Origin of the sequence: Nitrosomonas marina, from assembly GCF_900111605.1 — a bacterium.
Lineage (GTDB): Bacteria > Pseudomonadota > Gammaproteobacteria > Burkholderiales > Nitrosomonadaceae > Nitrosomonas > Nitrosomonas marina_A.
Genome location: NZ_FOIA01000013.1, coordinates 1 through 57671, shown reverse-complemented (window position 1 = coordinate 57671; position 57671 = coordinate 1). Strand labels below are relative to the sequence as shown.

At 49.9% G+C, this 57671-nt stretch carries 52 protein-coding genes; 32 read left to right on the top strand and 20 right to left on the bottom strand.

Going from position 1 to position 57671, the window contains the following annotated elements; translation table 11 throughout:
* Window positions 1-160: 160 nt before the first annotated feature.
* Window positions 161-550 carry a DUF4168 domain-containing protein gene (locus BMY62_RS07540; protein WP_090658272.1) on the bottom strand — a complete coding sequence of 130 codons (390 nt, stop codon included), beginning with the start codon at window positions 548-550 and terminating at the stop codon, window positions 161-163.
* A 307-nt stretch (window positions 551-857) separates the two neighbouring features.
* Here BMY62_RS07540 and BMY62_RS07535 point away from each other — a divergent pair, with 307 nt between their 5' ends.
* Both BMY62_RS07535 and BMY62_RS07530 read left to right on the top strand, forming a co-directional pair.
* Window positions 858-1394 carry a DUF924 family protein gene (locus BMY62_RS07535; RefSeq protein ID WP_090658327.1) on the top strand — a complete coding sequence of 179 codons (537 nt, stop codon included), beginning with the start codon at window positions 858-860 and terminating at the stop codon, window positions 1392-1394.
* A gap of 113 nt (window positions 1395-1507) precedes the next feature.
* Complete coding sequence (locus BMY62_RS07530) at window positions 1508-2287, top strand: alpha/beta hydrolase (protein ID WP_090658270.1); 780 nt, start codon at window positions 1508-1510, stop codon at window positions 2285-2287.
* A 247-nt stretch (window positions 2288-2534) separates the two neighbouring features.
* On the opposite strand, the gene BMY62_RS07525 is transcribed toward BMY62_RS07530, so the two are convergent.
* The gene (locus tag BMY62_RS07525) at window positions 2535-3287 is read right to left on the bottom strand and encodes a DUF1194 domain-containing protein (RefSeq protein WP_090658268.1); all 753 of its coding nucleotides are present in this window, start codon (window positions 3285-3287) and stop codon (window positions 2535-2537) included.
* 394 nt (window positions 3288-3681) lie between these two features.
* Between BMY62_RS07525 and BMY62_RS07520 the strand changes: the two genes are divergently transcribed.
* A complete protein-coding gene (locus tag BMY62_RS07520; protein WP_090658263.1) occupies window positions 3682-4233 on the top strand; it encodes a hypothetical protein in 552 nt (183 codons plus the stop codon).
* 69 nt (window positions 4234-4302) lie between these two features.
* Here the strand turns inward: BMY62_RS07520 and BMY62_RS07515 are convergent, their stop codons facing one another.
* Window positions 4303-4497 carry a (4Fe-4S)-binding protein gene (locus BMY62_RS07515; RefSeq protein WP_090658261.1) on the bottom strand — a complete coding sequence of 65 codons (195 nt, stop codon included), beginning with the start codon at window positions 4495-4497 and terminating at the stop codon, window positions 4303-4305.
* 259 nt (window positions 4498-4756) lie between these two features.
* Here BMY62_RS07515 and BMY62_RS07510 point away from each other — a divergent pair, with 259 nt between their 5' ends.
* The 4 genes from BMY62_RS07510 to BMY62_RS07490 all read left to right on the top strand — a co-directional run bounded on the left by BMY62_RS07510 (window position 4757) and on the right by BMY62_RS07490 (window position 8350).
* A complete protein-coding gene (locus BMY62_RS07510) occupies window positions 4757-5629 on the top strand; it encodes a GNAT family N-acetyltransferase (protein WP_090658259.1) in 873 nt (290 codons plus the stop codon).
* Window positions 5629-6531, top strand: a complete 903-nt coding sequence (locus BMY62_RS07505) for a polysaccharide deacetylase family protein (RefSeq protein WP_090658257.1) — start codon at window positions 5629-5631, stop codon at window positions 6529-6531. Before BMY62_RS07510 ends, BMY62_RS07505 begins: the two co-directional genes overlap by 1 nt.
* Before the next feature lie 207 nt (window positions 6532-6738).
* Entirely contained in the window at window positions 6739-7356 is a 618-nt protein-coding gene (locus BMY62_RS07500) for a hypothetical protein (RefSeq protein ID WP_090658255.1), read from the top strand.
* Window positions 7357-7672: 316 nt separating this feature from the next.
* The gene (locus BMY62_RS07490; protein ID WP_090658252.1) at window positions 7673-8350 is read left to right on the top strand and encodes a glycine-rich domain-containing protein; all 678 of its coding nucleotides are present in this window, start codon (window positions 7673-7675) and stop codon (window positions 8348-8350) included.
* A gap of 60 nt (window positions 8351-8410) precedes the next feature.
* Here BMY62_RS07490 and BMY62_RS07485 read toward each other — a convergent pair whose 3' ends face one another.
* Entirely contained in the window at window positions 8411-9832 is a 1422-nt protein-coding gene (locus BMY62_RS07485) for a dihydrolipoyl dehydrogenase (protein WP_090658250.1), read from the bottom strand.
* 208 nt (window positions 9833-10040) lie between these two features.
* Between BMY62_RS07485 and BMY62_RS07480 the strand changes: the two genes are divergently transcribed.
* On the top strand, window positions 10041-10256 hold the full coding sequence (locus BMY62_RS07480) for a hypothetical protein (protein ID WP_090658248.1): 216 nt from the start codon (window positions 10041-10043) through the stop codon (window positions 10254-10256).
* A 308-nt stretch (window positions 10257-10564) separates the two neighbouring features.
* Here BMY62_RS07480 and BMY62_RS07475 read toward each other — a convergent pair whose 3' ends face one another.
* From BMY62_RS07475 to BMY62_RS07465, 3 genes are all read right to left on the bottom strand, one after another.
* The gene (locus BMY62_RS07475) at window positions 10565-12256 is read right to left on the bottom strand and encodes an ABC transporter ATP-binding protein (RefSeq protein ID WP_090658247.1); all 1692 of its coding nucleotides are present in this window, start codon (window positions 12254-12256) and stop codon (window positions 10565-10567) included.
* A gap of 168 nt (window positions 12257-12424) precedes the next feature.
* Entirely contained in the window at window positions 12425-13132 is a 708-nt protein-coding gene (lolD, locus tag BMY62_RS07470; protein WP_090658245.1) for a lipoprotein-releasing ABC transporter ATP-binding protein LolD, read from the bottom strand.
* Window positions 13125-14369, bottom strand: coding sequence for a lipoprotein-releasing ABC transporter permease subunit (locus tag BMY62_RS07465; protein ID WP_090658325.1), 1245 nt, complete (start codon window positions 14367-14369; stop codon window positions 13125-13127). The genes lolD and BMY62_RS07465 overlap by 8 nt, the downstream gene beginning before the upstream one ends.
* 134 nt (window positions 14370-14503) lie before the next feature.
* On the opposite strand from BMY62_RS07465, the gene BMY62_RS07460 reads away from it, so the two are divergent.
* The 8 genes from BMY62_RS07460 (at window position 14504) to odhB (ending at window position 24790) form a co-directional block, all read left to right on the top strand.
* Window positions 14504-15673: a UbiH/UbiF family hydroxylase gene (locus tag BMY62_RS07460; protein WP_090658323.1), complete on the top strand. Its 1170-nt coding sequence runs from the start codon at window positions 14504-14506 to the stop codon at window positions 15671-15673.
* Between the two features lie 29 nt (window positions 15674-15702).
* Window positions 15703-16434 (top strand): DsbC family protein, encoded by a 732-nt coding sequence (locus BMY62_RS07455; RefSeq protein WP_090658244.1) that lies wholly within the window; start codon window positions 15703-15705, stop codon window positions 16432-16434.
* Between the two features lie 171 nt (window positions 16435-16605).
* The gene (gene der, locus BMY62_RS07450) at window positions 16606-18006 is read left to right on the top strand and encodes a ribosome biogenesis GTPase Der (RefSeq protein ID WP_090658242.1); all 1401 of its coding nucleotides are present in this window, start codon (window positions 16606-16608) and stop codon (window positions 18004-18006) included.
* A gap of 166 nt (window positions 18007-18172) precedes the next feature.
* Window positions 18173-18868: a succinate dehydrogenase iron-sulfur subunit gene (locus BMY62_RS07445; RefSeq protein ID WP_090658240.1), complete on the top strand. Its 696-nt coding sequence runs from the start codon at window positions 18173-18175 to the stop codon at window positions 18866-18868.
* A complete protein-coding gene (locus BMY62_RS07440; protein ID WP_090658238.1) occupies window positions 18865-19098 on the top strand; it encodes an FAD assembly factor SdhE in 234 nt (77 codons plus the stop codon). Before BMY62_RS07445 ends, BMY62_RS07440 begins: the two co-directional genes overlap by 4 nt.
* A 131-nt stretch (window positions 19099-19229) precedes the next feature.
* The gene (gltA, locus tag BMY62_RS07435; RefSeq protein ID WP_090658236.1) at window positions 19230-20528 is read left to right on the top strand and encodes a citrate synthase; all 1299 of its coding nucleotides are present in this window, start codon (window positions 19230-19232) and stop codon (window positions 20526-20528) included.
* Between the two features lie 29 nt (window positions 20529-20557).
* Complete coding sequence (locus BMY62_RS07430; protein ID WP_090658234.1) at window positions 20558-23407, top strand: 2-oxoglutarate dehydrogenase E1 component; 2850 nt, start codon at window positions 20558-20560, stop codon at window positions 23405-23407.
* A 15-nt stretch (window positions 23408-23422) separates the two neighbouring features.
* Window positions 23423-24790: a 2-oxoglutarate dehydrogenase complex dihydrolipoyllysine-residue succinyltransferase gene (gene odhB / locus BMY62_RS07425; protein WP_090658231.1), complete on the top strand. Its 1368-nt coding sequence runs from the start codon at window positions 23423-23425 to the stop codon at window positions 24788-24790.
* A gap of 29 nt (window positions 24791-24819) precedes the next feature.
* Here odhB and dnaE read toward each other — a convergent pair whose 3' ends face one another.
* The gene (dnaE, locus tag BMY62_RS07420; protein WP_090658229.1) at window positions 24820-28320 is read right to left on the bottom strand and encodes a DNA polymerase III subunit alpha; all 3501 of its coding nucleotides are present in this window, start codon (window positions 28318-28320) and stop codon (window positions 24820-24822) included.
* A gap of 92 nt (window positions 28321-28412) precedes the next feature.
* On the opposite strand from dnaE, the gene trhP reads away from it, so the two are divergent.
* Window positions 28413-29777, top strand: a complete 1365-nt coding sequence (gene trhP / locus BMY62_RS07415; RefSeq protein WP_090658227.1) for a prephenate-dependent tRNA uridine(34) hydroxylase TrhP — start codon at window positions 28413-28415, stop codon at window positions 29775-29777.
* A 47-nt stretch (window positions 29778-29824) separates the two neighbouring features.
* Here the strand turns inward: trhP and BMY62_RS07410 are convergent, their stop codons facing one another.
* Together BMY62_RS07410 and BMY62_RS16105 are read right to left on the bottom strand one after the other, a co-directional pair.
* Window positions 29825-30826: a YheT family hydrolase gene (locus tag BMY62_RS07410; RefSeq protein WP_090658225.1), complete on the bottom strand. Its 1002-nt coding sequence runs from the start codon at window positions 30824-30826 to the stop codon at window positions 29825-29827.
* 544 nt (window positions 30827-31370) lie between these two features.
* Complete coding sequence (locus tag BMY62_RS16105) at window positions 31371-31514, bottom strand: hypothetical protein (RefSeq protein WP_177170328.1); 144 nt, start codon at window positions 31512-31514, stop codon at window positions 31371-31373.
* Here BMY62_RS16105 and BMY62_RS07405 point away from each other — a divergent pair.
* The 3 genes from BMY62_RS07405 (at window position 31513) to BMY62_RS07395 (ending at window position 33671) form a co-directional block, all read left to right on the top strand.
* Complete coding sequence (locus BMY62_RS07405; protein ID WP_090658223.1) at window positions 31513-32637, top strand: CNNM domain-containing protein; 1125 nt, start codon at window positions 31513-31515, stop codon at window positions 32635-32637. The genes BMY62_RS16105 and BMY62_RS07405 overlap by 2 nt on opposite strands.
* 124 nt (window positions 32638-32761) lie before the next feature.
* Window positions 32762-33253, top strand: coding sequence for a pyrimidine dimer DNA glycosylase/endonuclease V (locus BMY62_RS07400; RefSeq protein ID WP_090658221.1), 492 nt, complete (start codon window positions 32762-32764; stop codon window positions 33251-33253).
* A gap of 115 nt (window positions 33254-33368) precedes the next feature.
* Entirely contained in the window at window positions 33369-33671 is a 303-nt protein-coding gene (locus tag BMY62_RS07395) for a hypothetical protein (RefSeq protein ID WP_090658220.1), read from the top strand.
* Between the two features lie 282 nt (window positions 33672-33953).
* On the opposite strand, the gene BMY62_RS07390 is transcribed toward BMY62_RS07395, so the two are convergent.
* Window positions 33954-34343 carry a Rha family transcriptional regulator gene (locus BMY62_RS07390; protein WP_090658218.1) on the bottom strand — a complete coding sequence of 130 codons (390 nt, stop codon included), beginning with the start codon at window positions 34341-34343 and terminating at the stop codon, window positions 33954-33956.
* A gap of 633 nt (window positions 34344-34976) precedes the next feature.
* On the opposite strand from BMY62_RS07390, the gene BMY62_RS07385 reads away from it, so the two are divergent.
* Window positions 34977-36224 carry a hypothetical protein gene (locus BMY62_RS07385; protein ID WP_218142951.1) on the top strand — a complete coding sequence of 416 codons (1248 nt, stop codon included), beginning with the start codon at window positions 34977-34979 and terminating at the stop codon, window positions 36222-36224.
* Between the two features lie 197 nt (window positions 36225-36421).
* On the opposite strand, the gene BMY62_RS07380 is transcribed toward BMY62_RS07385, so the two are convergent.
* Window positions 36422-36847, bottom strand: coding sequence for a hypothetical protein (locus BMY62_RS07380; RefSeq protein WP_090658214.1), 426 nt, complete (start codon window positions 36845-36847; stop codon window positions 36422-36424).
* Between the two features lie 51 nt (window positions 36848-36898).
* On the bottom strand, window positions 36899-37867 hold the full coding sequence (locus BMY62_RS07375) for an eCIS core domain-containing protein (protein ID WP_090658212.1): 969 nt from the start codon (window positions 37865-37867) through the stop codon (window positions 36899-36901).
* A 419-nt stretch (window positions 37868-38286) separates the two neighbouring features.
* Between BMY62_RS07375 and BMY62_RS07370 the strand changes: the two genes are divergently transcribed.
* The 4 genes from BMY62_RS07370 to BMY62_RS07355 all read left to right on the top strand — a co-directional run bounded on the left by BMY62_RS07370 (window position 38287) and on the right by BMY62_RS07355 (window position 42171).
* Window positions 38287-39240, top strand: a complete 954-nt coding sequence (locus BMY62_RS07370) for an MDR/zinc-dependent alcohol dehydrogenase-like family protein (RefSeq protein ID WP_218142950.1) — start codon at window positions 38287-38289, stop codon at window positions 39238-39240.
* Between the two features lie 202 nt (window positions 39241-39442).
* Window positions 39443-40048 (top strand): TetR/AcrR family transcriptional regulator, encoded by a 606-nt coding sequence (locus BMY62_RS07365; protein ID WP_090658210.1) that lies wholly within the window; start codon window positions 39443-39445, stop codon window positions 40046-40048.
* 97 nt (window positions 40049-40145) lie between these two features.
* Window positions 40146-40421, top strand: a complete 276-nt coding sequence (locus tag BMY62_RS07360; RefSeq protein ID WP_090658208.1) for a DUF4242 domain-containing protein — start codon at window positions 40146-40148, stop codon at window positions 40419-40421.
* A 103-nt stretch (window positions 40422-40524) separates the two neighbouring features.
* Entirely contained in the window at window positions 40525-42171 is a 1647-nt protein-coding gene (locus BMY62_RS07355) for a tetratricopeptide repeat protein (protein WP_090658205.1), read from the top strand.
* 267 nt (window positions 42172-42438) lie between these two features.
* On the opposite strand, the gene BMY62_RS07350 is transcribed toward BMY62_RS07355, so the two are convergent.
* Window positions 42439-42690: a PIN domain-containing protein gene (locus BMY62_RS07350; protein WP_256207486.1), complete on the bottom strand. Its 252-nt coding sequence runs from the start codon at window positions 42688-42690 to the stop codon at window positions 42439-42441.
* Window positions 42687-42881, bottom strand: a complete 195-nt coding sequence (locus BMY62_RS07345) for a type II toxin-antitoxin system VapB family antitoxin (RefSeq protein WP_090658203.1) — start codon at window positions 42879-42881, stop codon at window positions 42687-42689. The genes BMY62_RS07350 and BMY62_RS07345 overlap by 4 nt, the downstream gene beginning before the upstream one ends.
* A 190-nt stretch (window positions 42882-43071) precedes the next feature.
* Here BMY62_RS07345 and bioA point away from each other — a divergent pair, with 190 nt between their 5' ends.
* Together bioA and BMY62_RS07335 are read left to right on the top strand one after the other, a co-directional pair.
* Complete coding sequence (gene bioA, locus BMY62_RS07340; RefSeq protein ID WP_090658201.1) at window positions 43072-44424, top strand: adenosylmethionine--8-amino-7-oxononanoate transaminase; 1353 nt, start codon at window positions 43072-43074, stop codon at window positions 44422-44424.
* Complete coding sequence (locus BMY62_RS07335) at window positions 44415-45827, top strand: MBL fold metallo-hydrolase RNA specificity domain-containing protein (protein WP_090658199.1); 1413 nt, start codon at window positions 44415-44417, stop codon at window positions 45825-45827. Before bioA ends, BMY62_RS07335 begins: the two co-directional genes overlap by 10 nt.
* Window positions 45828-45840: 13 nt before the next feature.
* Here the strand turns inward: BMY62_RS07335 and BMY62_RS07330 are convergent, their stop codons facing one another.
* From BMY62_RS07330 to sbcB, 3 genes are all read right to left on the bottom strand, one after another.
* Complete coding sequence (locus tag BMY62_RS07330; protein ID WP_090658197.1) at window positions 45841-46887, bottom strand: hypothetical protein; 1047 nt, start codon at window positions 46885-46887, stop codon at window positions 45841-45843.
* A gap of 36 nt (window positions 46888-46923) precedes the next feature.
* Window positions 46924-48435 carry a threonine ammonia-lyase, biosynthetic gene (gene ilvA, locus BMY62_RS07325; RefSeq protein WP_090658195.1) on the bottom strand — a complete coding sequence of 504 codons (1512 nt, stop codon included), beginning with the start codon at window positions 48433-48435 and terminating at the stop codon, window positions 46924-46926.
* Between the two features lie 89 nt (window positions 48436-48524).
* The gene (sbcB, locus tag BMY62_RS07320; protein ID WP_090658193.1) at window positions 48525-50000 is read right to left on the bottom strand and encodes an exodeoxyribonuclease I; all 1476 of its coding nucleotides are present in this window, start codon (window positions 49998-50000) and stop codon (window positions 48525-48527) included.
* A 108-nt stretch (window positions 50001-50108) separates the two neighbouring features.
* On the opposite strand from sbcB, the gene BMY62_RS07315 reads away from it, so the two are divergent.
* From BMY62_RS07315 to BMY62_RS07305, 4 genes are all read left to right on the top strand, one after another.
* Complete coding sequence (locus BMY62_RS07315) at window positions 50109-50492, top strand: RidA family protein (RefSeq protein ID WP_090658192.1); 384 nt, start codon at window positions 50109-50111, stop codon at window positions 50490-50492.
* Between the two features lies 1 nt (window position 50493).
* Window positions 50494-50628, top strand: a complete 135-nt coding sequence (locus BMY62_RS16480) for a hypothetical protein (RefSeq protein ID WP_256207485.1) — start codon at window positions 50494-50496, stop codon at window positions 50626-50628.
* Between the two features lie 348 nt (window positions 50629-50976).
* Window positions 50977-51606: a dienelactone hydrolase family protein gene (locus BMY62_RS07310; RefSeq protein ID WP_090658190.1), complete on the top strand. Its 630-nt coding sequence runs from the start codon at window positions 50977-50979 to the stop codon at window positions 51604-51606.
* A gap of 39 nt (window positions 51607-51645) precedes the next feature.
* The gene (locus BMY62_RS07305; RefSeq protein WP_090658188.1) at window positions 51646-52626 is read left to right on the top strand and encodes a 2-hydroxyacid dehydrogenase; all 981 of its coding nucleotides are present in this window, start codon (window positions 51646-51648) and stop codon (window positions 52624-52626) included.
* Window positions 52627-52650: 24 nt separating this feature from the next.
* Here BMY62_RS07305 and BMY62_RS07300 read toward each other — a convergent pair whose 3' ends face one another.
* Window positions 52651-56520 (bottom strand): ATP-binding protein, encoded by a 3870-nt coding sequence (locus BMY62_RS07300; protein WP_256207484.1) that lies wholly within the window; start codon window positions 56518-56520, stop codon window positions 52651-52653.
* Between the two features lie 243 nt (window positions 56521-56763).
* Here BMY62_RS07300 and BMY62_RS07295 point away from each other — a divergent pair, with 243 nt between their 5' ends.
* On the top strand, window positions 56764-57195 hold the full coding sequence (locus BMY62_RS07295) for a GNAT family N-acetyltransferase (protein WP_177170327.1): 432 nt from the start codon (window positions 56764-56766) through the stop codon (window positions 57193-57195).
* Between the two features lie 10 nt (window positions 57196-57205).
* Here BMY62_RS07295 and BMY62_RS07290 read toward each other — a convergent pair whose 3' ends face one another.
* Window positions 57206-57544 carry a hypothetical protein gene (locus tag BMY62_RS07290; protein WP_090658184.1) on the bottom strand — a complete coding sequence of 113 codons (339 nt, stop codon included), beginning with the start codon at window positions 57542-57544 and terminating at the stop codon, window positions 57206-57208.
* Window positions 57545-57671 lie beyond the last annotated feature (127 nt).

Genomic DNA, 57671 nt, shown 5'->3' with positions numbered 1-57671 from the left:
TTCGTATCCGATTGATAGCAAGCTGGCTGATGAGCGCTGACAATTAGTGCGCTGAAACCGGAATGGAATAAAACGTGCCTGAATTATCGAACAGTATAACCATTCGACCGGTACTGCCCGATAATTTTTTCTGGCTGATAAAATTGCGGTCTGTAGCAGTTTATTGCTGCCCTGGCTGCTTGAACAGGTCTGATGCTATCGTCTGGACTCTCTCCTGCAGTTGCACATCTGACTGGATAGTTTGACCCATAGCATTGTACTCATCAGCAGTCAGCCCAACCTGCTGAAGCACAAGCAACATCTGTTGATTGGCGGTCTCCAGCACTTCCTGCTTTTGCTGATCAGAGTCAATACCCTGCAGTTGAGTGAAAGCCTGCTGTTGCAACTGATACAGCTCCGCATTTGCCATAATAAAAGACTTGAGTTCTTCATTACTGTACGTGGCCGAAACTGCTCCAGCTCCCGCCTGATCCTCGGCAATGGCAGGCGTGAAGCAAAGAATGCTGAAGATACAAGCCGCGACTATACTGTTCGTCCATTTATTATGCATGCATAACTCCTATGTTTTATTTAAAATTTACCAAGCCTGTCAACAATTGAAACTGTTTCAATTGTTGACCTGCTCCGCGTCCACCCTAACAGATAATCAAGGTATATTCAAACCAACTGCCTGAATGATTCGACCGTACTGCTTTCATATTCGTATGCCTGTCAACGTCAACCGCGACAACCAGCCGATAGCTGCAGATTGCCAGTTATACCGGTTCTTGCAATCATACAATCATGTATGATGGGGCATTACGGCACCCGCTTTGCTGCCGGCTTTCAACAACTGTTCAGTCCTGCGGAATCTGTTAATGTTTGATGCAGTATTAAAATTCTGGTTCGATGAGATCGATCCAAAAATGTGGTGGACGGCGGAACCTGCTTTCGACGAATTGATTCGCACGCGATTTCTCAGCTTGCACCAGCGTGCTTCACAGTGTGAATTATCGAGCTGGAGATGCCACACAAATGGCAGGCTTGCGGAAATCATTATTCTCGACCAATTCTCACGCAATATCTATCGAAACACACCTCGCGCATTCGCGCAGGACCCGATAGCGCTTGTGCTGGCACAGGAAGCCGTCGCTTGCAATACGCAGCAAACACTCTCGCGGGTCGAATGCAGTTTTCTGCTCATGCCCTATATGCATAGCGAATCCAGATTCATTCATCATCAGGCGGAAGCACTCTTTCGCACGTTCACACCTGATAAAAGCTATACATTCGAACTGCGCCACAAGAGAATTATCGATCGTTTCGGCCGGTATCCGCACCGAAACCGAATACTTGATCGGGATTCGACCGCCGAAGAAACAGCGTTTCTCAAACAACCCGGTTCTCGTTTTTGAACATGGAAAATGCGCCACAAATAGAAACAGCGTCAGTGCAAACAGGCTTGTCCTGTTTCATTGTCGCCCTGTAAACTTCTGTCCGGTTAAAACGGTCACTGCCGAAAAACGACATGCACCTGTCTTACTACGACTCCCCGCACGGCACTCGTATCGCCTATTGTCTAACGCCCGGAAAAACGGATCGAAACACTTCACCCGGCATCGTGTTTCTGGGCGGATTCCGCTCTGACATGAATGGAACCAAAGCGCACTTTCTGGAACAGATCTGCGCGCAAAGCGGTCAGGCTTACCTGCGTTTTGATTATGGCGGTCACGGAAGTTCCAGCGGTGTATTCGAGCAAGGCACGGTCGGATCGTGGAAGCAGGATGCAGTCGACATCATTGATCATGTATTCACCCGGCGTGATGTCGTGCTGGTCGGTTCCTCCATGGGCGGATGGATCGCTTTGCGTCTTTTGCTTGAACGGCCTGCGCATGTCAAGGGTGTGATCGGCATTGCCGCGGCTCCTGATTTCACGCGGGATATAAAAAACCGAATGACATCACCGGAACGCGCGTCACTGACGCGTACCGGATACCTGGAACTGCCAAGCGCCTATGCAGAAACCCCGTATATCGTCACCCGCGCCCTTCTGGAGGATGGAGAACGGCAGGCCGTTCTGGACAAGCTACACGAGATACAGGTACCGCTTGTACTGATTCACGGCAAGCAGGATGCCGATGTGTCGTGGAAAAAAGCCCGTGATACGGCAGCCGCCTTCAAAGGCCCCGATACACGCGTCGTATTGATCGATGAAGCGGGCCACAGGCTGTCCGAGCCAGAAAACCTTCGGGTCATTGCTAACGAGCTTGCCAGAATTTCTGCAACTGCATGTGCGTATACAAAGTGAGACACCAATCAGCACCAACATTGAAAACAACGTTTTCTAATACATGATGTTTATTTTCACAGCAGCGAAATAAACGAATGAGGGCAGACTATAGTTTGAGGTACCAGTTCAAAAGAAAAGTGCATAACGTATTGGGACAGCGTATTTATCTGGCTATAAATATGCTGTCCCCGGCGCTACTATATCTAGAGCTGAACGTGCTGAAGTTTCTGGATTCGTCTTCATGCACTATCAGCTAACCGACTGCTTAACTTTCTTTACGGTTACGGCGAATTGCCACCATTGAAAACAATCCCAAACCGAGCAGCGCCAATGTAGCTGGCACAGGTACCGGATTTGTCTGTGTTTCGATACGCAATTTTTGCTTAACGCCTTCCGCGAAATCATTGAAATTGTTCGCATGCAGCGAGAATCCGTCATTGGTAATCACGTTGTTATTATAAAAAGTATTAATGCCTTGCGAACCGATAGTGATCCCGTTGACTGTAACACCTGCAGCTGCGGCTGCGTTACGCGCCGCCTGGGTAGAGCTTATGCTAGAAGTACCGTCACCTGATACATCCATGATCAGGTTGGTGCTTTCAAAGCCGTTATTCCCGGTCAACGTGGATAACGACTTGTTCATTCCGGTTGAAATGGTTGTCCCGCCACTGCCAGGACGTCCGAAATTGTCCAGCGTATCGGCAAACGCATTGATACTGGCAACTGAATTCAGCAGCGTGTAGGAATCCAGGCTGGTGGTGAATGCGCTTGATGCAAAGAATATTGCATTCACAGCTATTGCGCCATTGGTGCCATTAGTCAGAATATTGTTTTGGACGACGGGATCACGAAAAGCATTGGCGTACCCATCCATCATCAGGTTGTATTCACTGGTACTGACACTGCCCGATACATCGATGACCAGCGATAACTCCGAATCAACCAGTACGGCTGAAGCAAAAGAAGAACTCATCAGCAGCGGTATTGCTGCCAGGGCACTTTTGGTTATTTTTTTCATAATAAACACCTCTTATTTATTGTTCGTTTATAAATCAAACTTGAATGTACACAGTACAATTACACCCAAGCAAATATCATGCCTACATTGTTTTTTCTCTAAAACTCATAAACTTAATCAAACAGCCAGTTTTTCCTGTTTTTGATCTGTAAATAATTCCGACACTCGGCACGGTGCCTGCAGTCAGGCCCTATACTACTATTCAGCCAATAAATCCACGAGTCAGCGCAGCATGTTCACAATAGAAATATTGCTGCCTGACCGCCGCTGCTTGCGCCGGCCATACCCTACAGAATCACAAATTGGTACAATCCGTTACAAGGGCGCACAGATATATTGAAAAAAGTGTCGAGTATTAATAAGCGGTCACACTCCTGTTGGAGACGTGCCCGGTATGATCACCGCAGAAAAAAATATGGATCCAAACGATATCAAAGACTGGCTGATTCCCATCGCATCATTTGCCGGCATCATTTCAACATCTGCAGGCGTATGGCTCGCGCTGAAGGAATACCGGCTGAAACTCAGAGCCGAGCAACGTCTGGCCGAAAGCACCCGCGCGGAAACCGATATCCGTTTATTTACGCATTTTACGGACATTCTGGAAGTCGCTACCGGTAGAAAAAGAGACCCGGTCTATTCCAAGGAAGTAGCGGAAACGCTATTGGAAAAACTCAAAATTGAACCGCTTGATGCAAATTTCGACTACCGTGCTCTACGGGAAAAAATCGCCACTTCTGCGTTATTGCATTCATGGGTCGGCACATCGTCTTCCGATGCGGCTTTTGCATCGATTACAACGCTGGCCTTGAGGCATAATGTATTGATTCCTTCTGCCATTCAGGCCCTGGAGTCGTTTAAAGACTGGAAGCCGGAACTGGCAGAAAAATATCTGACGCTATTGAGAAATGCCAGACCGGCAACGGGCAATAGAGAGGTGGATTGACAGCGCGTTCATGCCGGCCGGACATTCAGATAGTAGTTGCCATTGCGCTCTGGTATACACCCGTGCGGGCTATCCCGGCGTATCGGTTTCGATAACCTGCAGCGCGCCCGACGGACAGTCGGCCACTGTCTGGCGGATTTCAGCATCGCTTGCGCCTGCCTGGTCAATCATGAATTTGCCGTCGACAACTTTGAAAACCGCCGGCAGGCTGTTCACACAGTTACCTGCATGAATGCAGGTGTTGGCATCGTAGGTTACTTTCATCAGCGTCTTCCTCCTTCCTGTCACTCCAACTAAAAAGAATTGCCGGTCTACCGCGTACAGCGCAATCCTCGACTCAAACAAAGCGTGTTCAATGAATAGTCTACAGGAACCTGTGAATGGAAAAAAAGTATGGCATGACCCGCGGTAGTACAGATTGTTATTCTTGAATCCCGAAAAATAAATCATGCATTCGTTATACTTGAAGCTGCAGAACGCGAAAGTGCCTGACTAACCATCAACACGTCCAGAAAGGATCGACATGCCGGACAAACTGATCATTCGAAACATGACACGACCCGAAGTTGACCTATTGGTCGAATGGGCTGCCCATGAAGGCTGGAATCCAGGCCTTCACGATGCCGGACCCTTCTGGGCGGCCGATTCAGAGGCGTTTATCGCCGCCGAATACGACGGCAGTCTGATCGGCGGCGGCGCCATCACGGCTTATCGGGATGAATTCGGATTTATGGGTTTTTTTATCATCCTGCCCGAATACCGGGGCCGGGGCTTTGGCAACATCCTCTGGCATGCCCGCCGCGACAGGTTGCTCGCCCGTCTGCGCCCTGGTGCGAGTATCGGTCTGGACGGCGTGTTCGCAATGCAGGATTACTATGCCAGAGGCGGTTTCGTTTTCTCGCATCGCGATATTCGATTTCGTACCGAAATACCTGAACATAGTCCAGCCGTGCTGAACGATAATGCGGAGATTGTCCCGCTGGTATCGGTGCCGCTTGATCAGGTTCTGGATTTTGACCGCACATGTTTCCCTGCGCCACGCCCAGCTTTTCTGCAAGCCTGGATCAACCAGCCGGGTGCGCTTGCTCTGGGATGTTTGCGCGATGGAAAACTTGCCGGTTATGGTGTTGTACGGCGTTGTCTGGAGGGCTGCAAAATCGGTCCTCTGTTCGCGAATGACCGCTATACTGTCGAAGCACTTTACACCCGTCTGGCACCATTTGCCGCTGGCGGCCCGCTATATCTCGATGCGCCGGAGAACAATCCCGCTGCAATTGCATTCGTAAAACAACACAGTATGATCGAAGTGTTCGGCTGCGCGCGAATGTATCTGGGTCCGGCTCCCGAACTGGCGCATGAACGTATCTTCGGGGTCACAACTTTCGAGCTGGGTTAATGAGTGCACGCGATTTAATCGGTTATGGCACCCATCCTCCGCATCCCCGGTGGCCAGACAATGCACGCGTCGCGGTCCAGTTTGTGCTTAACGTCGAAGAAGGCGCTGAATCGTGCATTCTTAACGGCGATACCTGCTCGGAGGCCTATCTGCACGAACTGCCGGGGCGGACGCTTCGGGAAAATGAACGCGACCTGAGCGTCGAGAGCATGTACGAATATGGATCGCGCGCCGGTGTGTGGCGTATTCTGCGTCTGTTCAGCGAACGCGAACTGACACTGACAGCCTTTGCCGCGGGCAGGGCGCTGGAGCTCAATCCCGAAATCGGCCGTGCGCTCGCCGAGGCCGGACATGAAATCGCCGGACACGGGTACCGCTGGCTGGATTACCGCGGCATTTCCGAAGACGAAGAGCGCCGCCATATTGTACTGACGATTGAAACCATTGAACGGATCTGTGGCATCGGCCCCGTAGGCTGGTATACCGGACGTGTCAGCTGCAATACCCGCCGCCTGGTGCGCGAGACGGGCGGACTGCTGTACAGTTCGGACGCCTATAACGATGACCTGCCCTACTGGCTCGACGGATTGCCGCCCCATCTGATAATTCCGTACACTCTGGTCAATAATGACGCCCGTTACCTGCTGCCGAACGGATTCGCCTCCGGTGACGATTTTTTCCGGTCGTTAAAGGACGCATTCGACCTGCTGTGGCAGGAAGGCGGGCGCAGTCCGAAAATGATGAGCGTCGGTCTGCATGGCAGAATCAGCGGACATCCGGCACGTGCAATGGCACTGGGCCGTTTTCTCGATTATGTACAGAATCATGACAGGGTCTGGATATGCCGGCGCGAAGAAATCGCCCGGCACTGGCTGGCCCAATTCCAACCCGTCGTGCGCTAGCTTTTTGCTTAGCCATCAATCAACGGCAACCTGGCGGCCGCCGCGCACGGTGTGCCCGTTCATCAACCGGATGAACCATACACGGATTGATTTTACAAATCGAAAACAGTATGGTCCAACAGCGATATACGTTTTTTGCCTGCTTGACCGGGATAAACCGAGTATGCGGGCTCTGTTCAATTTAATTCCAAACCAAAGGAGATCAGTTTGAATTTTCCCGATTTTTATGCCGAAGCACCGGTTGTACGCACGTTCGATCCATTTGCCGCTACACTGGGTGCGGCACGTGACGGACTGCTCGACTATCGTTATCAGGATGCAGTTCGTCTGGCCGGACATTCCTGCCCGACGGTCGCGGGTGCATTTCTGATAGGACGTGCGGCACTGTCCGCGCTCTATCCGGACGGGCCCGCCGAACGCGGCAACATCGCCGTGCACATGCCCGCACCGGAAGATGAAGGCACAACAGGGGTCATAGCGCAGGTGTTGACACTGCTTACAGGTGCAGCGGCCCATAACGGTTTTCAAGGAATACGCGGCCATTTCCGGCGCAAAGGCCTGCTTACGTTCTCACAACATCGCGAAACGGAAGCTATTGTATTTACGCGCCTTGATAACCATACCAGCGTAGCGGTTTCACTGGATGTATCGCCAATACCCGCCGACCCCGCTCAAGGTGAACGACTGATGGCGATCCTGCAGAATTGCGCCGATGATCAGCAGAGGTCTGACTTCGCCAGCGCCTGGCAGGACCGCGTGCGACGTTTATTGCTGGAATTTGCCGACGATCCACGAGTAATACGTGTGATGCCCTGTAACGTTTGACGGTAGCCTATACAATTCCCGGCCGACCGGCCAAAAGGCCGGTCCAGGCGAAGCAACACGCTTTCAATCTCAGCGATACCGGCTCCCTGAACAGTAACGCCAAACAGTAACACCATAATGGCCGCTCTGGAATTTGCTGGCAGGCGTACATGCATGATCACCACATCCAGTGTCAGCACATGGCTGGCGCCATCTCTTACCGAACTTTATCAAATGCCATATAGCGCCTGTTTCACCCGCATTTTTCCCAATAACAGGCACCGCGTAACTGGCACAATATCCTGCTTCAGAGTGACAAATCTTCAGGGATAAACACATGTCAGTTGAAGTCATCGCGCTAACCGGCATTACAGCCGTTGCGGTCTATTATTTTTACAAAGGAAAACAGTCAAGGCAACTTGATTTTATCGATTATTATCAGTTCCCTTCAAGCCTGACGCGAAAAATCAGCACACAATACCCGCACCTGTCACAAAATGATATTGATCTTGTCTTTGATGCACTGCGCGACTATTTTCATCTATGCAATCAGGCCAAATACAGAACAGTATCGATGCCCTCCCAGGTAGTGGATGTGGCGTGGCATGAGTTCATCCTGTTTACCCGGAACTATCAGTATTTCTGCAAAAAAGCGCTTGGCAGATTTCTGCACCATACACCCGCTGAAGTCATGCGGACACCAACTCAGGCACAGGCTGGTATCAAACGGGCCTGGCATCTGGCCTGCATAAAAGAGAATATCAATCCGAATGCACCGCTGTACCTGCCGCTACTGTTTGCCATCGACAGCAGGTTGAACATCGAAGACGGTTTTCGATATTCACTTAATTGCCAGGACAGGTCATCGCCGGACTATGGCAACGGCTATTGCGCGGCGCATATCGGCTGTGCATCGGGGTGCGGTGGTGACTCGGAACCGTCAAGTTCCGGCGGTGGAGTATTCAGCGAGTCAGGGGAATCGAGCGGATGCAGCGGCGGTTGCGGCGGTGACTAATCAACAGTCACGCGGTATTAATCAAAACAGCTAAAACGTATTGATGGCTTTGCTTATCCACTAATTGCTCTTAAACCTGATTTCCAGGCCCTGACGACTCGGGTCGATTTTTTCGGCCAGATCACGCAAACAGGTGCGCAGACCCTCTTCTACTACCGGATGGTAAAACGGCGCTGCCAAAGCGTCAAAAACAGTCATCCTGTTCTCGATCGCCCAGGACAGCAGATGGCCCATATGTTCACCAGCGGGCGCGATCATCTCCGCACCCAGCAAGACGCCGCTGTGCTTATCACCAAATATATGCAGCATGCCTTTGTTATATTGCTGGATGGTCGCGCGCCCCTGTGAGTCGAACAAAACTTCTCCGGTATGGTACGCACCTTCAGTCAATTTTCGTCGCGGTCTGCCCACGCGCACGATGTTGGGCTCGGAAAAGGTAATGGCCAGCGGCGTGCGACGCTGAAACGCAGTAATTTCATTAACACAGTTCCAACCTGCAATCCGCCCTTCATCGCTGGCTTCATGAAGAACCGGTCGTACTCCGGTAACATCACCCGCTATGAAAATTGGAAAATCCGCAATCTGCATCGTCTCCGGATTGAATTCCGGCACGCCTTCATCGGTGAACGGCACACCGATTTCTTCAAGCCCCAGGTTGCGCACATTCGGACGTCGCCCGGTTGCGGCCAGAACGGTTTTGACCTGAATACGCCTGGTATCTTGCCCTTCCTGCCAGGAAATGGCGATTTCATCGTCACACGATTCGTAGCAGAGTTCCTGTGCGTAATTCAGCGGCAGCTCTTCCTGAAATGTCCTGATGGCGTACTCGATTACTTCTGTATCAGTCAAACCGCCTACGGTGCGCGAACGGCCAAACAAATGCGTTGCGACTCCCATCCGCTGCATCGCCTGACCGAGTTCAAGACCCAGCGGACCCGTTCCAATGACTGCAACCGACTCCGGCAGACTCTCCTGTTCGAACAGCTCGTCGGTTGTTAAAACACTATTTCTGTTTTTCTCGCGAATGGCTTTCAGCGGTTCGGGAATGAACGGTGCGGAGCCGCTGGCCAGAATGACCTTACCGGCCTGAATGGTCTGATCGCCGACCTGAATTGTGTCGGGTTCCAGAAATCGCGCTTTACCGTGTATATTGTTTTCACCGATATCCTCAATCGACTCCATCACGAAACTGACAAAATAATCGCGCATCGATCTGACATGTCGAAGCGACTCCTCTGTCCGGATAAATAACTGATCGCCGCCATGAATGCCCTGTTTTACCAACTGATGCCGTCGATGATAATCATTGGCAACCTGGATAAACACCTTGCTGGGCATACATCCTACACGGGCGCACGTCGTACCGTAATGGCCCTCATTAATTAAAACAATATTCCGGGTTTTATGTTTTGCAGCGCTATACGCGGCCAGACCCGCTGTTCCAGCGCCGATAATAACAATATCCGCTTGTCGAGTTGCCATAGTTCATATAGATCACATAAAAGTATAAAAAATATCCTGTCGTAATGACGGACATGAAACATCCTGATAACACTTCCCTGACGAATATCGCGGTATCAGACCGTGATATCAGTTGCATTCACACGCAGCATGTTTGTAACAGAATACCAGACCGGCATGCTTTTCACATACAATTTGAACCATTAACAGTCAACCGGAAAGGAACCACATGCATACACGCTTGATTATTGCCTCGGCCTCACTTCTCATTATTACGGCAGGATGCGCCGGTAAAGAGCAGTTTTACCGCAATATGTACGAGGGATGGAAAACACGGGAAACCAATATACACCCGCGGATTGATCAGCGCCCACTGCAGCAACCGCAGGCGATGCCTTATGATGTATATGACTCCGAACGAAAAAAAATACAAAACAGCAAATAATAACGATCGAACAGCTATAACTCAGTGCGCCTGGCCAGAGCGAAGCTATCAATTCAGTAAATTATTTCTGTTGTCTGTGAAATTGCGTCAGCCAAGCTACGAGAAACGCTGCTTGATTATTCCAAAGAACACCGAATAGAATCAGCATAACGCCATTTCAGGAACAAACTGTAAATTAGGCTCATGTCCCCGCGTAACGTTACCGACCGCTCATGCAGCGCGATTACGCCCGGTTTGTTCGACATTGCGAAGACCCTATAAAATTGCCGGCAGAAACAGCTCATTCATTGTTAACACGCTCCTGCACTCTATCCATGTGACAGCGTTTTTGCTTCTCCATGTGACAGTATGAACACCCTGTCTGCCGCATTGATAACGGCAGGCTGGTGCGACACTGCGATAATTGTCAGTTGGCTGGAAAGTTGCTGTAATGTTTCACAGATATTTTTTTCGCTCTCGGGATCCAGTGCACTGGTCGGTTCGTCCATGATCAAAAACGCCGGGTCATGCGCCAGCGCCCGCGCGATCGCAATACGCTGGCGCTGTCCGCCAGACAGCATCCCGCCCCGTTCACCGACAACCGACTGCATGCCATCGGGCAGCGCGCTGACAAATTCCCACGCGCCCGCCTTGCGTAGCGCACGTTCAGCATCAGCTTCAGTCAGGGCGGGTTCGCCAACCAGAATGTTGTTCACAATGGTGTCGTGCAGCAGGATCGTATCCTGTGATACATAACCGATCATATGTCGCCATTTACGCAAGTCGATATCATGCAGTGGTTTGCCATCAATCAGCACTTCGCCACTATCAGGTTCCGCCAGTCCGCACAACAAATCAATCAGGGTGCTCTTGCCCACACCCGAAGGACCGGTCACAGCGGTAAATGTTCGAATCGGAATTTCAAGATTCAAATTATCAAAAATCGATTTTTCACCATAACTGAACTGCACATTTTGCAGCACTATATGCTGATCAAGGGTGGGTTCGCCCGTACCGGAATTGCGCTCGGCAGCCGCTGCGGCATCTTCAGCAGCTTTACGCAATGCCCAGTAGGCGCTTTCCTGCACGGCGAGCTGCTGATATTTGCGCTGCGTTTTGTTAAGCAGCCCCAGAATGCGTGTCAACAGAAAAACCATCACCATCACCTCGGGCAGCGACAGTTCCCAGATAACCAGCGCCAGATACAGACCAGCGGCGGTGATGGCCGCAAGTATCGGCTCCTGTAACGCCATCAGCGCTGCGCGGCTCATGACTTCGTGCCGCGTGGCTTTTTCCAGCTGTTTGGTCTGATCGTGCAGAATTGCGTCGGCGACATTGTCGCGCGCCATGGCTTTAAGAGATTTGACTGAATTCAATACGTCCGACAGGTACGCCAGCAGATAGCGTAACAATTGCGTCTGACTCGCGCCAGCACGACGGGTTGCGCGTACCAACCGGTGCAGAACGAGCAGCAGAAAAAGACCGATTAACAGCGAAGCCAGCGTCGCTTCCCAGGATATGAACACGGCAACAACGGCATAGACAAGCACCTGAATAGCCAGCGCAAGTACGATTACACTATGCTCAAATCCATTGGCCGCACGATACGCTTCCGTGGCCACCGAATTGGCAAGCGAGCCGACAGGTTGACGCAGATAATATTGCCAGCGGCTGGCCAGCAAAGCTTCGATCAGGCTCAGACGCAGCGCCGTCGCAACATGTGCGACCGTATAGCCAACCTGACGGTTGGCCAGCAATAATATCAGCCCTTTCGTAAACATTCCGGCAACGATAATGATCAAAATCATATCAAGCGTCGGCTCAATACCAATTTTCTGGAGAATGTCCACCATAAACTTGCCGATACCGGACTCACCGGATGATTCACCGACTGCGATAGATAACAGCGGCAACAAAGCTGTCAGACTGAGTCCTTCAGCCACGCCGGCGACAAGCAGCGCGAACAGCACGAAAGCGCTGCGGCGCGGAAAAACCATGATATATGTAATGAGCGTTCGCATTGATTTGTTTGAGAACGGTTTGTTTTTGAACGAAATGGATTGAACAGTTATAAAACTGTCTATCTTACCTGAAAGCGCTCGGTTATTGCCTGCAACCGGACAACAGTCAATTCAGTCGAAGCAGGTGTGTTGCAAAAAAACCAGATACGCCAGGCTGGATAATAGAACTTATGTAACGTCCTGCAGCACGCCGTCAATCAGCTGTTTGATTCGTTTGGCACGCGCGGCAAGCTGCTGATCGTGCGTAACAACGACAAGACTGGCATTCACTTTTTCATTCAGTTCGAGCATTAAATCAAAGACAGCTTCGGCGGTTTGGCGATCAAGATTACCGGTCGGTTCGTCCGCCAGAATGCACGCCGGCTCGGTGACCAGCGCGCGAGCCACGGCAGCGCGCTGACGTTCGCCACCGGATAGCTCGCCCGGGGTATGTGTCAGCCGGTGGCCCAGTCCGACCTGCTGCAGCACTGCAGCGGCGCGCTCCTGTGCTTCGTTTACTGCCATGCGCCTGATCAGCAGAGGCATGGCGACATTTTCCAGCGCGGTAAACTCGGGCAGCAAATGATGAAACTGGTATATGAATCCCAGCGAACCATTTCGCAACCTGCAGCGGGTCAATTCATCCATTGCGGCGATATTCTGCCCCAGAATATTGATCTCTCCGCCGCTTGGTTTGTCAAGTCCGCCCAGCAAATGCAACAGCGTGCTTTTACCCGAACCGGAAGCCCCTACAATGGCCATCATTTCACCACTGTAGACTTCCAGGTCTACGCCCTTCAGGACAGAAACTTCCAGTTCTCCCTGATCGAACTGCTTGAACAGATGACGGCAGGCGATTACAACGTTGCTCCCGGCTGCGCCAACAGCATCATTCATAACGCAGCGCCTCCGCCGGATTCACCCTGGATGCCCGGTAACTCGGATAAATGGTCGCGAGCAGACTCAAAATAAACGATACTACGGCGACAGTGACAATATCCGTTGTCTGCGGATCGGTTGGAATCTTGCTGATGTAATAAATCTCGTTCGACAGAAATTCCACGCTGAAAATCCATTCGATAAACGCCACAACCTCTCCGACGTTATAGGCCAGCAGGATGCCCCCGGTTACACCCAGGATGGTTCCGGCCACTCCAATGAATGTTCCCTGAACAATAAATATTTTCATAATGCTGCGAGGGCTCGCACCCAGCGTGCGCAAAATAGCAATATCTGACTGTTTGTCGGTAACAGCCATGACCAGCGTCGATACGATATTAAAAGCCGCCACGGCTATGATCAAAGCCAGAATCAGCGACAACATTCGTTTTTCGATCTGTATGGCGCGAAAATAATTCGCGTGTTGCTGCGTCCAATCGGTAACATAATAAGGGCCAGTCAGCGAATGAATCAAATCGTTGACAACCTTCGGCGCCAGAAACATATCACTTAATTTTAAACGCACCCCGGAAACATGATCGTCCATACGGTATAGTTTCTGTGCATCAGCCATATGGATCAGCACCAGCCCGGAATCATACTCAAAATGCCCCGCTTCAAAAATACCGACGACGGTAAACTGCTTCAGCCGCGGCAGTATCCCCGCAGGCGTCACCTGCCCTTGCGGTGAAATCAACACAATTTTGTCGCCCCTGAATGCACCAAGACTGCGCGCCAGTTCCATGCCGATGACAATGCCGAAATCGCCCGGTATAAGATTTTCCAGTTCACCGCTGACCATCATATCAGAGAAGTCGGCAACGTGATTTTCTGTATCTGGCAGAATACCGCGCACAATTGCGCCATGCACTACCTGATCATAGGACACCATCCCCTGTGCATTGACAAAAGGTGCGGCGCCTTCCACCGACGGATGCCTGGATGCCTCTTCAGCCAGTGCCTGCCAGTTGGACAGCCGGTTATCGAAGCCATTGATTTGCACATGAGAAGCAACACCAAGAATGCGCGCACGCACTTCTTTCTGAAATCCGTTCATAACAGACATGACCGTAATCAAAGCAGTCATACCCAGCGTAATACCTAGTAGAGAAATCAGTGAGATAAACGAAATGAAATGATTGCGTTTTTTTGCCCGGGTGTAACGCAAACCGATAAAGAGCTCGTATGGAGACACAAAAAAATAAATGCCCTGATTAGTCAAGTTAGCAAGTGTGCCATAATTAGCCCTGAATGAGTAGATAGCCTGACTTGTTCGGTCAACGTAATTTGTTTTTTCACTCCGGCACAAAGCAAATGTATAATCATTCCATGAAATTTGATATGGTCGTAATCGGCGGCGGACTGGTGGGTGCCAGCCTTGTGGCTGCGTTAAAGAACAGCGGACTGAGAATAGCGCTAATCGAGTCTCGGGAACCGCCACCCATACCGGGTGATAAAAGCTGGGACAGTCGCGTGTACGCAATCAGCCCGGGTAGCGTTGCGTTTTTGCACGATCACGCAATCTGGCAGTGGATGGAAATATCCCGTGTTGCACCTGTCTATGACATGGCGGTTTTTGGTGACGACAGCAGTTCGTGTATTCATTTCAGCGCTTATGAAATCGGCGTGGCCGAACTGGCCTGTATTGTCGAGAACCGGCAGCTGCAAGCTGCCGTTTGGGCAGCAATACAAACACAAAATGATAGTCTGGAGATCATTTGTCCGGCACGGTGTGCTGCCATCACCTGGCATGAATCCCACGCTGAAGTACAACTCGAAGATGGCCGTCAGATAGACGCAGCGCTGGTTGTCGGCGCAGACGGAGTCAATTCATGGGTACGTCAACAGGCAGGCATCGAGGTTACACGCCATCCCTATCAGCAAGTCGGCGTAGTCGCAAATTTCAATACCAGCTTGCCTCACCGTAATGTTGCACATCAATGGTTCAGGCGTGATGGCGTGCTGGCGCTGTTACCTTTACCTGGCAACCGGGTTTCCATGGTCTGGTCGACCGGCGAGGAACATGCCGCCGAGCTTCGCGCATTATCGGCTGATCAGCTTTGCCAGCATGTCGAAACGGCCGCTTCACATACCCTTGGCGAATTGCAGCTGATTACGCCGGCGGCCGGATTTCCACTGAATTTCGTCCATGTCAGCAGCCTGGTCAAGCCTCGGCTGGTGCTCGTCGGCGATGCCGCGCATGGCATTCACCCGCTGGCCGGGCAAGGTGTCAATCTTGGACTGCGCGATGTGCGAAAACTTGCCAAAGTTCTCAATGATCGCGGTTTACAGTCCGATATCGGGGATTTTATCCTGCTGCGTCGGTATGAATGTGCGCGCAAAGAAGATATTCTGGCATTGGAACTGGTCACCGACAGCCTGCAAAAGCTGTTTATCAATCCTGACCCAACACTTGCACGGTTACGGAATTTAGGCCTGGAGATTACCGACCGGCTGCCTTTGATTAAAAACCGGTTGATGCAGCACGCACTGAGTTAATCTGAAATTTACAAGGAGCCATAATAATTATGCATGCAGCACATTTAAAGCAATTCGTTTTAATTCTGTTAATTTGTTTTTTTTCCAGCCCAGCCCTGGCGGATGAAGATGCTGTCAGAAAAGCCCTGGCTCCGCATTTTCCAGGTGCGAAAATTGAAAGCCTGCGTAAAACCCCTTATCTGGGCTTGTATGAAGCCCTGGTTGGTGGCGAACTTTTTTATACCGATGAGAAAGCCGAGTATTTTTTCTTTGGACACATTGTCGATACCAAGACGAGAACCAGCGTCACCAATGAACGCTTACAGGAAATCAAGGCAGCACGCAGGGTTCCGCTTGATACACTACCGCTTGAATTTGCCATTAAGATCGTCAAGGGTAACGGCGAACGCAAGCTCGCCGTTTTCACCGACCCCAACTGTCCTTACTGCAAGCAACTGGAAAAAGAACTGCTGAATATTACCGACGTAACGATTTACACACTGCTGTATCCGGTATTAAGAGGTTCAATGGAATTATCCACCTCGATCTGGTGTGCACAGGACCAAATCAAAGCCTGGGATGATTTTATGCTCAGGGGTATCAAGCCAAAAGACAAGGATTGCGAGACACCACTGCCAACGCTGGTCAGATCAGGTCAGGAAAACAGGGTTACAGGCACACCCACATTAATTTTTGCCGATGGGTCCATTGTCGGCGGCATGATACCGGCTGAAGCAATTGAAGAGCGGTTGCAAAGTGCGGCCACAGCTGACCAGCAATAGAACCTTGCAGGTGTTACACCTATAGAAATCGAACAAGTCGGTTGTAAAACTGTCGTATAACGCATTACCACTCTAGCAATTCATCATAGCCTGATAACTATTTTATTGAAGCATATAGCAAAACTTGCTGACTGCTCAAACTTGCGATCACTCAGTTACCTACCAACCAAAATGAAACCTACGCTCGTCCTGGTCGGCCGCCCCAATGTCGGCAAATCCACGCTTTTTAACCGACTGACGCGCAGCCGTGATGCACTCGTGGCGGATATACCCGGACTTACACGCGACCGGCGCTACGGACATGGCAGGATTGGTGACAGACCGTATCTGGTCATGGACACCGGCGGACTGGAACCGGTCGCCAGCACCGGCATCATGCATGCGATGGCTCAACAATCACTGCAGGCAATCGACGAGGCCGACAAAGCATTGTTCATTGTGGACGCCCGTCAGGGTATAACCGCGCAAGATAAAATCATTGCCGAACAGCTGCGAAAAAAAGACCGCAACATTCTGCTGGTTGTCAACAAGGCTGAAGGCATGGTTGACGACGTTATTACCGCCGAATTTTTTGAACTCGGCCTTGGTAAACCCCATGCTATCTCGGCGCTGCACGGCGATCATGTAAATGAGCTGGTTGCATTGGCACTTGCAGATTTCCCTGTCCTTGAAGAAGAAGCCGGGCAAATCAGTAAACACCCAAAAATTGCGATCGTTGGCCGTCCCAACGTGGGCAAGTCAACGCTGGTCAATACCCTGCTGGGTGAAGAGCGCGTAATTGCCTTTGATCAGCCTGGCACTACACGCGACAGTATTTACATTGATTTCGAACACGACGGCATACAGTACACGCTAATCGATACAGCGGGTTTGCGAAAGCGGGGCAAAGTCAAAGAAACTGTTGAAAAGTTTTCAGCCATCAAAACATTACAAGCCATTGAAGACGCCAATGTCGTCGTTCTGGTGCTTGACGCCAGAAGTGAAATTGCCGAACAGGACGCACATATTGCCGATTTCATATTACAGTCGGGAAAAGCGCTGGTTGTCGCAATCAACAAATGGGACGGACTGGATCAGTATCAACGCGAATGTATCAAACACGAACTGGCGCGAAAACTCGGGTTTCTCAACTTTGCCAAACTGCACTTCATATCCGCGCTCAAAGGAACCGGCACGCTGAGATTACTGGTGTCGGTCAACCAGGCGTACGCAGCGGCAATGACTGACTTATCCACGCCGCAATTAACACGCGCCTTGCATGCGGCAGTAGAGAAACACGCACCACCACGCGGTGGAATGTCCCGCCCCAAATTGCGCTATGCGCATCAGGGCGGCACGAACCCACCGATTGTAGTGATACACGGGAGCATGCTCGAACACGTGCCGGATACTTATCGGCGCTATCTCGAAAACTTTTTTCGCGAGGCTTTTAAGCTTACCGGAACACCCTTACGCATTACTTTCAAGGCCGGACATAATCCGTATGCGGACAAAAAGTCTGCGCCACCTTCCGAAACGGAGGTACGACGTGCGCGCAACCGCCGTCGACGAAACCGGAAAAAATATGGTTAAAAGACCGTCATACCGGATCAGGCAGATCAGGTGGTCGAAACAGCTTTCTAAGAACCCATTCGTTTTAAGCTGTGTCATATCAACATCCATCTGTTAAACTGCAATCTTGGTTTCGTAATCGCGCCTGGATTCGAAGTAATTGTGTACATAGAAATAGGAGTCTGCGATGAAATTTTCCATATACCGATATGATCCTGATAAAGATGAAAAACCGTACATGCAGGATTATGAGATCGAATTGGCGGCAACCGATAAAATGCTGCTGGATGCGCTCCTGCGAATTAAATCCGTTGATGACAGTTTGAGTTTAAGACGTTCATGCTCGGAAGGTGTGTGCGGTTCGGACGCGATGAATATCAACGGCCGCAACGGGCTGGCATGTATCACGCCGCTAAAAAACCTGAAACAACCCATTGAAATACGCCCGCTACCGGGATTGCCGGTGGTTCGCGACCTGATCGTCGATATGACCCAGTTTTTCAATCAATATCACTCGATCAAGCCGTATTTGATCAACAACAACCCGCCACCGGAAACAGAACGTCTGCAGTCACCTGAAGAGCGCGCAGCATTAGAGGGCGCATACGAATGTATATTATGCGCTTGCTGTTCAACCGCCTGCCCATCTTTCTGGTGGAATCCGGACAAATTTGTCGGCCCTGCGGGATTGTTGCAGGCTTACCGCTTTCTTGCCGACAGCCGTGATCAGGCGACCGCTGAACGGCTCGATTATCTTGAAGACCCCTACCGCCTGTTTCGTTGCCATTCGATCATGAATTGCGTGGATGCATGTCCAAAAGGTCTCAATCCAACTGAAGCAATCGGCAAAATAAAAGATATGATGGTCAAAAGGACGATATGAAGGAATTTGAACGCGCTCGCTGGCGCTGCCGCCGGGGTATGTTGGAACTGGATATTATTTTACTGCGTTTTATGGATAAACATTACCGGCAACTCAGTACAAAAGAACTGTTACAGTTCGATAGACTGCTGTCATTGTCCGACAGTGATTTATGGGACATGATCTGCGCCAGGAAATCAGCGATAGACGATGATCAATTGCCGGTATTAAAATTATTGCAGGAAAGTTAGTCGATTTTGAAGCTCGACTGCGTGCAAACAAAAGCATACAGTATTTTATTGCTACAATAAGTAACGTGCAGGTAACGGTAATATAACAAAATATTCGGTGATCGAATTGATGCAATACATGGAGAACTAATATGACGCAAAAAGGTACAGCAACCTTGAGTCTTAGCACTGGCGGCGAAGCCATTGAGCTTCCTGTCATATCCGGCACCATGGGTCCCGATGTGGTGGATATCCGCAAATTACATGCCAAAAGTGGTTTGTTTACCTATGATCCGGGTTTTTTATCGACTGCCAGCAATAGTTCCGAAATCACGTTTATTGATGGCGGAAAAGGTGTTCTGCTATATCGCGGTTATCCGATCGAACAACTCGCAAGACAATGCGATTTTATCGAAATCTGTTACCTCCTGTTGCATGGAGAATTGCCAAAAGCGACAGAAAAGGCCGAATTCGATGGTGTCATCAAGCATCATACTATGTTGCATGAACAGCTGGTCAAACTTTTCAGCGGATTTCGCAGGGATGCTCACCCAATGGCTGTCATGGTGGGTGTCGTGGGTGCTTTGTCTGCGTTTTATCATGATGCGCTGGATATTTCCGATGCCAGCCATCGTGAATTGTCTGCAATGCGATTGATAGCAAAAATGCCGACTATCGCCGCGATGGCGTATAAATACAACATCGGTCAGCCATATGTCTATCCGCGCAACGACCTCAGCTATGCTGAAAACTTTCTGCACATGATGTTCTCATTACCTACAGAGCGCTATAAAGCCGACCCGAAAATTGTACGCGCACTTGACCGTATTCTGATTCTGCATGCCGATCATGAGCAGAATGCTTCAACATCCACGGTACGACTGGCTGGTTCCAGCGGTGCCAACCCGTTTGCCTGTATCGCTGCCGGCATTGCCTGTTTATGGGGACCAGCGCATGGCGGCGCAAATGAGGCCTGTCTTCACATGCTCGAGGAAATCGGCGACGTTTCCCGCATCAATGACTATATCAAACGCGCCAAAGATCCGAATGAAAACTCCCGGCTGATGGGTTTTGGTCACCGCGTGTATAAAAATTTCGATCCCCGTGCAAAATTAATGCGCGAGACCTGTCATGAAGTGTTGAACGTACTGGGCCTTGAAAATGACCGGCTATTCAAACTCGCTTTGGAACTTGAAAGAATTGCCCTCGAGGACGATTATTTTATTTCCAGAAAACTTTATCCAAACGTCGATTTTTATTCCGGCATCGTCCAACGCGCCCTAGGCATTCCAACCATTATGTTCACCGCAATTTTTGCAATGGCACGCACAGTGGGCTGGGTTGCTCAATGGAATGAAATGATTTCCGATCCTGACTACAAGATCGGACGTCCGCGCCAGTTGTATACTGGCACCCCCATGCGTGATGTTCCGACTGATTTTCGTAATTAATAGCTAACTGAAGGACAGGACTACCAGTAATGAATAAACGGTCGCAGGATTCCATGCTGTTCGGCACTAACGCCCCTTTTGTTGAGGCAATGTACGAAGAATACCTGCATAACCCCGTTTCGGTCGAACCGGCATGGCGTGAATACTTTGATAAAATTCAGCAAACACCGGGCCTGTCCGTCAATCAACTGGTAAAAAGCGCCGGTACCGCTGACAAGCAGCAACAGCAACCGGCAAGAGAAGGAAAACCCGGCAAACTTGACGGCATGATTGTTTTGCCGGAAGTCATCCAGACCGATACCAATGACCGCAAGCAGGTCGCGGTGCTCCAGCTGATCAACATGTATCGCTATCTTGGCTTGAGCCAGGCGGCACTGGATCCTCTGCAGTTCGAGGACAAGCCGCTACGAATGGAACTCGATCCGAGCAACTTCGGATTCTCCGACAAAGACATGGATACCGTATTCAATACGGGCTCCCTGGCAGGCCCGGATCACGCACCGCTACGCGATATTCTTCAGATTCTCAGGGAAACGTATTGCGGTCCTGTCGGCGCCGAGTATATGTACATTTCTTCCGTGGAACAAAAGCGCTGGCTGCAAAGCAGACTGGAAACCAAACGATCCAATCCGGATTACAGCCATGAATACAAGAAATTTATTCTCGAGAGACTGAGCGCTGCAGAAGGACTGGAGCGATACCTGCACACCCGCTACATCGGTCAGAAACGGTTCTCAGGCGAGGGTAACGAAAGCCTGATTCCCCTGCTTGACTGTCTGGTTGCCTGCGCCGGGAAGCTACGCATCGATGAAATTGTCATCGGTATGGCACATCGCGCCAGACTGAATGTACTGGTAAATACGCTCGGTAAAATGCCCGCAGATCTTTTTCGCGAGTTTGAAGAAAAATATGTGGAAGATCTACCGTCAGGCGATGTGAAATATCATCAGGGATTCTCCTCGGCAGTTAATACGCCGGATGGCGTGGTGCGCCTTGCCTTGGCGTTTAATCCGTCGCACCTGGAAATAGTCAACCCAGTGGTAGAAGGCTCTGTACGCGCACGCCAGCACCGCTTTCATGATCGCCAGGGCGACAAAGTACTGCCAGTTCTGATTCACGGCGACGCTGCTTTTGCCGGCCAGGGTGTCGTCATGGAAACGCTGAATCTGTCACAGACAAGCGGCTATGGCACGGGCGGCACAATACACATCATCATCAACAACCAGATTGGCTTTACCACATCCGATCCGCGTGAGAGCCGTTCCACGCTATACTGCACCGATGTCGCCAAAATGATCGAGGCACCCGTTTTCCATGTAAACGGTGACGACCCCGAAGCGGTAAGCATGATTACCGAACTCGCCCTGGATTTCCGAATGAAATTCCACAAGGATGTCGTCATCGACATGGTCTGTTTTCGTCGTCTCGGCCACAACGAGCAGGACGATCCAATGGTAACGCAACCCAAAATGTATCAGATTATCAGCCAGCATCCCGGAACGCGCCAGCGCTATGCAGAAAAGCTGGAGGACGAAGGTGTTATCAAAAAAGGGGAAGCTGACGCCATGGTACAAGCATACCGTGAAGCAATGGACGCTGGCGTCAATCCGAACAAAAAAATTCGTTACAACTACAAGTCCCCTTTTTCTGTTAACTGGGCAGCATTCAAAAAACCTTTCAAATGGAACCAGCCCGTAAAAACGGGAATTTCACTGGATATACTGAAGCAGCTGGCCGTGCGTTTAACGGATATTCCGGAAAAATTCATATTGCACAAGCGGGTTGAGAAGATTATTGACGACCGCCGTCTGATGGGGCAGGGAAAACAGCCACTGGACTGGGGCATGGCAGAAAATCTGGCATATGCTGCGTTGCTGTATGAAGGATTTCCTGTACGGATTTCCGGACAGGATTCGGAACGTGGTACTTTTTTTCACAGACATGCTGTATTACACAATCAGGATACTTCGCTCGAAGATAGAAATATTTACGTGCCGTTACGTCATATATCGCCCGGCCAACCTGATTTTACCGCAATCAACTCCATTTTGTCTGAAGAAGCCGTTCTGGGATTTGAGTATGGCTACACTACCGCGCAGCCGCAGGAACTGGTCATCTGGGAAGCGCAGTTCGGCGATTTTGCCAATGGCGCACAAGTTGTCATCGATCAGTTCATCGCATCCGGCGAAGCCAAATGGGGACGTTTGTGCGGTCTGGTGATGATGCTGCCCCATGGCTATGAAGGTCAGGGACCGGAGCACTCCTCCGCACGACTGGAACGGTTTTTACAGCTTTGTGCGGACTATAACATACAGGTATGCATTCCTTCCACGCCAGCACAAATGTTTCATCTGTTGCGGCGACAGATGATTCGCCCGTTGCGCAAGCCGCTGATTATCATGAGCCCGAAAAGCATGCTGCGTCACAAGGAATCGGTATCGACTCTGGAAGAACTGTCCAGCGGCAGGTTTTACCCGGTAATATCCGAAACAGAAAAACTGGAACCAAAACAGGTCAAACGCCTGATAGTATGCAGTGGAAAAATATATTATGAGCTGAGAGCACACCGGCAAGCGCAGGAAATAACCGATATGGCGATTATCCGATTGGAGCAGCTGTATCCTTTTCCCCATGAAGAATTCAAACAGGAAATCAAACGCTACAGTAAAGCCAAAGAGGTGATCTGGTGTCAGGAAGAACCCGGCAATCAGGGTGCATGGCACCGCATACAACATTACCTGCTGCGAAATATGAAATCCTCGCAAACGCTGGGTTATGCACTTCGTCCCTCTTCAGCTTCACCGTCAGTCGGTTATCTTGCCAAACATAAAATGCAACAAAATGAGGTAATTGAAGCTGCATTCCGAGAAAAAATCTAGTCTACGGAGAGTAAAATGTTAGTAGAGGTTAAAGTGCCCGCATTGTCAGAATCTGTGGCCGAAGCGACACTGATAACATGGCACAAAAAAAAGGGCGAAAAGGTCGAGCGTGATGAAAATCTGATCGATATAGAAACAGATAAAGTCGTTCTGGAGTTACCCGCGCCCAAGGCAGGCGTTTTAAAGGAAATTATCAAAGGCGACGGCGAAACCGTAACCAGTGGAGAAGTCATCGCCAAGATCGATACCGAAGCGGCTGACAACGATACCGATGCAGAATCCGACACAACCGCTTCGAAGGATACGCAAAAAAAATCTACTAAGCAGTCAACAAAAGACGAATCAGCGCCCGACGAAGATGAGGGGAGTGACCGGGACCAGGGACAAAAGACCGAACGTAAAGCAGATCCAACAATTCCGATGCTGATGCCGGCCGCACGGAAACTGGTTGAAGAAAATCAGCTGAAAGCATCAGAAACACGGTCTATCCAGGGAACAGGGCGTGGCGGACGAATTACCCGCGAAGACGTGCAGGCTTATATCGACCATAAAACCGAGGACGAACAGGAAGCGGCATCCGGCGAAACCCAGACTGAACGGTCTGCTGAAGAACAGGCCGAAGTGGATGAAGAAAAGCAGGCGGAACAAACCCGGCAAAGCCGTGAAACCGGTGAAGCCAGTGAGCGGATTGATCGCCGGGTAAGCATGTCACGCTTGCGTATGCGTATTGCAGAACGTCTGGTGCAATCGCAGTCGACCGCAGCAATTTTGACGACATTCAACGAAGTAAACATGCAGGCGGTCATCAACCTGCGCACCCGTTATCGTAATGAATTTGAAAAAGAGCACGGCGTCAAGCTTGGTTTTATGTCGTTTTTTGTCAAAGCAGTCGTTGCCGCGCTCAAAAAATACCCCATTGTCAACGCCTCGGTTGAGGGCAACGAAATCATCTACCATGATTACTACGATATCGGCATTGCCGTTGGCAGCCCACGCGGCCTTGTAGTGCCGATCCTGCGTAACGCCGACCGCATGACATTTGCGCAGATCGAAACGCAAATTTCGGATTTTGCCAGACGTGCGCGTGACGGCAAATTAACCCTTGAAGAATTAACGGGTGGGACATTTTCGATTACCAATGGCGGTGTGTTCGGTTCCATGCTGTCCACGCCAATTATCAATCCCCCGCAAAGCGCCATTTTGGGCATTCATGCAACCAAGGAACGACCCGTGGTTGAAAATGGCCAGATCGTAATCCGCCCGATAAATTATCTGGCGTTATCGTACGATCATCGCATCATAGACGGGCGTGAGGCGGTGCTGGCACTGGGGGCGATGAAAGAGGCGCTCGAATACCCAACGAGCCCGCTGCTGGAGACCTGAAAACCGGCGACTGCTACCACTTTGCAATATCAATAGACAATTTCGACATTTTCGGCCTTTAAATGCCGGTTTAATGTGTGCAGCAGCTGATCGTCCAGATTTACCCGCCAGCCATCACCCAGCACAATCTCGCAAACTGCCTGCTGATTTTGGTATACCAGAGAAACCGGACACAACGACTGTATGTCGACTGGCTGTACCGGTTGATCGGGCCGACCCCGGCCGGCATAAGGTGTCAACAGATTTTTTAATGTGGCAGTCGTCGGCAGCGTTTCAGAGTTGACGCGCAACCTGATCCGTTTGGCAAAATGCGTGCGGATACCGGAAAGATTGTACAGCTTCTCCGCGGTTATACGCAGTTCGTCGCTGCTTTCCTGGTCATTATACTGGCCGCGAATACCGATTTTCGCCTGCGCCACCAGCAATTGATCCTCCTTGAGCCAGTTGCGGTTTTCGTTAAACAATTCATCAAATACAATCAGTTCGACTGAGGCCGTACCGTCGCCAAGGCCGATGACGGCCATTCGGCCACGCCGCGTCATCTGAACACGAACATCATGAATGATTCCCGCGATGAGCTGCGTCTCGCGCTGTGCTGATAGCCGATCGAGCGTTGTGCGGACAAATGGACGGACATCACGGGCATAGGTTTCAAACAGGTGTCCACTGAAATAAAAACCGAGGCCTTGTTTTTCATGCTGGAGCGTCTCCCGATCCGACCACGGCGAAGCTGATATCAAAGTCGGTTGCAGTGTCAAATCGTCCTGGCTATCAAACAGAGTTGACTGATTGGCGGAGCGGCTTGACTGCTCCGCCGCTTCCAGCGCAATGCCAACCGAAGCCAGCAGGCTGGACCGGTCGCCATTCAGACAATCGAATGCACCGACACGGATGAGCGATTCGATCACACGCCGGTTGATGATGCGCCGATCCACGCGGTTGCAGAAGTCGAACAGATCAATGAACGCACCGCCTTTACTGCGGGTTGCAAGTATGGCGTTTATCGCTGATTCACCCGTCCCCTTTACCGCGCCAAGTCCATACCGGATTGTTTTGGCGCCGGTCGGCACAAACCGGTAGTCCGACTGATTGATATCGGGTGGCTGAATCATCAATTCATTTGCCAGACTGTCCTGAATGAAAATATAAACCTTGTCGGTATCGTCCATATCGGCCGACAAACAGGCCGCCATGAACTCAGCGGGATAGTGCGCTTTCAGAAAAGCAGTCTGATAGGCGATGAGCGCATACGCTGCGGCGTGCGATTTGTTGAACCCATAACCGGCAAATTTTTCCATCAGACGAAACAATTCTGACGCTTTTGTTTCATCCACACCGTTTTTTACCGCACCGGCGACAAAAATATCGCGTTGCTGCGCCATTTCCTCTACTTTTTTCTTGCCCATAGCGCGTCGCAGCAAATCAGCGCTGCCCAGACTGTATCCTCCGATCACTTGGGCAATCTGCATCACCTGTTCCTGATAAATCATAATGCCATAGGTCGGACTCAAAATCGGTTCGAGACGCGGATCAAGATATTCAATGGTCTGCACGCCATGTTTGCGTTCAATAAAATCCGGAATTAAATCCATCGGACCCGGCCGGTAAAGTGCAACCAGTGCGATAATGTCTTCGAAGCGATCAGGCTTTGCCTTCTGCAACAGATCTTTCATGCCGCGCGATTCAAACTGAAAAATACCGACGGCGTTGCCCTGTCGCAGCAGCGCATAAGTAGCGACGTCATCCAGCGTCAAACCGGCGAGTGAAAACGATTCACCGCGGAATTGATTAATGTAGCTGACAGCGCGATCCAGTGTAGTCAAGGTTCTCAGCCCAAGAAAATCAAACTTGACCAGACCGATTTTCTCGACATCGTCCTTGTCGAACTGGCTGACCACGGCATCCGCCGATTCGGTGCAGTAAACGGGACAAAAATCGGTGATTTTGCCCGGTGCGATCAGCACCCCTCCAGCATGCATGCCGCTGTTACGTGTCAGTCCCTCCAGGCGTTCAGCCAGTTCCAGCAGGTAACGGACGTCCTCCTCCTCGGCAGCACGCTGATTTAACTGCGGCTCGAGTTCGCGTGCTTTTTTTAGCGTCATGCCAATTTCAAACGGCACCAGTTTTGCCAGTTGATCGACAAAGTTGTATGGCAGATCCAGCACGCGGCCAATGTCTCGAATCACAGCCTTGGCCGCCATGGTACCAAAGGTAATAATCTGCGAGACACTTTGAGTGCCATAACGCTGCTTGACATAGTCAATTACTTTTTCACGTCTGTCCTGGCAAAAATCAATATCGAAATCCGGCATGGACACGCGTTCCGGATTCAGAAAGCGTTCAAACAGCAGATCGTAACGCAACGGATCGAGATCGGTAATACCGAGCGAATACGCAACCAGCGACCCGGCCCCGGAACCACGCCCCGGTCCGACCGGTACATCGTTGCGCTTGGCCCAGTTGATGAAATCGGCCACTATCAAGAAATACCCCGAAAAACCCATCGAGATGATCGTATCAACTTCAAAATCCATGCGCGCCTGGTATTCGTGCAGCCGCCGATTGCGCTCGTCTGCGTCAGGGAACAATGCCTTCATACGTTCGTCGAGTCCGGCCGCAACCTGGGTACGCAGAAAATCTTCCAGGCTTTCGTTATTGGGCGTTGGATACAGCGGCAGCTTGTTGACACCCAGCTCCAGTTCCAGATTGCAGCGACGAGCGATTTCAACACTGTTTTGAAGTGCCGACGGTATGTCAGCAAACAACTGGATCATCTCCTGCCGGGTTTTGAAATACTGCTGCCGGGTAAATTTTTTCGGCCGACGCCGATCGGCAAGAATATAACCCTCAGCGATGCAGACCCGCGCTTCATGGGCATCGAAATCGTCAGCTGTCAAAAACTGCACAGACTGGGTAGCAACAACGGGCAGATTCAACTTGTCCGCAATCACCAGTGATTGCTGCAACAGATATTCTTCCCGATCATGTCCGTCACGCTGGATTTCAATATACAACCGGTTCGGAAAAACCGCGGCCCATTCCTTTGCCTGCGCCTCTGCCTGTTGCAGGTCGTTCAGTAAAACCGACTGAGCGATCGCACCATAACGCGCACCGGACAGTGCAATCAATCCTTCCGTACCGTCCGGTTCATCGCGCAGCCACGACAACCGTATCTCTGCCCTACCCTGTACCTGGTTTTCAAGATAAGCACGCGTCAATAACCGTGATAGCAATAAATAGCCAGCATAAGACTGGCATAACAGCAGTACGCGTGCGGGTTTTTTGCAGTCAATTTCGTTGGTTATCCAGACATCGCAGCCGATAATCGGCTTGATTCCGTTTTTGCGGGCATTTTGATAAAATTTTACCGTCCCGAACACGTTGGCAAGATCGGTCAGCGCCAGAGCAGGCATCTGATCTTCCGACGCTTTCGCAATCGCGTCATTAATCCGGATGGTACTGTCCAGAATTGAGAATTCGCTGTGCAGCCGTAAGTGAATAAAACCCGGTTCAGCAGATTTTTGAGTCATAAATGATACAATTGAACGCTTGGTCGATTGCAGTGTTCAAAACAGCATTGCAATCATGCTTTGTTTTTTGTTACCGCCTTTAATTTTACATCATGTTGACCACTCCAGAACTGTTACTTCCCGCTGGCTCGCTTGAAAAAATGCGCACCGCATACGCTTACGGCGCAGATGCGGTTTATGCGGGACAGCCGCGCTATTCCCTGCGCGCGCGCAACAATGAATTCGCGCTGGAACAACTAAAAACCGGGATTACCGAAGCGCATGCGCTGGGCAAGAAGTTTTTCGTCGCGAGCAATATCATGCCGCATAACGCCAAGGTCAAGACTTATTTGGCCGATATGGAACCGGTCATCGCAATGCAGCCCGATGCGCTGATCATGGCCGATCCGGGCCTTATCATGATGGTCCGCGAAAAATGGCCCGAGATGCCTGTACATCTGTCTGTTCAGGCCAATACCGTCAATTACATGGGCGTTAAGTTCTGGCAGAAAATCGGACTCACACGCGTGATTCTGTCGCGCGAACTGTCGCTCGACGAAATCGCTCAGATACGCGACCTGTGCCCTGACATGGAACTCGAGGTATTCGTACATGGCGCATTGTGCATTGCTTATTCGGGACGCTGCCTGCTATCGGGCTATTTCAATCATCGTGACCCGAACCAGGGCACCTGTACCAACTCATGTCGCTGGGACTATAAAGTCATGGCAGGCGAGGAAGGCGACAATGGCGATATCCGATCAACGGAAACAATCGATTTCGATTTTAACGCAGCGATACGCGAGGCTGACAGCCAGTCTGGCCAGCAGCCCGACTTCAAGCGGCATCCGGCAGCTGATCAGGTGTATATGATTGAAGAAAAAGAACGAGCCGGCCAACTGATGCCGATCATGGAAGATGAGCACGGCACATATATCATGAATTCCAAGGACCTGCGCGCGGTGGAGCATATCGAACGGATGGTCAAAATAGGCGTCGATTCGTTCAAGGTCGAAGGACGAACCAAATCGCTTTATTATGTCGCCAGAACCGCGCAGGTCTATCGCAGGGCCATTGACGACGCCGTCGCTGGAAAAACATTCGATCCGTCGCTGCTCGGCGAACTCGAGGGACTGGCCAACCGCGGTTATACCAGCGGCTTTTACCAGCGCCACCAGACGCATGAAACGCAGAATTACCTGCGCGGCCATTCCGAATCGAGCCGCAGTCAGTATGTCGGCGACATCACCGGGTTTGACGAAGCCAGCGGCATGGCGGAAATACAGGTCAAAAACCGCTTTCAGGTCGGAGACTGTCTTGAGATCATTCATCCGTCCGGCAATCAGATTGTAGAACTGACACAGATGCAGGACAGTAAAGGCAAGCCAGTATTTGCAGCGCCCGGCAGCGGCCATCGCGTGCGTATTCCGATGAGCCGGAAGGTCAGCAATGCGTTTGTAGCGCGGTTCTTATCGTAACAACCCAGTACGCTATCAATTTGATATTGCCAGGTTCAGTGAGCTTGTCAGTTGCACTGATGATAAAAAAAACTGATCATGCTTCTTGGCAACCACTCGAAATTGCCGGGAAAAGGTGACTGTACAAACCCGGCATGTCCCCCTTCATCAGGAAACACGCGCGTCACCGCCGCTGAAACCTCATCAGCTTCGGGCAACACTGAAGCCGGCATGAACGGATCGTTGCGCGCGTTGATCAACAGGGTCGGCACATGAATATGCGGCAGCCACTGCTTGCTGCTCGACTGCCGCCAGTAGTCGTCGGTATCTCTGAATCCGTGCAAAGGCGCGGTGACAATATTATCAAATTCGTAGATCGACTTGCATTTTGACAGTGCTTTGCCGTCAAACAGTCCCGGAAATTTTTCCAGTTTCTCAAACGCCTTGTATTTCAAGGTACTCAGAAAATGGTGTGTATAGACCTGATTAAATCCTGAATCGAGCGCTGCACCCGCCGCAGCCAGATCGAGCGGCACTGATACCGCGGCAACGCCGTTGAGCCAGTTTCTCGCCTCACTGCCCTGCTCGCCGAGCCACTTCAACAGCGCATTGCCGCCCAGCGACACCCCGATGGCATACACCGGCTGGTATTCCGCGTTGATCTGCCTGTGCTCTTGAATGATACGCTTGATCATCCAGTCAATCTCCGCCGAATCGCCCGCATGATACGCTCGCGGCAGACGGTTGGGCGAACCGGAACAACCACGGAAATGAATCACCACACTATGCCAGCCGTACCGCTGCAGAATATTTTTGATGCTGATAATGTAATGACTGTTCGAACCACCTTCTAGACCGTGGAAAATGATCACCAGCGGTGCATCTACATGCCCGTCGAGCCAGTCAACATCGATAAAATCGCCATCGTCCAGTTCCCAGCGCACACGCCGGTAGACAAACAGCGGTTTCTGGCGCATCAAAAACGGATAAATTGTCTGCGTATTGCCGCCCGGCATCCACCTCGGCGCAACGTACGGTTCCGTATACTGCGGGATCGAGTCGGTTTTCATGTGATATTTTTATTGTTGAAACTGCAAAGAGTTTAGCATATGTGGAGAAAACAGATGGTTTTAAAGCTTTTTTCAAACTGAGGTTTTGCTCGGCAAATTTGTTGTGACGCGTATAATTCTGCCAGATAAATCGGTTACTGATTATGTCAATACTCCACCGGCTACAAGCCGGTGGAGTATTCACAAAACGAATGATAGACAATTACACAGTTAATGGGACAGTCTCTTTAAACCTGATCAACTCAAACTAATACAACCGGTATGTAGCCAAATCCGAATATGCTTTTCATAGGCTTCTCAAACTCATTTTTGATAAAATTGAGTCCGGAGGATTTTCTGTTGAGCCTTATGAGCGAAAACTCGTTAGTGGCTCAGCGCTAGCTGTTGTTGATCGTATGAAAAATATGAGGAACAGTATGGACTCTGGCAAGCCAGTGCACGCGGAACCAGTTATACTCTACAATTTTGTGTTACCGCCACGCTCTTTACCGCAAAATTACTCCATTTCACAAGTGCTACTTCAATTTGATATTGCCGGATAAAGCTATTGAATGTTTCCCATAACCTTTGAACTGTTGCGCTTCAATGGTTCATAAATACGGAAACCTTCAATAAACCCTGCCACTGTCATTTTTGACTCGTTGGCAATATCGGTGTTTAATTTTATTTCGATCTTCAAATTATTCATGTATACGCTGCTGATTGCTTTCTTTCTTGTTTCGATAATTTTTTCATTCCTTTGCTCAATCTGGGAAGCGGTATTACTCAGTATTACACCATCGTTTACGGAGCAGAAAGTACAGGAAGGCGGCGATATCGGCCCTAGACTTGAAGCTTATAAGTCCAATATCGACCAGCCGCTGTCAGCTATTCTCACACTCAATACCATTGCGCATACAATCGGTGCCATCGGGGTAGGTGCGCAGGCCGCCATAATCTGGGGAACCTCATTGATGTCGACACTAGTCGTGCCGGTGGCCATGACATTGGCAATCCTGCTGTTATCTGAAATCGTGCCAAAAACAATTGGCGCCAGCTATTGGCAGGAACTTACAAATTTCACCGTAAGAAGCCTCAAGATTGTAATGTTTGTTTTAGCGCCGTTCGTTTATATCAGCCAGATCATTACCCGCTCTTTGAAAAAAGACGGAAACGCAAGTGTATTCAGCCGTAAAGATTTTTCCGCCATGGCGGACCTTGGCGCGAAACAGGGGGTTCTTGACAAAGATGAATCTACGATCATGCGTAACCTGATGCTTTTTGAATCGGTTCTAGCACACGATGTGATGACGCCGCGTACAGTCATGGTGGCCACTGCCGAAAATACACCGGCGCGTGAATTCTACGACAAGCATCCAAATCTCAGATTCTCACGCATTCCTGTCTTCGAAAACTCACTTGACAATATAACGGGTTATGTCTTGAAAAACGATCTGCTAATTACGCTGATAAACGATGGCGACAATACACCGTTATCGGCCATTAAGCGCGACATGATTGCCATTAAAGAAAACTTTCCCATTCCAGAATTGTTTAACCATTTCATCGAAAAACGCGAACATGTAGCGCTGGTTATTGATGAATTCGGCGGCACGGCGGGACTAGTTACCATGGAAGACGTCATAGAAACGTTACTTGGCCTTGAAATTGTTGATGAATCTGATCACACTGTGGACATGCAAGCACTCGCGCGAAAAAAATGGGAAGAACGTGCGCGACAGATAGGCTTGTTAGAACAACTAAACAAAGAAATTACAGAGCAGGATTCAAACACAAAAGAAATAAAAAAAGAATCAATCACTGACAACTGAAATGATAATACTTCAGACTTTCCCACTAACTGTTTGATTATTTAGGCACAATCGCGTTTTCCGGGCCAGTCGATCACTTAACTTAGCGTCAGGCGACAGAAGCCTCGAACTCACGCTCAATGAAATGAACATTTTTGTGCTTGATTTGGACATCAAGAAATGCGCGCGGTATCACTGTGATCAGCACGTATCGAAAATGATCCTGGAAAGCGCGCAGTTGCTCTGCACAGCTTTAAACAAAAAAGGGTTCCAAACACCGTATCGCCCTACTCATATAAATCATCCATGCACTAAATGGATAGTTGAATCGTACGACAATTTTGTCTGGCTTCGAAAATTGGCAATAGCGCTAAATTCAGAATATCGATTCCGGTTTAACAAGACAGACGATCATAAATCAATATCTGTTATTCGTGAAATTTCTAACTTAACGTATGAATCGGTCGGATTGACACCTTTTGCTCAAGCCATGCCCGACAAATACAAGGTTCCGGGAAATGCAGTTAAAGCGTATAGACAGTTTTACGTCGGTGAGAAATTGGGCTTTGCCAAATGGACAAAAAGAAATATTCCCAAGTGGGTACATGAATTTCAAACGATGACAAATTCCATCTGACAGCGGGTGCTTGCATTAGGCGCAAAGGCCCGTTGAGCTGCCATGGATATAAACAGCATACATGATACTCGCCCGAAGCAAATTCATAATTCTTGTCCATCGAAACTATTGAGCTATGCTGTGGCTGCAGCCCTGGCACTGCCAGAGTGGTGCAGCGGGCTTGCCAGCTTGGTCTGCTTGTGTTGAGTCTGCATCCGTAGTGGCCATTGCAGTGCTGCTGTGGCAGGAAGCATCAAACCGGTCCGACCCTGGCATGGGCGGCTTGATGCTCTATGCGCTACCTTATGTTGCACTTGGTTTAGCGGTAATACTTGTCATCGGCTTTGGGCTTGGTATTCATCTGGCCGGACGGTGGCTCATGACAAGCAACTACAAGCGCAACGAGAACAGGCGCGAAGAAACGGTATCCCGAGGATAGGCTTTATCCTGATCTGGCAAGGGCCAAATATCTATTCTTTTTGCTTATCAATTGACAATTAACATTGTGTTATTCGATATCACTGCTGTCCCGTTTAGGGGTTTAACTCGTTGAAATTATTAAACAAACAACTCTCATGTCTTAGGCAAATCTTAACGTTTAATTTTTCATTTATTTCAATAAGTTATAACAGCATTGGCTTCAAGTTAACGGGACAACAGTGATTCGATATACAACCTGCCAGACTATACGTGAATCTTGTAGTTGAACAGTGCAACCCGTTTACATGCCCGCACTTTCGTAATGTGCTGTTCTTGTCCACTCCGGACGCATGAACAGCAACTCGCCGGGCCTTGCCTGGGGAATATGATGTTCACAATTCTCAATTTCTTTTTGCGCTTTTACGAACGCGTCGATAAATTCAATCTTGATGCGTGCATTGCGGGCACCCAGAAACAGTCCGGAAATAACCAGAAATCCTGGGTAGGTTATCCACAGAGAATAACCGCATTCCTGTTCGAAAAAATTTTCTTTGCTGAATGCAGTGCCACAATCGCGCATCAGGTAACGCAGCGAATGCACCAATTCATCATGACTGCGACCAAAATGTTTTGCAATCACTTGCGTGGTAGTCACCACTTTATTATTCGTAATACTTACTATTGTTTCCATGATTACCTCCGTTCGAATCCCGGTATTAAAACCAAACCAAAATCACTCAACCAGTGATATCTCAATACTGATACATCAGAAGAAAACGAAAACCGGTGACACCTGGTTGAAAACGTTTCTCAGAATGCCGCTTTGTTTTCTCTTCTGTTTATGAGCACTTTATCTCAAAGGTGCCATGCAAAAAATTGCCCTTTAGTCATATTTCTGGAAGGTTTTATAAAACCTGGTACGGTTACATTTTTTGGTAATTCAAATATAACGAATTGATTTATAAAAGAATAAAGGAGAACAACACAAACTGACCGAACTGCTGGCCTGAAAATTTTTTTGGCCAATAAATGTTGTCACTCCGATATATCGTTCAAGGCTTCATGAAAACAGGACCTTTCCGCATTAACCGGCAAGAATGAAATTCACAATTCTCTCAATATAAAATGCAAGCGGCTGGCGCTGTCGGCTTGCCTTCAGGGCCGGGATATCAACCACTTGCGGAGCAATTCAATAATTTGCTTACGTTTGTTCCGTATTGATTATAATGCCTGCAGTGAATTTTCTTTGGCGCAGGCAGGATCAACGCTGACGTTGTTTATTATCAAAAAAATCGATTTATTTATGCACAAATCAAACAAAATAATGATTGTTTTTGCCGTCAACGCCACGCATTCCATCAGAAACATTTCAAGTTCAACCTGTTTTCGTTATACAGCCTGCTTGACCGGATTGATTATACTCACAGGTTGCTTGTCGCCAATCACACTGAACAAAACAGTTCTCGCTTATAATCGATCCATCAGTGAGATCAATGCACAGGAATTACTCCTGAATATCGCCCGGGTACGGCACCATCACCCGATTCAATTCACCACGGTATCCAGTATCGCTGCAACTTTCAATTTTCAAATGAGCGCTGGCGCCACGCCACCATTTGGCGCATTAACAAGCGGACAGGGACTGTCGCCAATCTTTGGCGGAAGCATATCCGAGAACCCTACCATTTCTATCACACCAATCAGCGGCGAAGAATTTAATCAGAGAATTCTTAATCCTTTTTCTGAAAACAAGTTTCTCAAGTTATATCAGCAAGGAACTGATCTGGGTCTTCTTATCAGAATGATGGCCAGTGAAATCCGCATCAAACACGATGGCATCGACCAGATTTTGAGAAACCGCCCCAGGGAGCAGGATGGATACGAGGAATTCCGCCGAAGAGTCATGCACTTGACCGCTTTAAACCAGGCCCATCAACTGCAAGTGGAACCCGTTATCGTACAGCAGGACGTCACAATGCACGGCATAACTACGGAACATTCAGAAGCTCTGGTAAATGCACTGGAAATGGGATATCGATGGATAGAAAACGGAAGTACAGGCGTCTTAAGCAGAAAAGTCTCCGGGCGAACCATTATCAGTAATTACGATATTTCCACCCTTTCGGTGGAAGAGAGAAACAAGCTGTTTTTGTACACGAATACACTGCCGGAAAATGAAATCTTTGTCGATATCCGGCCGGGGTTGCCAGGTGGAGACTACCCGATTCAGGGGGTTATTCGGTTACGCGCATTCCTGGCTATCCTGGGATTCCTTGGGCGGGGCGTTTCGGAAGAAATGGAATTTTATGTTGACAAAGATTCACGAACAGGTGAAATCCGTCACGATCCGATCAAGACGCTGGAAGTTGACATCCGTTCGTCCAATCTGGTCGACAATACAAGTACCTTCTCGGTCGCTTACAAGGGACGCACCTATTCTATACCGGATGGTGACAGTCCAGAGGCTGTCTGGAATCTCGAGGCATTCCGTTTGCTCGGCCAGTTATATGAACTGTCTATCCATCCGTCAGAATTTGCAAGACCGGCACCGGCTATAACCATTGCCAAATGAGATGAACTGCATCACTTCTGTCCCATTACCATTCAAGATAGAGTAGGCTGATTGACATGGTGGGGTTGGACGCTTACAAAAGCCTGGCCTGAATTTAGAGTACACACCTACATAAAGTTCACCTTATACCTGTCCAGATCAAAAGCCGTAAGGAAAGAGAAAGCTGCGGGGTCTTACTGAATTGTCACGTTTCATTTTCAAGATGGATTCGGAATCGCAGACTCTTCCCAGACAGAAAAACCAAGATGAGCCATGACATGACGCTGGGCAGAACCCTGTGGCGCAGAGCTGCGGTTGTGAAGATCGATCGGCGCACCGGACGGCTCCCGTTCGTGTTCCCGTTGAAATTCGCCGGTGGCATAATACTCGTTTACAACGTCATCTGTTTCGTAGTCCATCCAGATACGCAGTTGCTGGGATTGAGGGAGGCTGCGCATCACGGAATTTGTGCGATCCAGCTCCATGATGGCAAATAACGTGTGCTGAATTTTGCCGGAAAGCGAGAGATAAAAACTTTCCGTTACAGGCGAATCTGTTCCTCTCAGGTGTCTACGAATAAAAGTCTCCCCCATTGGTGCAAGATTCGGTCCCGTTTGAGGCGCAGGAACAGTATATGGCGTCATGGTTGGCCTTTGCTCACCGGGCAACTCGCGCCCGGGCAGGCTTTCAATGAATCAGCGCGCAACCGGGTCTCCATGTTCCCATATCCATTGCCGCATTGCCGGATTGGTCAATGACCGTGCAACGAACTGTGGATAAGCCTGGAACAGGCCCATTGAAGCCTCGCTCCCACCCAAGGCTTCTCTCACATAGTCTCCAACGTCCTCCCAAGGAGTCCGGGCCAGGAGCTCGAAAATAGCGCCACCAAGTGAAGCACGGCGAACGTTTTCCCGATCATAGCCGCGCCAGGTAGCGGTCGGAACCATGACATAAAACAGCTGGTCATGCGCCTGAATCAACGCCTCCTCCGACGACAGTCCGGCTCTTTGCCCTATCTCTGAGAGACGTTCAGGAATAAAGTGCTCAAGCGAAGCCTGTTCTTCATCGGTGTGCGCCGCCATTACAGAATCCGGCGATGCCAGTGATTCCCGCGGCACCTTGGGTAGCATACCGGCCCTCACTGCTTTTCCAGCTTCCCGCGCTTCGAATTCCGCAGACAGATTCTGCAAATATGGGGATTTGATCGTGCTATTAATGCGCCCTCCCTTTCGATACTGCGCAAGATGTGCGAGTTCATGTGTCAGAACTGCTTTGCCCGCTACCGATTCGGGTCTGTACGTGTCCGGATCCAGGTAAATGTTGCCGGATATCATCAACCCATTCGCGCCATGCGAACGCGTCAGGCTGCGCGCCTTTCTATCAATATAAATCGGAATTGTCGGCATTTGCAGTCCGAGGTTGGAGGCAATTGATCCAACAGTATGTTTCGTTTGAGAACATCGCGCATTGCCAAATTGACTGTCAGCGTATACGCTGACTTCGCTGTTTTCAGATTTAGGCGCGGCCTTATCGCCGGTCATTCGTTGTCGTTGGAGAATTGCCTGTACGCCCCGGCTTTGACCTGCAAATAACCGGCCACGCTTTGGAGAATTTACAACCGCAGCCAGCTCAACAGTCTTCGTTTTTTTTGTGAAAGCATGCATGATTATTTCCCGTTAATTTGCCGCGCAACAAACAGCGCTCGCATACACTGATATTAAAGCATTTGGTGTGAGGTTAATCACATCATTAACAGTGCCACATACCTAATATAACAAAGCTTGCGCAGAATGAGGAAAGTGCGTTAATCGATGTCAATGACGGCAATATTCTCACCCTGGAAGGAGCTCGGCTTTAACGTCACATTGATCCCAGGCCGTCTTCCTGCAGGTTGGCGGCCAATTTCTGCGCCCATACATATTCGCACGTATTTCTCAATCCTGTATTTTTTGGTAGTCTCTAACGTACATAGCAATATCAGCGCATGCACCCAGCAACGTCCTCAATCAAAAAACTGTTTGAAGTCAGAGGTTGGTAATAACTGCGTGCGCCAATTTCATTACTCACAAAAAATCAACGACTGATGATGAAAGGCATCTGGCTGGAAAACCAGCACCTGCAATTCCGACCCGACCTGTCCATACCCGAACCCGAGCCGGAGGAGGCGTTGATTCGGGTTATCAGCGCCGGTATCTGCAACACTGACCTGGAACTGGTGCGGGGTTACTATCCCTACAGCGGTGTACTGGGTCATGAGTTTGTCGGTATAGTCGAAAACGGCGCTGACGAACTGGATGGCAAGCGGGTGGTGGGCGAAATCAACGCCGCCTGCGGTCGCTGCCGTTTTTGCAACACACAACAACCGACGCATTGCGAGAACCGTACCGTGCTCGGCATTGTCAACCGCAATGGCGCCTTTGCAGACTACACGGTGCTGCCGGTTGAAAATCTGCATCCAGTACCGGATACGGTATCCACAGACACTGCGGTTTTTACCGAACCTGTGGCTGCAGCGCTGGAAATTCAGCAACAGGTTCGTATCACTCCCAATGACCGCGTTCTGGTTGTCGGAGACGGGAAACTCGGCTTGCTGGTTGCACAGACACTGGCGCTGACTGGCTGTGAGCTCGTAGCAGCCGGTCGGCATGCTGATAAACTGGCTATTCTGCAGGACCAGGGTATCACTACCACGCTGGCAGAGACTGTTGAACGGCGCAGCTTTGATCTGGCGGTAGAATGCACCGGCAATCCTGTCGGATTCGACCTTGCACGACGCGCGTTGCGCGCGCGCGGTACACTGGTGCTTAAAAGTACCTATGCAGGAGAATTAAATATTAATGCATCGGCGCTGGTAGTCGACGAAATCACCGTCATCGGATCACGCTGTGGCCCATTCAACCGCGCGCTGGCGGTACTTGCCGCGGGCAGCATACAGGTAGAACCGCTGATCCATGGCCGCTATCAGCTAGAACAAGGCATCGATGCATTCAACCACGCCCGCACCCGCGGCACACTGAAGATTCTGTTTGAAAATTGAATTCAATGAATAACATTGATTCAGATAATAGAGTCGCGCTTTAATTCATATACCCGGCCTGCGGATGTTAACTAATAAGCTGGCATGACGGTTTTTCTGTTACCGTTTATCCATCCCGCCTGAAGCTTACACATTTCAGATCATTTGCAAATTTTTGGCAGGTTCGCTTGACAATTTAAGACAACCGGTCGTATTATAATTTATGCGTAAATCAACTAAAACCACCAAAAAAGATTTCAATAAAGAAAATATTTTGAATCAGGGCGTCATGATGCTGATGCAACAGGGTTATCATGGAACCGGTTTGCAAAAAATTTTAGATGCAGTCAATATTCCTAAAGGCTCATTTTATAATTACTTTGAGGACAAGGAGCACTTTGGCGCTGAAGTGATTCAATATTATATTGATCCTTTTCTTAAACAGTTGGCTGCGCATTTAAGCAATTCAGACACAGATGCACTCGGCGCCATACAGTGTTATTTTGATGAATTAATTGAAGAACTGGAACGGAACAATTTCAAAGGCGGCTGTTTGCTCGGCAATTTAATGGGCGAAATTGGTGACACCAGCGATATATGCCAGGAATCTTTACAGACCGCGGTAAACCGTTACCGAGACCTGCTGCAATCCGGATTGAAGAAAGCACAGGATCAAGGTACTGTCAGAAAAGACAAGACAGCCGGGAGCATGGCCGATCTTTTGATCAATACATGGCAGGGTGCTTTGCTCAGGGCAAAGATAGAGAAAACGTCAGGCCCTGTTTTACAATGCTGTCAGGAATTATTGGGTAATTATTTCAAACCTTGATATTGTTTTTTAAAGATTGATAACCAAAGCTGTTATCCAGGTAATCTGGTCAAATTATTTAAGACGACCGGTCATTTTTAAACTAAAGGAGAATCACATGCCAAAATATATAATCGAACGCAATATACCCGGTGCAGGTGCGATGACCTCAACCGAATTACAAGCCATTTCACAAAAATCATGTTGCATATTGAACCAGATGGAACCCAGGGTACAATGGGTTGAGAGTTTTGTAACCGATGACGTCGTTTATTGTGTTTACATTGCGCCCGACGAGGCGGCAATTCGTGCGCATGCGAATCAGGGTGAGTTTCCTGCAGACCGTATTTCCCGCGTCAGGACGGTGATTGATCCGACTACTGCGGAGGACTGAGCTGGGCGTTTTAACCAGTCATAACTGAAATGAATCTGCGGTTGCTGAATCGAGTAAACTTACAGACTCATCACAAGCCGCATCTTTTTTAAAGGAGCGTCACATGCAATCCCGAACGTTACATTACCTGGCAGGAATCCTGTTGATCACAGCAATCTCAACCGGTTTATCGGCAACAACATTGGCCGGCGGAAACGCGCCAGAACTGCAGAACCTGGGTTCGCACACCTTCCCTGTCAGCACAGACAACAAACAGGCACAGCTTTTTTTTAATCAGGGCATCAACCTGTCATACGGCTTTAATCATGCCGAAGCCGGCCGGGCATTTCGAGAGGCCGCACGGCTCGATCCAGAACTTGCAATGGCGTACTGGGGTCAGGCGCTTGTGCTTGGACCCAATATCAATGCCCCGATGAACCCGGATGATGAGGCGCTTGCATACAAGCTGACCAAACAGGCCAAATCGCTCGCATCACAAGCGCCACGCAAAGAACAGGCTCTGATACAGGCGCTTGAACAGCGTTACACCAACAATCCGGAGCAGCGGGCCGCGAATGATCGGGCTTACGCACAGGCCATGCAGGCCGTTCACCGGCAATTTCCCGACGATCCGGATATTGCGATGCTGTATGTGGAATCAGTCATGGATGTAAGCCCCTGGGATTACTGGACGGCTGATGAGACTCCCAAAGAAGGCATCGCTGAAATTGTGGCGCTGACAGAACAGGTATTGCAGCAGCACCCGAACCACCCGGCGGCATTGCATTTGTACATCCATCTGGTGGAGCCGACATCAACGCCCGAACGGGCCGAAAAAGCCGCGGACACACTGCTGACAATCATGCCTGCGGCGGGCCACATGGTGCATATGCCGTCCCATATTTTCCACCGGGTCGGCCGGTACGGGGACGCGGTCAAAAGCAACCAGCTTGCGATAGCCGCCGACGAGGACTATATTCGGCAAAGTCAGGCTGAAGGTCTGTACGCAATCGGCTATTATCCGCATAACATTCATTTTTTATGGTATTCCGCTACCGCTGGCGGGCAAAGCAGGATTGCCATCGAATCTGCATTGAAACTGGCCGGTAAAGTCGACGACACCACCCTGGAAGAGCAGCCGTTTACGGCCCTGTTCCGCATGGTGCCCTACTGGGCCTACGCCCGGTTTGGATTGTGGGACCGGGTACTGGAAGAACCGGCACCCCCTGCCACCAACGCATTTTTGAACGGCACCTGGCATTACGTGCGCGGGCTGGCATTTGTCGCATCCGGTCAACTCGAAAAGGCGCAAAAGGCGCTGGAAGCGGTTCGGACAATACTTCGTAATGAAAAACTTGACGCTCACTTGTTTTCAAAAAACACCATGCGCACCATCCTGGTTATCGCGCCCGAAGTCCTGGCCGGCGAGATCGCCGCTGCGCAGGGAAAATTCGATACCGCCGTCGCACATCTTGAAAAGGCGGTACAGCTTGAAGACGCACTGGTGTATACGGAACCCACTGAATGGCATTTTCCGCCACGGCTGGCCCTGGGCGCGATACTGCTTGAAGCCGGCCGCGCAGCCGAAGCGGAAGCCGTTTACCGGGAAGACCTGCGGCGAAACCGCGAAAACGGCTGGGCCTTGTTTGGCCTGATGCAGTCACTACGCGCTCAACAAAAAACGCAGGAAGCTGATTCAGTCGAGGCACGCTTTAAAAAAGCCTGGTCTCAGGCAGACATAACGCTGACAGCATCACGATTCGGTCGATAACACAATAGGTCAATTACGGCAGCGTCGGCGTTTATCTGTGTTTGTAGTAAATGCCGTCGCTGCAGGTCCAAAAGGGTAACACCGCTGATAACCGGTATTGCGAATCACATCACTTATGCATTTGATTCGTTCTGTTGTTGAACCGCTTAATCAAGCGCTGGTAATACAAACGGCATTACCTTGCGCTCAATAGCAGCAGATCGTGTTCAATACAAAATGTCACAATAATGACATTTACCGTCTTTCTGACGGCAATCCCTTTTTTTCTCAAGGTACGGAAGTGCTCTGCGCTTTGATCGCTATGGACGTATCAAGCACATTTACAATAGTCAGTGCAATTAATAAATCTCTGGTTGTACTGAAATCCCGATCGTTTTTGAAACTTTGCAATACTTCCGTCAGAACGATGTCGCCTACGCAAATCGGAAAAGCACCCAGGCGTGCATCCAGTTTTTGTGTTTCCGGCGTATCCTTGTCATTGAAATAGTCAATCCAGTCACGGGAATCGACAAAAATCAATGATCAGTCCCCAGCGCTTCCAGATTATCTTCCCACTTTAATTTCCCGCGGAAATACTTAATCTTCTTTTGATTTTCAAGCGGAATTAATGATTTGAGCGCAAGCTCGACCGCTCCGCGATTGGTTTTCACGCCTGTCAAACGCATGGCGTCATTCATTAGTTCATCGTCAATAACAATACTGGTACGCATTGAATAATACCTCATTTTATGTGCATTCTATTGCTAAACTATACATATAGATCTGTCAAACCCGGATCAAGAGGCTACCTGAATTGCCCGTTCAACAATCAACCGGACTGGAAACTGGGCCTGATTCGGTTTACTATCGTGTGATCTATTGAACTGGTCCTGATATCCATTATTGAGAACACATTTATCTATGCCTGTCACAAATCCTTCATCCGAATCCGCTATTTCAGTAACCTCTCCTTTCCAGCAGCGCAGCCTGCGGTCCGTCTGGCATCCGTGTACGCAAATGAAATCGCATGAAACCTTTCCGCTGGTGCCGATTGCGCGCGGCAGGGGTGCCTGGTTGTATGATGCGGACGATAACGGTTATCTGGACGCGATCGGTTCCTGGTGGGTCAATCTGTTCGGACACGCCAATCCGCGGATCAACGCAGCGATTAACGACCAGCTGGAAAAAGTCGAGCATGTCATGCTCGCAGGATTCACACATGAACCGGTAATCGCGCTGTCCGAACGGCTGAAAGCAATTACGCCCGGCGATCTCGGTCACTGTTTTTATGCCAGCGATGGTGCTTCGGCAACCGAAATAGCGTTGAAAATGAGCTTTCACTACTGGCAGCTGACCGGAAAACCGGACAAGACCCAGTTTGTCAGTCTGCAAAACGATTATCACGGCGAGACGCTTGGTGCGCTGTCGGTCACCGATGTGGCAATCTTCAAACAGACGTATGCACCGCTGCTGCGCCCCTGCTCGCATGTGATGACGCCGGACTGGCGCTTTGCCGATGAAGGCGAACCGGCTGAGGATTATGCGCTGCGCGCTGCCGATGCGCTTGAAGCGCATCTGGCGCAACACCATGCAAAAACCGCCGCGCTGATTATCGAACCGCTGATTCAGGGTGCGATGGGCATGGGCATGTATCACCCGGTCTATCTCAAACGCGCGCGGGAAATCTGCGACAAATATCAGGTGCATCTGATTGCCGATGAAATCGCGGTCGGTTTCGGCCGCACCGGCTCAATGTTCGCATGCGAACAGGCCGGTATCACACCCGATTTTCTGTGCCTGGCAAAAGGGCTCAGCAGCGGTTATCTGCCGATTTCCGTGGTACTGACGACCGACGCCGTTTATCAGAGCTTTTACGGCGATACCCTGGCGCACACCTTTCTGCATTCGCATACGCATACGGGCAACGCGCTGGCCTGCCGCGCGGCGCTGGCGGTGCTCGATATTTTCGAACAGGACGATGTGCTTGCAGCCAACAAAGCCAAGGCAGACTGTCTCAACAATGCCGCCGCAGCACTGTCATCGCACCCGAAAGTCAGCAATTTCCGCAATTGCGGCATGATCTGGGCTTTTGAAGTGGAAACAGAAAACCTTCAGTTTTCTCAGCAATTTTTCCAGGCAGGCCTGAAACAGCACCTGCTGTTGCGCCCACTGGGTAACACGGTATATTTCATGCCGCCGTATATCATCACCAGGGATGAAATCGAACTGCTCGTTAACGGCACACTTCAGATTCTGGATACCGTATGCAACTGACATTTCTGGGCGCCGCGGGCGAAGTGACAGGATCATGCTATCTGCTGGAAACAGAAGGCTGGCGCATGCTCGTCGACTGCGGCATGTTTCAGGGCGGGCGTGAGGCGGACAAAAAAAACCGTACGGCGTTTAATTTCGACCCGGAGACTATTGATTGCGTCCTGCTCACGCACGCGCACATCGATCATTCCGGTCTGCTGCCGCGATTAAGCGCATGGGGATTTAGAGGACCGGTTTTCGCCACATCGGCAACTATTGATCTGCTGCACGTGATGCTCAAGGACAGCGCTCATATACAGGAAAAGGAAACCGAATGGCGCAACAAAACACGGCGCGGGCGAAGCCGCGCGGTCAGTGCGCTGCAGGAATACGCACCACTGTATACTGTTGCACAGGCGGAAAATTTTCTGAACCAGCTGCGCAGCGTCAACTACAATACCGAGTATTTCCCGCTTTCAGGTGCGCGCTGCATCTTCAGAGACGCCGGTCATATCCTTGGCTCGGCCATTATTGAACTCTGGGTCACCAACGGATCGCATACCCGAAAATTTGTTTTTTCCGGCGATCTCGGCCAGCCCGGGCATCCGATTGTATGTGATCCGACACCGATCGATCACGCAGACATCCTGCTGGTTGAATCCACCTACGGCAACCGGCTTCACCGCAATATGGATGATACGCTCGATGAACTGGTCCACGCCATTAACAATACATTGGTTGAAAAAGGCGGCAATGTCATTATCCCGGCATTTACCGTTGGCCGCACACAGGACCTGCTGTTCCTGCTGATTGATCTGTACCGTGAAGGCAAACTCGGCGAAATGGACATCTATGTGGACTCACCCATGGCGCTGGCGGCAACCGGGATCACCATGAAACATATCGCAGTCCTTGACAGCGAAACTCAGGAAGCCATGCAGTGGATGCGCGCAAACGATAAAAAGCCGCGCATCCGGTTTATACAGGATGTCGAGGAATCCATGCAGCTGAACACTGTCCAGCAGGGGGCGATTATCATTTCCGCAAGCGGCATGTGCGACGCCGGTCGCATCAAATATCATCTCAAATATAATCTGAACCGGCCGGAATGCAGCATCATCATCACCGGATTCCAGGCTGCCAGAACACTCGGACGCCGGCTCGTTGACGGCGCCCGGGTTGTCAGAATATTTGGCCAGGACATCGTCGTCAGAGCGGATATCTACACCATCGGCGGGTTGTCCGCGCACGCTGACCAGAAAGCGCTACTGGACTGGCTAGGCCATTTTAAAAAACCGCCAGCCCGAACATTCGTGGTACATGGCGAACCGGGCAACGCAGCCTCATTGGCATCGGCCATTCAGGACACACTGCACTGGCAGAATGTTGCCATACCCGAACAAAAGTCGGTTGTCACGCTGTAACAGTCGGGCAAGCCTACAAACCGGCCAGCGCACTGTCGAGCGTTTCCCTGCACTGCTCCTTTTTGCCGGCAAGGTCCAGCATGCCTGTTGACCGCATGCATTCGTTGTATTCAAACAGAATGTCATTTTTCTGCTGCGCGGTCTCCAGCTTGGAAGAAAGCAGCGCGATTTGACTAATTACTGACTGCAGATCGATATTACTGATCGCAGCGCCAATACCATCCAGGCTGTCTTTGGTTTCATCCAGTTTTTGCAGGGACTCCTGGTTGATTCGCTTGACATGCCGTGCGATTGACTGGCTGGCCTTGTTAGAATAGTCTCGCAGTTCCTCGACATTCTGCTGGGTAATACCGGCCAGCTTTTCCTGGTAATTATTCAATTCGGTCTGGATGAAGGTATTAATATCACTTTCAAATCCGTCCATAACAGTATCAATTTCCTGCTTGAAGCTGCCCATTTTCTCCGCCAGCAGATGATTGACCTCGATCTCGAGACGCTTGACCACATCACCGGAAATTTTTTCAACGGGTGCCCGGGAGCCGATAATTTCGCTTTTTGCCGAGCTGACGCTGGTTTTGATATCATCGGCCAGCAGTTTTTGCCTGTCATCTATTTTGCCGAGCGCCTGTTTTTCATTCTCGGCCATGAGCCAGGAGATCACGATCAGCTCTTTCTTCTCATGTGCACCCAGGCCGTCGATCAGTTCATCAAGCATCTCGGCAGCCACCGGCTCGCTATTCAGGCTGTTCATATAACCCAGATTGGCGGTATCGAGAAATTCCTGCAGCGTTGCATGCATTTCTTTTACATTCGCCTGCGCCCTGGACATTTCGGTCGACTGCCGCATTAACTCATAAGGCAAATAAATCACGACGAGCACAAAGCAGGCCAGATAGATTGTCCATTGCAAGAACTTTGTTTTGACGAAAGAAATATAGCCGAACAATACGACAGCCAGCAGAATTGTCGGCAACACAATCAGTGCGATCTCCAGCAAGCTCCTTTCAACCAGTGAATCTACGGAAAAAAGATTCGATAACTCCGCGATATATTCATTCATTTGATGGCTCCCCATGTATTCATGATGTGTAACTAATTAGCCCAGAAACAATTTGTACGCCGGATTTTTACTTTCGTCCCAATAACGATAGCCTAGCTGGTCCAGGAATGCCTTGAAATCCGATTTTTGCTCGGGTGGCACCTGGATACCGATCAGGACCCGCCCGTAATCGGCGCCGTGATTACGGTAATGAAACAGACTGATGTTCCAGTTATGACTCATGGCATTCAGAAAATCCATCAGCGCGCCAGGCCGGTCCGGAAACTCGAACCGGTACAGTATTTCATTATCGATTTCCGGTGCATGACCGCCGACCAGATGACGGATATGCAGCTTCGCCATTTCATTATTGCTCATATCTTCGGTATTAAGCCCGCTTTTACGCAAATCGGCAATCAGTTTCTCGGTTTCCTCGCGGTTGCGTACCGACACGCCGACAAATACGTGCGCCTCGCTGGGATCAGCGTAACGGTAATTAAATTCGGTAATACTTTTTGCACCCAGCAAATTGCAAAATTTCTTAAAACTGCCCGGTTTTTCCGGAATGGTGACCGCCATGACAGCCTCGCGGTGCTCACCGATCTCCGCACGTTCGGAAATATGACGCAGACGATCAAAATTCATGTTTGCGCCCGTGGCAATACCAATCAGGGTTTCATGAAGTATATTCTCCCGCTCCACATACGCTTTCAAACCGGCGATCGACAACGCGCCTGACGGCTCCAGTATACTGCGCGTATCCTCAAACACATCCTTGATTGCAGCACATATGGCATCGGTATCGACCAGCATCACCTCGTCGACAAACTCGCGGCACAATCGAAACGTTTCCTTGCCTACCTGCTTGACGGCAACACCATCGGCGAACAAACCGGCCTGCGTCAGCCTGACACGTCGTCCGCTCTGTAACGAACGATATAATGAGTTGGCATCGACCGGCTCCACACCGATAATTTTAGTATCCGGGTACAGTCTTTTGACATAGACTGCAATACCTGCAATCAAACCGCCGCCGCCAACCGGCACAAAAATCGCATGAATTTTTCCGGTGTGCTGGCGCAAAATTTCCATACCGATGGTGCCCTGTCCGGCGATCACGTCCGGGTCGTCATATGGATGAATAAATGTCGCCTGCTGCGACTCGGTCAATTCCATTGCATGATCATAGGCATCATTATAGGAATCGCCATGCAGCACCACAGTCGCGCCGCGTGCCATTACCGCCTGTACTTTTATCTGCGGGGTCGTCACCGGCATCACAATTGTTGCGCTGCAGCCGAGCTTTTTTGCCGCCAGCGCAACGCCTTGCGCATGATTGCCCGCGGAAGCCGCCACCACACCGCGGTTACGGATTTCTGGCGGCAGTTTGAGCATTTTGTTATAAGCACCACGCAGCTTGAATGAAAAAACCTGTTGCAGGTCCTCGCGCTTGAGCAAAACCTGATTATGAATGCGTGCCGACAGGTTAGGGAGATTCTCCAGCGGCGTTTCTTCCGCTACGTCGTAAACTTGTGCCGTAAGAATGCTTTCTAGATAATTTTTTTTCATAACCGCCCGGAAAAATCGCAAAGAATCAGGTTCAATATTTTAACAATGCATGAATTTTAAGCCAGTGATTTTAGCATGGCACGGTATGCTCAAAAATCCATCAAATCGTTACCCCAGTGGTCCAGTGCATCGAGTATTGTTTGTGCTTTGACATTATCCGCGTGTTCGTCGCGCAACCTGGCTATCTGCGCTGTGTAATCAGCCAGCGTGAGACTGTTGGCCGCCGTCTGTGTCAATCGCTGGCTGCGCAGTTGCTGCCACCGTTGCAGTTCCACGGTTGATAGCGTTTCGGGCCAGTTGCGGGCACGGTAACGAAACAGCAACTCGGCCAGACGCCGGTCCTGAAAATCAAACCGGGCCCTGGCCAGTTCCAGTGGCGTGGCGCGCCTGATTTGCGCGAGCAACGGCATGTCTGCCTGATCTATAAAGCCGTCATACAACGCCATATCGACATCGGCAACCGGCTCGAATGTTCTGCTGCTGTAGGCAAGCGCGACGCGCTGCGCAAAATCAGTTTGCGCACAATGATCAACAAGTTTCTTCCAATGCTGCTGGCAGCGGTCGAGATCAATTTCAATACGTGCTGCCGCCCGTGCATTCAGGGTATTGCGCGGTGCAAGCGCGGGGCATTTGTTGATTTTGACTGATTTGACCGGCAAACGCTGGTCGCCATCGGGAAAATCCTCCGTACGCGTAAACAGTAGTTTACTCAGTTCCGAGACATCAAGATCCAGAAATCGCTCCGGATCATGGCGAAGATCATAGACAAGCGTACTGTTAGGATTGTCAGGCTCGGCAACAAGCGGCATTACCAGTGTCGTGCAGCCATTTTTAGACGGATACATGCGGGAACTGTGCACCACCGGCGTATGCTGAACAACATCCAGCAATTCAGCCGCCCGCCGTTTGTATCGCAACTGAAACAGCCAGTGATACAGGCGCGGTTGCCGTTCGTGTAACAATCGTGCCAGACCGATCGTGGCACGAACATCGGACAGGGCGTCATGCGCAGCACCATGATCGATGTTGTTTGCAGTGGTGAGATCTTCAAGACGAAAACTCGGCACCAGGTTTACAGTATCGTCTTCTGTGTGTTTGTCCTGCTCCGCTTCACGTTTCGGCCACTCTATTCCTTCCGGACGCAATGCGTATGTCATTCGCACCAGATCGATAATATCCCAGCGCGTATTGCCGTTCTGCCATTCCCGCGCATACGGATCGAAAAAATTACGGTAAAGCGTGAAACGCGTAACTTCATCGTCGAAACGCAGGCTATTATAGCCGACACCACAGGTACCGGGCTGCGCCAGTTCCGTATGTATCTTGTCGATAAACTCAACCTCCGGCATTCCCTGCGCTTCGGCCTGCTGGGGTGTAATACCGGTAATCAGGCAGGCGACGGGATGCGGCAGAATATCGTGCGGCGGCTTGCAATAAATGACCAGCGGTTTTCCTATTTCATTGAACGCTTCGTCGGTGCGTACACCGGCAAACTGCACAGGCCGATCGACTCTTGGATCTGCGCCAAATGTTTCATAATCGTGCCAGTACAGTGTTGTCGTCATTTACAGAGTTATTGCGTTTGCTTTTCAATCGAAACTGTTTTGAATTCCCGTCTTAATCGCATTATAGTGACGTTTTTTTCAAAACTTATAATATAGGAGAAACATGTTATGACGCGTCAACGCATCAGTTCAGGCTCCACGTTCGAGCAGGAGATCGGTTATTCACGCGCCGTCCGGGCTGGGGATTGGGTCATGGTATCCGGCACCACAGGATTCGATTACAGTACTATGACCATATCCGACGACCTGCTGGAACAAGCCGAGCAATGTTTTCAGAATATCGATGCTGCTTTGCGGGAGGCCGGCAGCAGCTTGAAGGATGTCGTGCGAGTTACCTATGTGCTGCCTGATGTCGATGATTTTCCCAAGTGTTTCCCGGTGACACGAAAGTATTTTGGCGATGTCAGGCCCTCGGCGATGATGCTGACTGCCGGTCTGTCTGATCCGAGAATGAAAATTGAAATCCAGGTAACCGCATATTGTGGTGATTAGTTTGGCAGAATCGACATGGGGAAGCTGTCCGGCTCGATTTAACATGAACCTGCCTGACCGTAACCCAATTGATGATGATTCAATTGAGCGCGATGCAGCGCCCGACAACGGCATTTTGTACTTGCCGGGCTATTGATGCTATTTTTCTGATCACTTAATTAGAAATACTTGATCATCAGATAAATGTAGCCCGGAATAAAAATACACAATGCAATAATTACCAATTTTTTCATGATGTTTTTCCCTCGACGTTAGCTAAAAATAATTGTTTTACCGAAATACCAAGTAAAACCCATCCTGTCCTTTGACGTCAAGCATTATCTACAGGAATGGCCTATCGATTAACATACATATGGCATCCAGAACAGGACGATCGCAGCATTCATATCAATTCAACCGGACACACACCTTGTTTTTCAAATCATGTATATTAGTTCAATAGGGACGATGGCCATACCCGTCGTAATCTGGGGAGCGATATTATATGAGTGCAGTCAGTATTTCAGCAGAGTCGGTCAAACTTGAGGGCGAACTGATTTTACCCGTCGATGCCAAAGGCGTTGTATTATTTGCACACGGCAGCGGCAGCAGCCGATTGAGTCCGCGCAACCTGTTTGTGGCACACATATTACAGCAGCATAATATCGGTACGCTGTTGTTCGACCTGTTGTCACAGGAAGAAGATCGACACTATTCAGCGCGCTTTGATATTGATCTGTTAACACAGCGCCTGATAGCCGCCACAATCTGGCTGCAAGCGCAGCAAGATACAGAGACGCTGCCAATGGGGTACTTTGGCGCGAGCACCGGTGCAGCCGCCGCTTTACAAGCCGCAGCCAGCCTTGGCACACAAATTTCAGCAGTAGTATCTCGTGGCGGCCGTCCTGATCTGGCCGGCGAAGCTGCGTTGCAAAGTGTCACCGCACCGACACTGCTCATCGTTGGCGGCGCGGACTATGGCGTCATCGAGTTGAATCAGCAGGCATTCACTTCATTGGAATGTGAGAAACAACTTACACTGGTTCCCAATGCTACGCATTTGTTTGAAGAATCCGGCACACTCGAACAGGCTGCGCAACATGCTGCCGAATGGTTTCTGAAATACCTGAAATAATCGTTATTTTGATATCAATTGTTACAAAGGACTTGTTTTATGAGTGCTGTCTTTCTGGATTTCGGCTCTGTTACACGCGGTGATATGGATTGCACTGCGTTGGAACGAGCCATATCACCCTGGAAATTCCATGACGAAACCGATCCCGATCAAGTTGCTGAGCGCATCAGAAACGCGGAAGTCGTTGTCTGTAATAAATTTTCAATGACTCGCGACATAATCAACAGCGCACATAGACTCAAACTGATCTGCATCGCGGCAACCGGTTATAACAATATTGACCTGGCCACTGCTGCTGAACGCAATATTCCTGTCTGTAATGTCCGCGGCTACGCAACACCGGCTGTGGTTCAACATGTTTTTATGCTGATGCTGAATCTTTCATGCAATTTTGAACCATACCGGCAACTGGTAAATGACGGACGCTGGCAGACCAGCAGACATTTTTGTCCGCTTGATTTCAGCATACAGGAGTTATCCGGCAAAGTGCTTGGTATTATCGGATTCGGCGAATTGGGGCGGGCGGTGTCAGAGGTCGCGGGCGCTTTCGGAATGCACGTACTTGTCGCTGATCATAAGGGTCAGCCACCACGCGCTGGCAGAACAGCATTTGATAATGTCCTGCAGCAGTCCGATTTTATAACTTTACACTGCCCGCTTCTGGATGAAACACGGCATCTGATCGGCCAGCGCGAACTGAGTTTGATAAAACCCACGGCATTTCTCATTAATACGGCGCGCGGTGCAATTGTCAATGAGGACGATTTACTCCATGCCCTCATCACCGGTCGCATAGCAGGTGCAGGTCTGGACGTTCTGCCGGAAGAGCCGCCATCACATGACAACAGGCTGTTGCAATACCGGCAACCGAACCTGATTATCACACCGCATGTTGCCTGGGCAAGCAAAGAGTCCCGTCAACGCCTGCTCAACCAGATTGCGGACAATATTGATAATTTTTTTCATCACAAACCGTTTAATCAGGTGACAACAACCACTGACACCACTGACTCACATTAATCATCGACAAGACATCGTTTAAAGCTAAACACGCGGTTTATCCGGCAGCTTTTCAGTGGCCAGCAACGCATCGAGATAAGCCTCTACTCGCCTGAGTTCCACATCGAATTCAGGCAATAAAACATCCAGCGATTCCTGGTCGCTGTTTTTTCCGGCATGCTCCATCTGTTCGCATAGTTCTCCCAGTTTCATTGCACCCACCGAACGGGATGAAGACTTTAGTTTGTGTGCGGTTGACCCCACGACCGTCAGCTTTCCGGTCTGAAAAGCACTATGCAGCGATGCTGCAATTTCCGCCGCATTCTCACGAAAATCCCGAAGCATATCCTGAATGGTTTCCTGATCATCGCCGATAAGTTCTTCAAGCACCTGCACATCAACAGGAATTTGCGCCGACGATTCATTTTCAATTTTTTCAGCAGAATCGTTTTGCGATTTTTCCGTTCTTTCGACCTTATCGCTTTTTTCCGCCGTTATGGCTTCAACCTGCTCTGCCGAATCGTCTTGCTCAGTCGAGTCAACCCGTTCCGATGTCTCAGATTGCTTCATTGACTTTACCCGATCTGCCGTAACAGGCTTGCCAGCCGACAGATATTTTTCCAACGTGACCCGCAAATCCTCGAGCTGAACCGGCTTGCTCAAATAATCATCCATACCGGACTCCAGGCAGTGCTCTCTCTCTCCTTTCAACGCATTGGCTGTCAGCGCGACAATCGGTATCGGTTTTGCTTTTGTGTTCGACTCCTGTTCACGAATGCTTTTAGTCAGTTCAAATCCGTCTATTTCCGGCATATGCAAATCTGTGAGCAACAAACCGTAATCAGTATTTTCCCAGCGCCCCAGTGCTTCGCGTCCGTCATTGGCGATATCCGCAGCATAACCCAGCAATGTCAGTTGCTGCTTGATCACCTTCTGATTGATTTCATTGTCTTCTGCCACCAGTATCAACCTGCCCTGTTTGAGCGCTTCGCCGCGGGAAACCGGCATCGGTCTTGACTTGATCGTATCATCTAGCTGTGCTTTTTCCTCTTCAGGTTCTACTCTGCCGGCGGCGAGTTCAATGGCTCGCATCAATGACTGGCGATACATGACGTCGCCATCGAGTGTGACGATATCGACATCTTCAACACGCGCCTGTCGACGGCGGCCGCGCTTGATAATAATAAAATGCGGCTCCAGACGGGTTTGCAACGCGTCGGAACGATTACTGAACGCCACGCGCAAATCCTCGATCGGCGCTTCCTGGTGTCCGGCGTCTATCACTACCAGCCACATACCTGACTTCAGGTTCTTGATATATTCAAGAGCCTCGTTCAAACCACTCACATGCTCGACACGCGCTCCGCCGCTTTTTAAATACACCTCCAAATCGTTACCCAGTCCCTTGTGATTGCCAATAATCAGGCAGCATAAGCCGGTCAATTCAGTTGCCTTGCGCTCCGCCTCTTCGGTATCGGGAAGTGGCTTGAAGGGCATCTGAATGACGAATGTGGAACCTTCCTCCGGTCTGCTTTGCACAGTGATCTCCGCACTCATCAACTCCGCCAGATGATGGGAAATAGCCAGCCCGAGACCGGTACCACCGAAGCGGCGTGTGGTTGAAGGATCACCCTGAGAAAAGGATCTGAAAAGCTTTTCCAGCGTTTCCTTGTTCATGCCGATGCCGTTATCGGTAATCTGTAATGTTACCAAAATCTGTTCGGGTTCGGATTCGGTCAACAGCACCCGTACCGATACCTTGCCCGGTTTTTCCTGCTTGCTGGAAAACTTGATGGCATTATTGATCACGTTGACCAGTATCTGCCGAATACGCAACGGATCACCCAATACGTTATCCGGTATTTCCGGATCGATAAACAGTGTCAACTCCACTTTCTTGCTGAGCGCAAGGTGTGCAAGCATGCCGCATGCGTTTTCCACGACGCTGGCTAACGGCATGGGTATTTTCTCAATTTCGAGTTTGCCGGCCTCAATTTTGGAAAAATCCAGAATATCTTCAATAATAGACAACAGCGCATAGGCCGAATCGCGAATCAGGTTCGCCATTTCCATCTGGTAGCCGCTCAAGCTGGTTTGCCTGAGCACATCGATCATGCCGATCACGCCATTCATCGGGGTACGGATCTCATGGCTCATTGCAGCAAGAAAGGCGGATTTCGCCCTGTTCGCCGCTTCTGCATCATTTCTGGCCTGTTCCAGATCTTTCATAATACGTACATGTTCACGCATATCGCGCATGACGCCAGTGAAATGCCGCTCGTCGCCAACGAAATACTCACTGACCGCTAGATATACTGGAATAAGTTCACCGTTTTTGTGCACTGCTTCGACCTCACGCCCCAGACCGATACCATGCTGTCCCTTCATATGAGGTCGTCCAACATATTTCTGACCCTGGCCGGTCAAACAGTACCGTTCCATGTAGTAGGCATGCTGAGACCGGTCTGGCTCGGGCACCAGAATAGCAACATTCTGGCCGATGATTTCTTCAGGCGTGTAGCCAAATAATTTTTCCACTACGGGATTTGCAGACAGTACCACGCCGATATGGTCCGTCGTCACAACGCAGTCGACCATATGTTCGACAACAGAACGGGTTTCCTCTTCCTTGATCGCCAGGGCTGCATTGGCCCTTTGCAAATCAGCTGTGCGCAATTCGACCCGGTTCTCCAGTTCCTGATTCAACTGGCGCAGATTTATTTCGGCGTTTCTGCGCTCCTGATTGCTGGCGTTCAGACGTTCCACCATAATGTTGAACGTATGCCCGAGCTGACGCATTTCGTTCCAGCCCGCAATCGAGACACGCTGATGCAGATTGCCCGCTGCGATCTCCATTGCGCCGCGATTCAGTTGTTTCAGAGGTGTGACGACCCGACGATTGAACAGAAATGCGCCAAAAATAACGCCCAGCAGTGTAATACCCAGTATGATCAGGCTATATTGTCTGATTCGGTTGACGTTGGCAAACGCTTCGTCAACGTCTTTTTTCACCACCATGCCCCAGTTCATGAGCGGCAAAAAGCGCCAGACTGCCACGACCTCCTTGTCACGGTAATCCCGCGTAACGGCACCACCCGCATTGCCCGAAAACGCATTTTTCAGCGCGGCTGAATAGGGCGTGTCCAGCTGAATCGTTCTTTTCAAAGCGGCATCGCTATCCGTACTGAGCGGCGCCATCACCAGCGCGGTGTTTTCATTCTCGAGACGCACTACCACAGTATCGCCTGTTGCGCCTAATCCGACATTATTGGACAACACATCGAAGACATGCTCGCTGAAGATCTGCAGCGCCAGTACACCGACAATTTCACCGCCGATAATAATCGGATAACCGATAAAAGCAGCGATGGCGCCATGCGACGGCTCATAAAACTCAAAATCAGAAATCGAACTTTCCAGATAATTCAATGCATGCTGTGCTACCTGGCCCAGGCCCGTTTCACTGTATGGTCCGGTGATCAGGTTTGTGGCGAAATCGGACTCATGGCTTTGTGTATAGACAATATCGCCTTTTAATGAAATCAGGAACAGATCATAATAACTGGCATCCTCGACAAAGCGCCCGAAATGACCGCGATATTTGGCATCCAGCTGTTGATACGCTTCAGATTCGACGCCCTGTGCTTCAAAGACCTCAGTAAACCCTTGCATGGCTTCACGTGTAGCGATTGCGTCATGCAGCAAATTGGCATCGAGCATCCGTTCCTGAAAATAGGTATTGATCTGTTCAACCTTTTTATCTGCTATGGCGGACAGATTCTCAATCTCCGTTTTCTGAATTTCACTTGCAAACGTATGCAAAAAGCTGTTGCCGATAACCAGAATCGGTAACAAAGAAACCAGTGTAAACCAGACAGCAAAGCGCTGCGTCAGCGAAGTAAATCTCATTTGCATGGTTATGTCCCCGCAATAACCGGCAACCGCGGTACGGTTTTATCATTCAGTTTTCGTCAACATTCCAATAACTATCTAACCGGAAGAATTATTGGCTATGTTGAAACCATGGTAGCAGATATTTGCACAGACCGCCGCTCCGGGTGTGACTTCCATTCGTTTTCATCAATCATGCTGTTTACAAGCGCACGATAATCCGCTTTAATCGGCAACCATGTGTAACATGACAACTATGCTCCCACAATGGATCTGAAGCGATACAAGGTTCGCATCGTTCAGTGGCGGGATGAATCTACTTCGCTACGCTTCGTCCGTGAAACGGTTTTTATTCACGAACAGCATGTGCCCGAAGAATTGGAATGGGACGCTTTCGACGCGGTAAGCGTACATGCGTTGGCAACCGGATCTGACGGTGGGCCCATCGGTACCGCGCGGCTGTTACCTGATGGCCGAATTGGCCGCATGGCGGTACTGAAATCGTGGCGTAACAATGGAATCGGCAGCGCCATGCTGCATCTCCTGATCGACAAGGCCAAAAACCGTGGAATGACAGAAGTCACATTGAACGCGCAGACCATTGCGACAGGCTTTTATGCAAAATACGGCTTTATGGTCAGTGGCGATACGTTTATGGAAGCAGGCATACCGCATGTCAGAATGTCCCGGTCTTTGTAAACAGGATTTTTTACTGTCGTCCGGATTGCAACCAGGCGCGATCCAGTTGGTCTGACGCTTCCTGCCACTGGGCTGTTGCCCGCTCCAGTCTTTTCTTTGCGTCAGCCGACTTCTGTCGTGTCTGCTCGGTTTCACGTTCGATATCACTTAACCGCCGCTTGGCAGCCTGCAGTTCCTTCTCGGCAAATGCCACATCTTTTTCCAGATACTCTGCTTCTTTTCTGGCTTTCATCATCTGCTCATAGGCTGCGTTCGCCTGATGCTGCAACTTCTGAAGATTTTCACTCATTTCGGCATGTGCCATTGGTAAGCATATACCGGTCATCAATAAAATTATGAACACTTTCATTACGATCCCTTGTTGAAGTATGTATTAAATGCAACTAGAGTTTAGAGTTTCAGCACTCCAAAAGGAAAAAGATATCATCAAAAGGAAAATTAACATCAAAAAAACTTGACATTGTGGCACAAAAATC

Coding starts and splice junctions, on each gene's coding strand:
- BMY62_RS07385 (WP_218142951.1), top strand. CDS start 34,977: ATGATTGTTTTTGCCGTCAACGCCACGCATTCCATCAGAAACATTTCA.
- BMY62_RS07515 (WP_090658261.1), bottom strand. CDS start 4,497: ATGAAAGTAACCTACGATGCCAACACCTGCATTCATGCAGGTAACTGT.
- lolD (WP_090658245.1), bottom strand. CDS start 13,132: ATGAATGATGCTGTTGGCGCAGCCGGGAGCAACGTTGTAATCGCCTGC.
- BMY62_RS07520 (WP_090658263.1), top strand. CDS start 3,682: ATGATCACCGCAGAAAAAAATATGGATCCAAACGATATCAAAGACTGG.
- ilvA (WP_090658195.1), bottom strand. CDS start 48,435: ATGAAAAAAAATTATCTAGAAAGCATTCTTACGGCACAAGTTTACGAC.
- odhB (WP_090658231.1), top strand. CDS start 23,423: ATGTTAGTAGAGGTTAAAGTGCCCGCATTGTCAGAATCTGTGGCCGAA.
- BMY62_RS07380 (WP_090658214.1), bottom strand. CDS start 36,847: ATGACGCCATATACTGTTCCTGCGCCTCAAACGGGACCGAATCTTGCA.
- BMY62_RS07430 (WP_090658234.1), top strand. CDS start 20,558: ATGAATAAACGGTCGCAGGATTCCATGCTGTTCGGCACTAACGCCCCT.
- BMY62_RS07300 (WP_256207484.1), bottom strand. CDS start 56,520: ATGCAAATGAGATTTACTTCGCTGACGCAGCGCTTTGCTGTCTGGTTT.
- BMY62_RS07485 (WP_090658250.1), bottom strand. CDS start 9,832: ATGGCAACTCGACAAGCGGATATTGTTATTATCGGCGCTGGAACAGCG.
- BMY62_RS07345 (WP_090658203.1), bottom strand. CDS start 42,881: ATGCGTACCAGTATTGTTATTGACGATGAACTAATGAATGACGCCATG.
- BMY62_RS07455 (WP_090658244.1), top strand. CDS start 15,703: ATGCATGCAGCACATTTAAAGCAATTCGTTTTAATTCTGTTAATTTGT.
- BMY62_RS07365 (WP_090658210.1), top strand. CDS start 39,443: ATGCGTAAATCAACTAAAACCACCAAAAAAGATTTCAATAAAGAAAAT.
- BMY62_RS07360 (WP_090658208.1), top strand. CDS start 40,146: ATGCCAAAATATATAATCGAACGCAATATACCCGGTGCAGGTGCGATG.
- BMY62_RS07390 (WP_090658218.1), bottom strand. CDS start 34,343: ATGGAAACAATAGTAAGTATTACGAATAATAAAGTGGTGACTACCACG.
- BMY62_RS07445 (WP_090658240.1), top strand. CDS start 18,173: ATGAAATTTTCCATATACCGATATGATCCTGATAAAGATGAAAAACCG.
- trhP (WP_090658227.1), top strand. CDS start 28,413: ATGTTGACCACTCCAGAACTGTTACTTCCCGCTGGCTCGCTTGAAAAA.
- BMY62_RS07475 (WP_090658247.1), bottom strand. CDS start 12,256: ATGCGAACGCTCATTACATATATCATGGTTTTTCCGCGCCGCAGCGCT.
- dnaE (WP_090658229.1), bottom strand. CDS start 28,320: ATGACTCAAAAATCTGCTGAACCGGGTTTTATTCACTTACGGCTGCAC.
- BMY62_RS07335 (WP_090658199.1), top strand. CDS start 44,415: ATGCAACTGACATTTCTGGGCGCCGCGGGCGAAGTGACAGGATCATGC.
- BMY62_RS07405 (WP_090658223.1), top strand. CDS start 31,513: ATGTATACGCTGCTGATTGCTTTCTTTCTTGTTTCGATAATTTTTTCA.
- BMY62_RS07400 (WP_090658221.1), top strand. CDS start 32,762: ATGAACATTTTTGTGCTTGATTTGGACATCAAGAAATGCGCGCGGTAT.
- BMY62_RS07480 (WP_090658248.1), top strand. CDS start 10,041: ATGCATACACGCTTGATTATTGCCTCGGCCTCACTTCTCATTATTACG.
- sbcB (WP_090658193.1), bottom strand. CDS start 50,000: ATGACGACAACACTGTACTGGCACGATTATGAAACATTTGGCGCAGAT.
- BMY62_RS07395 (WP_090658220.1), top strand. CDS start 33,369: ATGCTGTGGCTGCAGCCCTGGCACTGCCAGAGTGGTGCAGCGGGCTTG.
- BMY62_RS07410 (WP_090658225.1), bottom strand. CDS start 30,826: ATGAAAACCGACTCGATCCCGCAGTATACGGAACCGTACGTTGCGCCG.
- BMY62_RS07290 (WP_090658184.1), bottom strand. CDS start 57,544: ATGAAAGTGTTCATAATTTTATTGATGACCGGTATATGCTTACCAATG.
- BMY62_RS07460 (WP_090658323.1), top strand. CDS start 14,504: ATGAAATTTGATATGGTCGTAATCGGCGGCGGACTGGTGGGTGCCAGC.
- BMY62_RS07540 (WP_090658272.1), bottom strand. CDS start 550: ATGCATAATAAATGGACGAACAGTATAGTCGCGGCTTGTATCTTCAGC.
- BMY62_RS07315 (WP_090658192.1), top strand. CDS start 50,109: ATGACGCGTCAACGCATCAGTTCAGGCTCCACGTTCGAGCAGGAGATC.
- BMY62_RS07305 (WP_090658188.1), top strand. CDS start 51,646: ATGAGTGCTGTCTTTCTGGATTTCGGCTCTGTTACACGCGGTGATATG.
- bioA (WP_090658201.1), top strand. CDS start 43,072: ATGCCTGTCACAAATCCTTCATCCGAATCCGCTATTTCAGTAACCTCT.
- BMY62_RS07530 (WP_090658270.1), top strand. CDS start 1,508: ATGCACCTGTCTTACTACGACTCCCCGCACGGCACTCGTATCGCCTAT.
- BMY62_RS07525 (WP_090658268.1), bottom strand. CDS start 3,287: ATGAAAAAAATAACCAAAAGTGCCCTGGCAGCAATACCGCTGCTGATG.
- BMY62_RS07370 (WP_218142950.1), top strand. CDS start 38,287: ATGATGAAAGGCATCTGGCTGGAAAACCAGCACCTGCAATTCCGACCC.
- BMY62_RS07440 (WP_090658238.1), top strand. CDS start 18,865: ATGAAGGAATTTGAACGCGCTCGCTGGCGCTGCCGCCGGGGTATGTTG.
- BMY62_RS07505 (WP_090658257.1), top strand. CDS start 5,629: ATGAGTGCACGCGATTTAATCGGTTATGGCACCCATCCTCCGCATCCC.
- der (WP_090658242.1), top strand. CDS start 16,606: ATGAAACCTACGCTCGTCCTGGTCGGCCGCCCCAATGTCGGCAAATCC.
- BMY62_RS07330 (WP_090658197.1), bottom strand. CDS start 46,887: ATGAATGAATATATCGCGGAGTTATCGAATCTTTTTTCCGTAGATTCA.
- BMY62_RS07375 (WP_090658212.1), bottom strand. CDS start 37,867: ATGCATGCTTTCACAAAAAAAACGAAGACTGTTGAGCTGGCTGCGGTT.
- BMY62_RS07490 (WP_090658252.1), top strand. CDS start 7,673: ATGTCAGTTGAAGTCATCGCGCTAACCGGCATTACAGCCGTTGCGGTC.
- BMY62_RS07295 (WP_177170327.1), top strand. CDS start 56,764: ATGGATCTGAAGCGATACAAGGTTCGCATCGTTCAGTGGCGGGATGAA.
- BMY62_RS07535 (WP_090658327.1), top strand. CDS start 858: ATGTTTGATGCAGTATTAAAATTCTGGTTCGATGAGATCGATCCAAAA.
- BMY62_RS16105 (WP_177170328.1), bottom strand. CDS start 31,514: ATGAATAATTTGAAGATCGAAATAAAATTAAACACCGATATTGCCAAC.
- gltA (WP_090658236.1), top strand. CDS start 19,230: ATGACGCAAAAAGGTACAGCAACCTTGAGTCTTAGCACTGGCGGCGAA.
- BMY62_RS07310 (WP_090658190.1), top strand. CDS start 50,977: ATGAGTGCAGTCAGTATTTCAGCAGAGTCGGTCAAACTTGAGGGCGAA.
- BMY62_RS07355 (WP_090658205.1), top strand. CDS start 40,525: ATGCAATCCCGAACGTTACATTACCTGGCAGGAATCCTGTTGATCACA.
- BMY62_RS07510 (WP_090658259.1), top strand. CDS start 4,757: ATGCCGGACAAACTGATCATTCGAAACATGACACGACCCGAAGTTGAC.